The 57671-nt window shown below is 46.6% G+C and carries 51 protein-coding genes and 1 pseudogene (1 of these 52 running past the window's edge); 22 read left to right on the top strand and 30 right to left on the bottom strand.

Annotated elements, in window-relative coordinates:
* The 6 genes from tnpC (ACOCLE_RS07230) to ACOCLE_RS07205 all read left to right on the top strand — a co-directional run.
* On the top strand, window positions 1-136 hold the 3' end of the coding sequence (gene tnpC / locus ACOCLE_RS07230; protein ID WP_419532963.1) for an IS66 family transposase. Its footprint begins 1370 nt before the window's first position; 136 of the gene's 1506 nt are visible here — the last part of the coding sequence; its start codon lies off the left edge, out of view; the stop codon is at window positions 134-136.
* Window positions 126-485: a hypothetical protein gene (locus ACOCLE_RS07225; protein ID WP_419536136.1), complete on the top strand. Its 360-nt coding sequence runs from the start codon at window positions 126-128 to the stop codon at window positions 483-485. Before tnpC (ACOCLE_RS07230) ends, ACOCLE_RS07225 begins: the two co-directional genes overlap by 11 nt.
* Window positions 486-618: 133 nt before the next feature.
* Entirely contained in the window at window positions 619-2625 is a 2007-nt protein-coding gene (locus ACOCLE_RS07220) for an extracellular solute-binding protein (RefSeq protein ID WP_419536135.1), read from the top strand.
* 161 nt (window positions 2626-2786) lie between these two features.
* Window positions 2787-3875 carry a microcin C ABC transporter permease YejB gene (locus ACOCLE_RS07215; RefSeq protein WP_419536134.1) on the top strand — a complete coding sequence of 363 codons (1089 nt, stop codon included), beginning with the start codon at window positions 2787-2789 and terminating at the stop codon, window positions 3873-3875.
* A 6-nt stretch (window positions 3876-3881) separates the two neighbouring features.
* Window positions 3882-4913 carry an ABC transporter permease gene (locus tag ACOCLE_RS07210; RefSeq protein WP_419536133.1) on the top strand — a complete coding sequence of 344 codons (1032 nt, stop codon included), beginning with the start codon at window positions 3882-3884 and terminating at the stop codon, window positions 4911-4913.
* 28 nt (window positions 4914-4941) lie between these two features.
* Window positions 4942-6543 (top strand): ABC transporter ATP-binding protein, encoded by a 1602-nt coding sequence (locus ACOCLE_RS07205; RefSeq protein ID WP_419537170.1) that lies wholly within the window; start codon window positions 4942-4944, stop codon window positions 6541-6543.
* Between the two features lie 186 nt (window positions 6544-6729).
* Here the strand turns inward: ACOCLE_RS07205 and ACOCLE_RS07200 are convergent, their stop codons facing one another.
* The 3 genes from ACOCLE_RS07200 to tnpC (ACOCLE_RS07190) all read right to left on the bottom strand — a co-directional run bounded on the left by ACOCLE_RS07200 (window position 6730) and on the right by tnpC (ACOCLE_RS07190) (window position 9712).
* Window positions 6730-7041, bottom strand: coding sequence for an RNA recognition motif domain-containing protein (locus tag ACOCLE_RS07200; RefSeq protein ID WP_066016610.1), 312 nt, complete (start codon window positions 7039-7041; stop codon window positions 6730-6732).
* 213 nt (window positions 7042-7254) lie between these two features.
* Entirely contained in the window at window positions 7255-8214 is a 960-nt protein-coding gene (cysK, locus tag ACOCLE_RS07195; protein ID WP_419537169.1) for a cysteine synthase A, read from the bottom strand.
* Window positions 8207-9712 carry an IS66 family transposase gene (gene tnpC / locus ACOCLE_RS07190; RefSeq protein WP_419532963.1) on the bottom strand — a complete coding sequence of 502 codons (1506 nt, stop codon included), beginning with the start codon at window positions 9710-9712 and terminating at the stop codon, window positions 8207-8209. The genes cysK and tnpC (ACOCLE_RS07190) overlap by 8 nt, the downstream gene beginning before the upstream one ends.
* Window positions 9713-9786: 74 nt before the next feature.
* On the opposite strand from tnpC (ACOCLE_RS07190), the gene ACOCLE_RS07185 reads away from it, so the two are divergent.
* From ACOCLE_RS07185 to ACOCLE_RS07170, 4 genes are all read left to right on the top strand, one after another.
* Entirely contained in the window at window positions 9787-9978 is a 192-nt protein-coding gene (locus ACOCLE_RS07185) for a YopT-type cysteine protease domain-containing protein (RefSeq protein WP_419536132.1), read from the top strand.
* A 64-nt stretch (window positions 9979-10042) separates the two neighbouring features.
* Complete coding sequence (locus tag ACOCLE_RS07180; protein WP_419532972.1) at window positions 10043-11323, top strand: ISKra4 family transposase; 1281 nt, start codon at window positions 10043-10045, stop codon at window positions 11321-11323.
* Window positions 11324-12198: 875 nt separating this feature from the next.
* A protein-coding gene (locus ACOCLE_RS07175; protein WP_419534258.1) for an IS1 family transposase occupies window positions 12199-12902 on the top strand; the annotation gives its coding sequence in 2 pieces (ribosomal slippage) (window positions 12199-12442 and window positions 12442-12902; 705 coding nt in all).
* Window positions 12903-12905: 3 nt separating this feature from the next.
* A complete protein-coding gene (locus ACOCLE_RS07170; protein ID WP_419537168.1) occupies window positions 12906-13589 on the top strand; it encodes an ankyrin repeat domain-containing protein in 684 nt (227 codons plus the stop codon).
* Between the two features lie 122 nt (window positions 13590-13711).
* Here ACOCLE_RS07170 and ade read toward each other — a convergent pair whose 3' ends face one another.
* The 3 genes from ade to ACOCLE_RS07155 form a co-directional block, all read right to left on the bottom strand.
* Complete coding sequence (ade, locus tag ACOCLE_RS07165) at window positions 13712-15430, bottom strand: adenine deaminase (protein ID WP_419536131.1); 1719 nt, start codon at window positions 15428-15430, stop codon at window positions 13712-13714.
* An 89-nt stretch (window positions 15431-15519) separates the two neighbouring features.
* Window positions 15520-17298 carry an adenine deaminase C-terminal domain-containing protein gene (locus ACOCLE_RS07160; RefSeq protein WP_419536130.1) on the bottom strand — a complete coding sequence of 593 codons (1779 nt, stop codon included), beginning with the start codon at window positions 17296-17298 and terminating at the stop codon, window positions 15520-15522.
* A gap of 133 nt (window positions 17299-17431) precedes the next feature.
* A complete protein-coding gene (locus ACOCLE_RS07155) occupies window positions 17432-18787 on the bottom strand; it encodes an NCS2 family permease (RefSeq protein WP_419536129.1) in 1356 nt (451 codons plus the stop codon).
* Window positions 18788-19207: 420 nt separating this feature from the next.
* Here ACOCLE_RS07155 and tnpC (ACOCLE_RS07150) point away from each other — a divergent pair, with 420 nt between their 5' ends.
* The gene (gene tnpC / locus ACOCLE_RS07150) at window positions 19208-20713 is read left to right on the top strand and encodes an IS66 family transposase (RefSeq protein WP_419535193.1); all 1506 of its coding nucleotides are present in this window, start codon (window positions 19208-19210) and stop codon (window positions 20711-20713) included.
* A 45-nt stretch (window positions 20714-20758) separates the two neighbouring features.
* Window positions 20759-21061 (top strand): hypothetical protein, encoded by a 303-nt coding sequence (locus tag ACOCLE_RS07145; protein WP_419536128.1) that lies wholly within the window; start codon window positions 20759-20761, stop codon window positions 21059-21061.
* Between the two features lie 67 nt (window positions 21062-21128).
* On the opposite strand, the gene ACOCLE_RS07140 is transcribed toward ACOCLE_RS07145, so the two are convergent.
* Window positions 21129-22598, bottom strand: a complete 1470-nt coding sequence (locus ACOCLE_RS07140) for a hypothetical protein (RefSeq protein WP_419536127.1) — start codon at window positions 22596-22598, stop codon at window positions 21129-21131.
* A 75-nt stretch (window positions 22599-22673) separates the two neighbouring features.
* Window positions 22674-23909 (bottom strand): helix-turn-helix domain-containing protein, encoded by a 1236-nt coding sequence (locus ACOCLE_RS07135; RefSeq protein WP_419536126.1) that lies wholly within the window; start codon window positions 23907-23909, stop codon window positions 22674-22676.
* Between the two features lie 301 nt (window positions 23910-24210).
* Here ACOCLE_RS07135 and ACOCLE_RS07130 point away from each other — a divergent pair, with 301 nt between their 5' ends.
* Both ACOCLE_RS07130 and cobB read left to right on the top strand, forming a co-directional pair.
* Entirely contained in the window at window positions 24211-25584 is a 1374-nt protein-coding gene (locus tag ACOCLE_RS07130; protein WP_419536125.1) for a hypothetical protein, read from the top strand.
* A gap of 17 nt (window positions 25585-25601) precedes the next feature.
* Window positions 25602-26309: a Sir2 family NAD+-dependent deacetylase gene (gene cobB / locus ACOCLE_RS07125; protein WP_419536124.1), complete on the top strand. Its 708-nt coding sequence runs from the start codon at window positions 25602-25604 to the stop codon at window positions 26307-26309.
* Window positions 26310-26361: 52 nt separating this feature from the next.
* Here the strand turns inward: cobB and ACOCLE_RS07120 are convergent, their stop codons facing one another.
* A complete protein-coding gene (locus ACOCLE_RS07120) occupies window positions 26362-27537 on the bottom strand; it encodes a vWA domain-containing protein (protein WP_419536123.1) in 1176 nt (391 codons plus the stop codon).
* An 18-nt stretch (window positions 27538-27555) separates the two neighbouring features.
* On the bottom strand, window positions 27556-28395 hold the full coding sequence (locus ACOCLE_RS07115; RefSeq protein WP_419536122.1) for an AAA family ATPase: 840 nt from the start codon (window positions 28393-28395) through the stop codon (window positions 27556-27558).
* Window positions 28396-28810: 415 nt separating this feature from the next.
* Here ACOCLE_RS07115 and tnpC (ACOCLE_RS07110) point away from each other — a divergent pair, with 415 nt between their 5' ends.
* The gene (tnpC, locus tag ACOCLE_RS07110; RefSeq protein WP_419532963.1) at window positions 28811-30316 is read left to right on the top strand and encodes an IS66 family transposase; all 1506 of its coding nucleotides are present in this window, start codon (window positions 28811-28813) and stop codon (window positions 30314-30316) included.
* Here the strand turns inward: tnpC (ACOCLE_RS07110) and ACOCLE_RS07105 are convergent, their stop codons facing one another.
* The 3 genes from ACOCLE_RS07105 to ACOCLE_RS07095 form a co-directional block, all read right to left on the bottom strand.
* The gene (locus ACOCLE_RS07105) at window positions 30317-31006 is read right to left on the bottom strand and encodes a hypothetical protein (RefSeq protein WP_419536121.1); all 690 of its coding nucleotides are present in this window, start codon (window positions 31004-31006) and stop codon (window positions 30317-30319) included. It abuts the gene before it with no gap.
* Window positions 31007-31197: 191 nt separating this feature from the next.
* The gene (locus ACOCLE_RS07100) at window positions 31198-31890 is read right to left on the bottom strand and encodes a hypothetical protein (RefSeq protein WP_419536120.1); all 693 of its coding nucleotides are present in this window, start codon (window positions 31888-31890) and stop codon (window positions 31198-31200) included.
* A gap of 119 nt (window positions 31891-32009) precedes the next feature.
* Window positions 32010-33848 carry a beta-ketoacyl synthase gene (locus ACOCLE_RS07095; RefSeq protein WP_419536119.1) on the bottom strand — a complete coding sequence of 613 codons (1839 nt, stop codon included), beginning with the start codon at window positions 33846-33848 and terminating at the stop codon, window positions 32010-32012.
* A 235-nt stretch (window positions 33849-34083) separates the two neighbouring features.
* Here ACOCLE_RS07095 and ACOCLE_RS07090 point away from each other — a divergent pair, with 235 nt between their 5' ends.
* Genes ACOCLE_RS07090 through ACOCLE_RS07080 form a run of 3 tightly spaced genes read left to right on the top strand, consistent with a single transcriptional unit; the run spans window position 34084 to window position 36072 of the window.
* The gene (locus ACOCLE_RS07090) at window positions 34084-35049 is read left to right on the top strand and encodes a GlxA family transcriptional regulator (protein WP_419536118.1); all 966 of its coding nucleotides are present in this window, start codon (window positions 34084-34086) and stop codon (window positions 35047-35049) included.
* Between the two features lie 46 nt (window positions 35050-35095).
* Window positions 35096-35539, top strand: coding sequence for a DUF2147 domain-containing protein (locus ACOCLE_RS07085; protein ID WP_419536117.1), 444 nt, complete (start codon window positions 35096-35098; stop codon window positions 35537-35539).
* 11 nt (window positions 35540-35550) lie between these two features.
* Window positions 35551-36072: a hypothetical protein gene (locus ACOCLE_RS07080; protein ID WP_419536116.1), complete on the top strand. Its 522-nt coding sequence runs from the start codon at window positions 35551-35553 to the stop codon at window positions 36070-36072.
* A 6-nt stretch (window positions 36073-36078) separates the two neighbouring features.
* Here ACOCLE_RS07080 and ACOCLE_RS07075 read toward each other — a convergent pair whose 3' ends face one another.
* The 4 genes from ACOCLE_RS07075 to ACOCLE_RS07060 all read right to left on the bottom strand — a co-directional run bounded on the left by ACOCLE_RS07075 (window position 36079) and on the right by ACOCLE_RS07060 (window position 40756).
* Complete coding sequence (locus ACOCLE_RS07075; protein ID WP_066015870.1) at window positions 36079-36336, bottom strand: FeoC-like transcriptional regulator; 258 nt, start codon at window positions 36334-36336, stop codon at window positions 36079-36081.
* Window positions 36337-36417: 81 nt separating this feature from the next.
* The gene (gene feoB, locus ACOCLE_RS07070) at window positions 36418-38751 is read right to left on the bottom strand and encodes a Fe(2+) transporter permease subunit FeoB (protein ID WP_419536115.1); all 2334 of its coding nucleotides are present in this window, start codon (window positions 38749-38751) and stop codon (window positions 36418-36420) included.
* Window positions 38748-38981 carry a FeoA family protein gene (locus ACOCLE_RS07065; protein WP_419536114.1) on the bottom strand — a complete coding sequence of 78 codons (234 nt, stop codon included), beginning with the start codon at window positions 38979-38981 and terminating at the stop codon, window positions 38748-38750. Before ACOCLE_RS07065 ends, feoB begins: the two co-directional genes overlap by 4 nt.
* Before the next feature lie 395 nt (window positions 38982-39376).
* Complete coding sequence (locus ACOCLE_RS07060) at window positions 39377-40756, bottom strand: glyceraldehyde-3-phosphate dehydrogenase (RefSeq protein WP_419537167.1); 1380 nt, start codon at window positions 40754-40756, stop codon at window positions 39377-39379.
* A 514-nt stretch (window positions 40757-41270) separates the two neighbouring features.
* On the opposite strand from ACOCLE_RS07060, the gene mfd reads away from it, so the two are divergent.
* Window positions 41271-44729 (top strand): transcription-repair coupling factor, encoded by a 3459-nt coding sequence (gene mfd, locus ACOCLE_RS07055; protein ID WP_419536113.1) that lies wholly within the window; start codon window positions 41271-41273, stop codon window positions 44727-44729.
* A gap of 102 nt (window positions 44730-44831) precedes the next feature.
* Entirely contained in the window at window positions 44832-45680 is an 849-nt protein-coding gene (locus ACOCLE_RS07050; RefSeq protein ID WP_419536112.1) for a CsiV family protein, read from the top strand.
* 21 nt (window positions 45681-45701) lie between these two features.
* Here the strand turns inward: ACOCLE_RS07050 and ACOCLE_RS07045 are convergent, their stop codons facing one another.
* From ACOCLE_RS07045 to ACOCLE_RS07000, 10 genes and pseudogenes are all read right to left on the bottom strand, one after another.
* The gene (locus ACOCLE_RS07045; RefSeq protein ID WP_419536111.1) at window positions 45702-46142 is read right to left on the bottom strand and encodes an ATP-binding protein; all 441 of its coding nucleotides are present in this window, start codon (window positions 46140-46142) and stop codon (window positions 45702-45704) included.
* 2 nt (window positions 46143-46144) lie between these two features.
* The gene (locus ACOCLE_RS07040; RefSeq protein ID WP_419536110.1) at window positions 46145-46477 is read right to left on the bottom strand and encodes an STAS domain-containing protein; all 333 of its coding nucleotides are present in this window, start codon (window positions 46475-46477) and stop codon (window positions 46145-46147) included.
* Between the two features lie 52 nt (window positions 46478-46529).
* Complete coding sequence (locus tag ACOCLE_RS07035) at window positions 46530-47699, bottom strand: PP2C family protein-serine/threonine phosphatase (protein WP_419536109.1); 1170 nt, start codon at window positions 47697-47699, stop codon at window positions 46530-46532.
* Window positions 47700-47738: 39 nt separating this feature from the next.
* Window positions 47739-48773 (bottom strand): mechanosensitive ion channel family protein, encoded by a 1035-nt coding sequence (locus ACOCLE_RS07030; RefSeq protein ID WP_419536108.1) that lies wholly within the window; start codon window positions 48771-48773, stop codon window positions 47739-47741.
* 129 nt (window positions 48774-48902) lie between these two features.
* Window positions 48903-49319 (bottom strand): hypothetical protein, encoded by a 417-nt coding sequence (locus ACOCLE_RS07025; protein ID WP_419536107.1) that lies wholly within the window; start codon window positions 49317-49319, stop codon window positions 48903-48905.
* Between the two features lie 30 nt (window positions 49320-49349).
* Window positions 49350-49409, bottom strand: a pseudogene (locus tag ACOCLE_RS07020) (hypothetical protein); the annotation flags it as partial.
* A 51-nt stretch (window positions 49410-49460) separates the two neighbouring features.
* Entirely contained in the window at window positions 49461-50030 is a 570-nt protein-coding gene (locus ACOCLE_RS07015) for a mechanosensitive ion channel family protein (RefSeq protein WP_419536106.1), read from the bottom strand.
* A gap of 164 nt (window positions 50031-50194) precedes the next feature.
* A complete protein-coding gene (gene nagZ / locus ACOCLE_RS07010; protein ID WP_419536105.1) occupies window positions 50195-51214 on the bottom strand; it encodes a beta-N-acetylhexosaminidase in 1020 nt (339 codons plus the stop codon).
* A gap of 31 nt (window positions 51215-51245) precedes the next feature.
* Window positions 51246-51728, bottom strand: coding sequence for a L,D-transpeptidase family protein (locus ACOCLE_RS07005; RefSeq protein WP_419536104.1), 483 nt, complete (start codon window positions 51726-51728; stop codon window positions 51246-51248).
* A gap of 33 nt (window positions 51729-51761) precedes the next feature.
* Window positions 51762-52391 carry a TetR/AcrR family transcriptional regulator gene (locus tag ACOCLE_RS07000; protein ID WP_419536103.1) on the bottom strand — a complete coding sequence of 210 codons (630 nt, stop codon included), beginning with the start codon at window positions 52389-52391 and terminating at the stop codon, window positions 51762-51764.
* A gap of 145 nt (window positions 52392-52536) precedes the next feature.
* On the opposite strand from ACOCLE_RS07000, the gene lexA reads away from it, so the two are divergent.
* The gene (lexA, locus tag ACOCLE_RS06995; RefSeq protein WP_419536102.1) at window positions 52537-53133 is read left to right on the top strand and encodes a transcriptional repressor LexA; all 597 of its coding nucleotides are present in this window, start codon (window positions 52537-52539) and stop codon (window positions 53131-53133) included.
* A 41-nt stretch (window positions 53134-53174) separates the two neighbouring features.
* Window positions 53175-53606, top strand: a complete 432-nt coding sequence (locus tag ACOCLE_RS06990) for a hypothetical protein (RefSeq protein WP_419536101.1) — start codon at window positions 53175-53177, stop codon at window positions 53604-53606.
* Window positions 53607-53622: 16 nt separating this feature from the next.
* Here the strand turns inward: ACOCLE_RS06990 and ACOCLE_RS06985 are convergent, their stop codons facing one another.
* The 3 genes from ACOCLE_RS06985 to topA form a co-directional block, all read right to left on the bottom strand.
* Window positions 53623-53865, bottom strand: a complete 243-nt coding sequence (locus ACOCLE_RS06985) for a hypothetical protein (RefSeq protein ID WP_419536100.1) — start codon at window positions 53863-53865, stop codon at window positions 53623-53625.
* Window positions 53866-53994: 129 nt separating this feature from the next.
* The gene (locus ACOCLE_RS06980) at window positions 53995-54471 is read right to left on the bottom strand and encodes a DUF6586 family protein (protein ID WP_419536099.1); all 477 of its coding nucleotides are present in this window, start codon (window positions 54469-54471) and stop codon (window positions 53995-53997) included.
* A gap of 118 nt (window positions 54472-54589) precedes the next feature.
* Window positions 54590-57232, bottom strand: coding sequence for a type I DNA topoisomerase (topA, locus tag ACOCLE_RS06975; protein ID WP_419536098.1), 2643 nt, complete (start codon window positions 57230-57232; stop codon window positions 54590-54592).
* Between the last annotated feature and the right edge of the window lie 439 nt (window positions 57233-57671).

Below are 57671 nucleotides of genomic sequence, written 5' to 3'. Positions count from 1 at the left end.
CGAAGACGGAGGTACCATGTTTACCCGAATCCGAAGCTATTTATCATCTGCTAAAAAGCAGGGGTTGAACATATTTCAGGCGCTTCTTAAAGCGGTTCGAAATTACAACAATACGCCTTTGCTGGGTGCTGAATAGTTACGATTTTGATATGATCGTTCACGGTTTTTACCCTGGCATTACACCGGGTACTGAATTGAGAAATTTCTGGAGCAGCGCCAGCGCTGACAGTGACGCCGGACAAAACCTTTCGGGCATTAAACTCAAGTCCCTGGACAGCATGATTAATAAGGCTATCGAGGCTCAAACTCGTGAAGAGTTGATTCTTTACACCCGGGCAATCGACAGGATCGTACTCTGGCACTTTGCAGTTATTCCTCAATGGTACCTGCCCTACTGGCCGATGGTTTACCGGCCCGGGTTGAAACACCCTGAGCTTGCACCGCCTTTTGAAAATGGCTTAAGTACCTGGTGGCGTGAGTTTTAATAGGTACTCTTGGGGAAGTATGCTTACAAAGCATTACTGGTACTTAACAACCATCCATGGTTAAGTCTATATTAGAACGATTATTTATAAACAAGACTGCGCAGAGATTTTAAAACACTAACGGTTTCTTATGATGGTAATGAATTCTGGTTCTCTTAAATTTGCAGCACTGACCCTTGGGGTTACTCTCTCTTATTCCAGCCTGTCATCAGCCATCTCCTCTGAACATTCACCCGAGTCAGAGCAAAATATTATCGCTAAAACGTCGCTGGTGCTTCACGGTGAGTCGAAATACGATAGCCCGGATAAAGCCTTTACACACTTTGACTATGTCAATCCGGACGCCCCCAAAGGCGGCAGTGTTCGTATGGCAGCCAGTGGTACCTTTGACAGCCTCAATCCATACACCAACAAAGGAACTCCGGTTACCGGTATTGGGCTCATTTATGACACATTGATGACCCAGAGCCGTGATGAGCCTTTCTCGCTCTATCCACTCGTGGCTGAATCCGCAGAACGAGCCCCTGATAACAGCAGTATTACCTTTAACCTGAACCCTAATGCCCGTTTCCATGATGGTAAACGCATTACGGCTAACGATGTAAAATACACCTTTGAACTCCTGACCAGTCAGGGACACCCTTTCTATCGCAGTTACTATTCAGATGTAGATACCGTCACTGCTCTTTCTGACAGTCGCGTCAAGTTCACCTTCAAACACGCCAACAACCCTGAGCTTCCTTTCATTCTTTCTGAGCTGCCCGTTCTTCCAAAGCACCACTGGGAGCAGGCTGAAAACGATTTCTCGTCTGCCTCACTGAAAATACCGCTTGGCAGCGGACCCTATCAGGTAAAAAGTGTTGATGGCGGTCGCAGCATTTCCTATGTGCGGGTGAAAGATTACTGGGCAGAAGATTTACCCGTGAATGTGGGCCGCTATAACTTTGATGAGATCAGCTATGACTACTATCGGGACGAGCATGTTGCCCTTCAGGCGCTGAAAGCTGGGGAGTATGACCTGCGCTATGAAAATATTGCTAAAAACTGGGCCACGGCCTACGACGTACCCGCGGTTCACAAAGGCGAACTGATTCTGGCCACCATCCCTACCCGAAACCCTGCACCTATCCAGGGTTTTGCATTCAACCTGCGACGCGATTTCTTCCAGGACCCTCTGGTTCGAAAAGCCATGGGTTATGCGATGGATTTCGAGTGGTTGAATCGCAACCTGTTCCATGACAGCTACATTCGCTCCAAGAGCTATTTTGGTAACTCCGGTATGGAAGCCACCGGCATTCCTGAAGGAGATGAACTGAAGCTCTTAGAACCATGGCGCAAACAGTTACCTGAAGAGCTTTTTACCCAGCCCTACAGTGTTCCTGTAACCAACGGTTCCGGCAATATCCGACCTCAACTGCAAAAAGCACTGACACTGCTGAAAGAAGCTGGCTGGAGCCTTGAAAGAAACAAGCTGGTTGATAAGCGTGGTCAACCGTTAAAGGTTGAGTTACTCATCGCCCAACCCTCTCTCGAACGTGTGGCTCTTCCCTTCAAGAAAAACCTGGAACAAATGGGTATTGAACTGACTATTCGATCCGTTGATATCTCCCAATACATCAACCGAATTCGTGACTTTGACTATGACATGATCGTTGCCGGCTATGGTCAATCGGCCTCTCCGGGTAATGAGCAGACGGGTTTCTGGGGCAGCAAGGCCGCAGACACCAAGGGTAGCCGTAACTATATGGGTATCAAGGATCCGGTCGTGGATGCCATGATTGACCATGTGATTAACGCCGGCAGCCGGGAAGAGCTGACTACTGCAGTGAAAGCGCTGGATCGAGTGCTTCTCTGGGGCGAGTACATGATTCCCCAATGGTACTACCCTTATGATCGAATCGCTCATTCCAACCGTTTGGTCAGACCAGAATCTGAGCCTTTATACAGTACTGACATCTACACTTGGTGGATCGACAGTCAACCTGATACAACAAAGGCAACCAATAATTTATCTCAGGAAAATAACGGCTCAGCAAAACCGGTAAGTGAGGCAAAAGGTAACAGTACATGGTTTTACTCAGGACTTATCCTGCTGGGCCTTATCCCTATCTGGATATATCGTCGTAGAAAAAACAGCTAATCTCTCAGACTTGATACAGAACCCGTCACCATAGACAGAAAGTTTTCTCTGTCTATGGTTACTCTGGTTTAAGATCGAGGTTTAAGATCAGAATTTCAGGTCTGGATTTCACAGCCAGGAGAATCAACCATGCTCACAAGAGCGCATAACAGGAAGTCTCCATGAGCAGCTACATTTTGCGACGGCTTGTCCTGATGATCCCGACACTGTTCGGGATTATGCTGGTTAATTTTGTCATCATTCAGGCTGCCCCCGGGGGCCCAGTCGAGCAGATGATAGCCAAGCTTGAGGGCTTTGAGGTCAATGCCATCAGCCGAATCGGGGGTTCCAGTAATGCCGAAGTTCAGCAGATGAGTCTGGATGAGAGTGGGGAATACCGTGGGCGCAGAGGCCTTGACCCGGAACTGATCAAAGACATCGAGAAGCTGTACGGCTTTGATAAGCCTGCCCATGAACGCTTTCTGCAGATGATTAAAAACTACCTTACCTTTGATTTTGGGGACTCCTTTTTCCGCGATGCCAAAGTGGTCGATCTGATCAAGGAGAAACTGCCGGTTTCTATCTCACTGGGGCTCTGGAGCACCCTGATCATCTACCTGATCTCCATTCCACTGGGTATTCGCAAAGCATTGAAACACGGCAGCCGGTTCGATATCTGGTCAAGCGCAGTTATCACAACAGGATACGCGATTCCGAGTTTTCTCCTGGCCATTCTGTTAATCGTCCTCTTTGCTGGTGGCAGTTACTGGAACATTTTCCCGCTGAGAGGACTGGTATCCGACAACTTCGACGAATTAAGTCTGATGGGCCAGGTCTGGGATTACATCTGGCACATGATTCTTCCCATCATCTGTATGGTCATCAGCGGTTTTGCCACACTGACCATGCTGACCAAGAATTCATTTCTGGATGAAATCCATAAACAGTATGTGCAAACTGCCAGAGCCAAAGGCCTGGATGACCACAAGGTTCTGTATGGCCATATCTTCCGTAACGCCATGCTACTGGTGATTTCCGGCTTCCCTGCGGCGTTAATTGGCATCCTGTTTACCAGCTCATTGCTGATTGAAATCATTTTCTCTCTGGATGGGCTCGGTCTGCTTGGCTATGAAGCCGCCATCAACCGGGATTACCCCGTGGTTTTTGGTTCTCTTTATATCTTCACCCTGCTGGGTATGCTGATAAAACTCGTCGGCGATCTTACCTATGTAGCCGTTGACCCTCGTATTGATTTCGAAGCCAGGGACTGACGTGGAATGACCAGGTTCAAACTTAATCCGCTCAACCAGCGCCGTTGGCAGAATTTCAAGCAGAATCGCCGGGGTTATATTTCACTCTGGGTATTCAGCATTCTCTTCGTGATAACACTGCTGGCGGAGGTGGTTGCCAATGATAAGCCTCTATTGCTCTGGTACGATGGCACCCCCTATTTCCCAACCTTCGTCACCTATCCGGAAACCACCTTTGGTGGTGAATTCGAACTGGAGATGGACTACCGACAGGACTTCGCCAGAGAACTGATCGAACCCAACGGGTGGATGCTCTGGCCACCTATCCGCTACAGTTATGACACCATTAACTACGCCCGTATTGCACCAGCTCACCCCTCTCTTGAAAACTGGCTGGGAACCGATGACCAGGGGCGAGATGTTCTGGCACGGGTTATTTACGGCTTCCGCATTTCAGTCCTTTTCGGTTTGGCACTGACCTTTTTCAGTACCATCATTGGTGTTGCGGTTGGCGCTCTGCAGGGCTTTTACGGCGGCAAGATCGATTTGTTCGGACAGCGGTTTATAGAGATCTGGTCAGGCATGCCCAACCTCTATCTGCTGATCATCCTTTCCAGTTTTGTCGAGCCCGGCTTCTGGTGGCTGCTGGGGATCATGCTGTTGTTCCAGTGGATGGCTCTGGTTGATGTGGTGCGCGCCGAGTTCCTTCGGGGCAGAAATCTGGAGTATGTTCGAGCGGCGAGAGCCCTGGGGATGACCAATGGGCGCCTGATGTTCCGACATATTCTGCCCAATGCCATGATCGCAACAGTCACGTTTATGCCCTTTATTCTGACGGGGGCCATTACTACCCTCACCTCTCTCGATTTTCTGGGTTTCGGCCTGCCTGCCGGATCCCCTTCCCTGGGTGAGTTGATTGCCCAGGGGAAAAATAACCTTCAGGCACCCTGGCTGGGTATCACGGCATTTCTGGTCATGTCCATTATGCTGACGTTACTGGTGTTTATTGGCGAAGCGTGCCGGGATGCGCTGGATCCGAGAAAATACTATTCAAACTAAAGAGCTTCGACTAGAGAACCGAACCGTTATGGATAATCCATTATTGGCAATTAACGATCTCAGGATTCGCTTTCAACAGGGAGAGAACAGTGTTGATGCCGTTAAAGGTGTGTCGTTCTCGGTGGATGCCGGTGAAACCGTTGGCCTGGTCGGTGAATCCGGATCCGGTAAATCCATTACAGCTCTGAGTATCCTGCAACTGCTTCCAGAGAATGCCCAATGCTCTGGCGAAATATCGTTTGCCAATGAGGCTCTGCTCAACTTCTCTAAATCACAAATGCGCAAAATTCGTGGGCACAAGATCAGCATGATCTTTCAGGAACCCATGACAGCCCTCAACCCACTTCACACTATTGAAAAGCAGATATGCGAAGTACTCGGTATTCACCTTGGCCTGAAAAACAGTGAAGCGACGGAAAAAGCACTTGAACTGTTGGAACTGGTAGGTATCCGTGATGCAAAGAACCGATTAAAGGCCTACCCCCATGAGTTGTCAGGTGGCCAGCGACAACGGGCAATGATCGCCATGGCCCTCGCTTGTGAACCCACTCTTCTGATAGCCGATGAACCTACAACCGCTTTAGACGTCACCGTTCAGCGACAAATTCTCAGCTTACTGGCAGATCTCCAACAGAAACTGGGCATGGCCATTCTGTTTATCAGTCATGACCTTAACCTGATTCGTCATGTTTCTGATCGAATCTGCGTAATGAAAGACGGGGAGATTGTCGAACAGGGCGTTACAGAGTCCGTATTCAACGCACCTCAGCACCCCTATACCATTGATCTTCTCAACGCCGAACCTGAAGGGGAGCCTGAGCCTCTGAAAGAGAACACCACGAACCTGGTGACTGGTGAAAGGATCAAAGTCTGGTTCCCAATCAAAAAAGGGTTTTTCAAAAAAACCGTGGGTCATGTAAAGGCCGTCACTGATTTATCGCTCACCATTCATCAAGGCGAAACGCTGGGCATTGTTGGTGAGTCCGGTTCCGGCAAAACGACACTGGGCATGGCTCTATTGAAGCTGCAGACATCCGAAGGCCTGATAAAGTTTGAAGAGACACGCATCGACAACATGAACCAGAACCAGTTCAGGCCACTTCGACGGGAAATGCAGATCGTGTTTCAGGATCCCTTTGGCAGTCTGAGCCCACGCATGACCGTTGCTGATATTGTCGGGGAAGGTCTGGATATTCATAACCTGGCCACAGAAGCCAATCGTGAGGAACAGATCATTGCTGCATTGACAGATGTTGGTCTTGATCCAGAATGCCGACACCGCTACCCCCATGAATTTTCCGGCGGCCAGCGACAGCGTATTTCCATTGCCAGGGCCCTGGCTCTTAAGCCCAAATTGATTGTCCTGGATGAGCCAACATCGGCTCTGGACAGAACCGTCCAGTCCCAGATTATTAATTTATTGCGTAATCTTCAGAAAAAATACAACCTCAGTTACATTTTCATCAGCCATGACCTTGCCGTAGTTAAGGCAATGAGCCACCAAATTATCGTGATGCAGGCAGGAGAAATTGTTGAACAGGGAAATACTCAACAGATTTTTAATCAACCGATAGAAACCTACACGCAGGAATTGATCAGTGCGGCTTTTGAATCACAGAAAAGCGCTTAAACATTTCCATAACTGATTCAATATTATTGGATGAAGACTTAACTATTCTTATATCTCTTTTAAGAATAAACGAGTCTTCCTCCGGCGTAATAGAACCGAACAATTAGTAGATCCTGAACCCGCTGAATTCCGGTTTATCATAAACAAATCTGCACACTAATCACAGAATATTATCAGATTAAGTCATTAGCGGTTAAAATTGTTGTTAAAAGACCTGGGTTGTCTTTTGGCTGGATCTCGCTGGCCAGATTCCTTCTGTCGAGCATCATTCACTCGTAATGGACGACCGGCCACTTCCTTACCGTCCATTGCCCGGGCAGCTTCCGCTTCCGTTTCTTTTTCAAAGGTGATGAATGCAAAGCCCCTGGAGCGTCCAGTCTCCCGATCCCGCATCAGTTTGATATCTTCAATAACACCAAATGATTCGAAAGCCTGTTCAAGATCCTCTTCAACGGCGGTATACGCCAGGTTACCGATGTATAAAGTCCTTTTTTGCATGGAATAACTCTGGTTTTTTCTCTAGATTATACGCAAGTCCTTGCGTAGAAAGGCGGTATAAACAACAAAATGTAACAATGATCAGATTCTCACATCACACTGTTGTTGTCCACTGGCTTATCGGCAGCCTCTTGGTATTCATTAACGGAATATAAAATAAACAAAGGACGCTAAGAAAAAACAGATGCTTAGCGTCTCTGTGGCTTACATCAATTACTGAACACTTTCATTTTCAGAAAAAACACCCTCAAACAGTGCAGTCGACAGATAGCGCTCACCCGAATCAGGCAGGATAACCACAATAGATTTACCTTTATTCTCTGGCTGCTCTGCCACTTTAAGAGCCGCGTTCACAGCAGCACCGCCGGAAATACCTGCAAGAATGCCTTCCTCCTTCATTAACCGGTGAGCCGTCTCCATGGCGTCTTCATTGGAAACCTGCTCCACCTGATCCACCAGCCTGAGATCCAGGTTGGCTGGAATAAAGCCAGCACCAATTCCTTGAATCTTATGAGGGGCAGGCTTCACCTCTTCGCCCGCCAGAGTTTGGCTGATCACCGGAGAAGCACTGGGCTCAACCGCAACCGATTGGATTTTTTTGCCCTGAATTTCCTTAATGTAACGGGATACACCAGAAATGGTGCCTCCCGTGCCAACACCAGCAACAAAAATATCGATATTACCATCCAGTGCATTCCAGATTTCCGGACCGGTTGTCTCTTCATGAATACGAGGGTTGGCTGGATTCTCAAACTGCTGAAGCAACAAATACTTCTCAGAATTTTCCTCGGCCAGCTCTTTGGCCTTTGCAATCGCACCAGGCATCCCTTTTGCCGGCTCAGTAAGAATGATGGTAGCGCCAAGGGATTTCATCACCTTACGACGCTCAAGGCTCATGGAAGCAGGCATGGTCAGCGTCAACGGAATGCCCCGGGAAGCGGCAACAAATGCCAGAGCAATACCGGTATTACCACTGGTGGGTTCAATCAGCTCCATGCCTGGCTTGAGCTTACCGGAACGTTCCGCATCCCAGATCATGCTGGCGCCAATACGGCATTTCACACTATTTGCAGGGTTTCTGGACTCTATTTTCACATAAATCTCATGACCCTTTGCCAGACGGTTTAATTTAACCAGTGGCGTGTTACCAATAGACTGAGAGTAACTATTCAGCACCCAGCAAAGGCGTATTGTTGTAATTTCGAACCGCTTTAAGAAGCGCCTGAAATATGTTCAACCCCTGCTTTTTAGCAGATGATAAATAGCTTCGGATTCGGGTAAACATGGTACCTCCGTCTTCGCTTCTGAAGCAGCCTGAGATCTTCTGCTTAAGTTTGGCCATCCTGGCATCACGTTCACTGCCATTGTTATCGAAGGGAATTGAAAAGTCCGACATGAAGCGCAACGTTTCAACCTTAAACTCAATAAGCCTTTTGAACAGGTTGTAGGCCTTGGTATTCCTGACCTTCTTACGTCCAAGCACCTGTCGTTGTTTTTCCATATAAGCGGTTTCCTTCGTGAGAGCCCTTTGAAGGATTTGGTCGTATATCGTCTCAATGCGAAGCTGTATTGCACCAGGCATTTGAGTCAGACCGGCTGCTTTGTATTTCTTGCAGAAGTGCCAGGAGAGCGTAAGCAATTTCATCAGCCGCAGAGCCAGCTTATTCGCATCCCTATCGACAACTCCCTGAAGCTCTCTCAGATGATGGGCATTACAAAGCACATGCACTGCCGCATAGGCAAAGTAGGACTTCCAATGATCGTGAACCAGAATGCCTGCAAAAGTCAGCAGGATGCCCATTGCATCCATTGCTTCACAACCTCGCCTTTCTGAGAGGTAGTAAAGCGTCCATTGGTCATCTCGCATAATGTGTAACCACCACAGTGAACCGTCAACCCGCATGCCAGTTTCATCCGCTCCTGCAACCGGACTTTCTTGTAAAGCATCGCGGATACTCTGCTCAGTAGAGGCCAGGTTCTCATGGGTATAGGCAACAAAATTGGCAACAGAGCCTGCGCTGACACTCATGCAATAAATAGTATTGAAATACTCAGACACCCGGTGATATGGGATGAAGTGATACTGGTTTAAATGAACAGCCATTGCCTGAGTCACTTCTCCGTATTGAGCAGCGGCTTTCACTCCTTGGGGAAACTCAGCGGTGTTCCGTTTACCACAAGGACATACTTTAACGTCTGCCCAGTACGCGGTAACTTCAAATTCTCCGGGTCTACCTGGATCAAAAACCTGTCGCTCAATGTATTTGGTGGGTTTAATATCGATAAGCGAAGACTGGCAACAGCAACATTTTTCAACCTTCAGATGCCTGACATAATCGGGTAAGGCGACACGTCTCAAACAAGAGCCTTGATGACCTTTCTGGCCACCTGGTTTATTGCCTGAAGATGGTCTAAGGCTTTTGGGGTTCGGTGTTTCCTGTGAGGAGCAGGGGGCTTCTTTGGAAGATGTATCACCTTTATCACTCCCTTTTTTACTGGGCTTTTGATAACCATCTGACGATGGTGGCTTACTACTGTTTTGACTGTTTTTATTAACCCTTTCTTCCAGTTCGCTGCAACGTTCCCGTAAAAGCGCATTCTCGGTCCGAAGCTCTTCATTCTCTTTAAGGAGAGCTTCGGTAAACGGAGTAGCTGGGAAGTCTGGTTCCATACTGGAGATTTGTTAGAAAAATTGAGTATAAGATGATGGTCGAAAAATCAGAAAATTCCAGATTTATATGAAGGGTGCTGAATAGTTACTCAATTTGTATTGCAGATAATCAAGTGGGGGATTTAAAATATACAGTGTTTGACCCTAATCATGGGGAATTTTCCTTTTTAAAGTTTGATGATATGTTGAAATTTCTACATGATTTTCATAGTATTTTTTACCCAAAGAGTACAGATCTGAATGTGATGGGTGCTCTCTCTGAATGATTGAAACAATAGTGCTCTATTTTCACAGCTACTATGGGAACACCACTCATAATAGTTAACTGTCATGCCCGCTTCTGTTATTTCCAGCTCTACCAAAAGCATCGTTTTGCAAATTGAAGTTTCTATAGATTCAGGCAACATGCTGAATCTTGAAGATAGTTTACAGCGTGCACTCAATGAAGCCGGGCAGCTTGGAACAAAAGAGTTATTGGGGCTATTTGAATCACCCAATAAAGAACCTATCGTCGTTAATCAGCAGAAGTGGAACTACAAAGGAAAGGTTCTTAAGCACTATGAAACCTTATACGGTCGTATACCTTTGGAGCGCTCCGTATATCAGGGTGTCAGAGGTGGCAGTACTCTGGCAGCACTTGATCTTCGTGCCGGTATTATTGGTTCAGCTACCCCCAAATTTGCCAAGTCTATCGCCTGGAAATACAGCCAGATGCCAGCGCCTGCGGTAAAAGAAGATTTTGAGACCAACCATCAAAGGACGCTTTCAAATTCTTATATCAAGCATTTATCGGACAGAGTAGGTGCATTAATTGAAGACCAGCAAGACACTCACTACCACCTTCCTCCACTAAAAGAGCCTGTTGAAACAATAGCCATTGGTCTGGATGGAACCTGCATGCTGCTTTGTGAAGAAGGCTGGAGGGAAGCCATGTGTGGGACATTGAGCCTATATTCTGCAGATGGAGACAGGCTCCACACGATATATACAGCCAGTTCGCCAGAGTATGGTAAACAAAGCTTTATGAGCAAGCTCGACGAGGAGATTGCAGATCTAAAACGACTCTACCCAAATGCCACATACATCGGGGTAGCTGACGGGGCTAGAGAAAACTGGAGTTATTTGAAACAACATACCTCTGGGCAGATACTCGATTTTTATCATGCATCTGAATATTTAGCTGGAGCAGCGGAAGCACTGTTTCCAACCAGTAAGGCGAAGCGACACCAGTGGCTTGAAGACAGGCTACATAGTTTGAAAAACAAGCGTGGAGCAGCCAAAAAAATCCTTCAGGAAATTGAATCAGCCGAGCTCCCGAAAAAGACAATCGCACTGACAGAGAAGCGCTACAAAGCTGTGAGCTATTTTACAAACAATCACCAGTTAATGAATTATCATCAGGCGCTTAAACGCCATTGGCCAATAGGTTCAGGAGTTACTGAAGCGGCTTGTAAGACTCTGGTAAAGCAACGATTATGTGGTTCTGGAATGAGGTGGAAAGCAACAGGAGCGGAAGTGCTTTTGACAACAAGAGCACTGATCCAGAGTAAGGGGCGCTGGGAACAACTTTGGTCTGAGTTCATGACTGGAAAGGTTGAAGCTAACCTATGAGTCAGTTATCAAATTGAGAGAGCACCCAATGTGATTAGATATATATCAGAACTAAATGATTAGGGCTGTGGATTAAGGTTAATTTGCGTCGGCATTAGATATAAATAACGCTGGTATGAATTAATTGAGTTTTGCTGGGTTTTCTGATGAGTTATGTGTATTGTTATGAGTTTTTAGTCTGTTTAATTCTAATGAGATCTACAAGGTTGGTTTTATAAGTGCTTGAATTTGCTCATTTTGTACGCGGCCGAAAGACATCTCAGTAAATGAAAAGGCGATGATGCTAAAGCAGGAGTTTATTGAAAAACTGGTGAAAGTCCCAGTTTAAGGAAAGGTTTTAAACTTGGATATATAAAACGCTTTCTGGGAGTTTTAATCGAAATTAGCTCTGTTTTTTTGACCAGCAATGCCTGAAGTTTTATCAAATTAGATTAATTTTAATTTCATTAAGGGAACTATTCATAACTATTGAAGATCCTTATATGACCTTTTGTTTTAGTTGCTATTACAATATATGGATCCCACGAAAAATACCCCGGCTAAACTTCCAGTTTTCGTTTCTGTTACTGCGAATTCACAGGAAGCTGGTTGCTCCCCGACCAACTCAGTTGCTGCTTCATTTGCTAATAGGCAGATTAATACTGCCCATGCTTTATTAGCTGAGGGGCTCAGATGCCAGCCTTCTGAAGTTATTAGACATCATAGGCAGTGTAGTAAAAACTCAGTTTCATTATTACTTCTTCAGGCCTCTGCGTCAGGTAAAAGTGAGCTGGTCAAGACGCTTATTGATCAGGGTGGAGACCCTAATGTTGCAGGGGATAGGGTGATGTGCCAAAGCTGTTGATCTGATACATTCCTGTCTTTTTGAGTCATCTATGGCTGAAGTTCAAGTTGCCTGTATCCATTGTCAACAAACGTTCAATGTTGTTAAGAACGGGAAAGCTGAGACGGGTCACCAGCGGTATAGATGCAAGGACTGTAATAAGAGCTTCCAACTCGAGTATCGCTATAATGGCAATCTGCCTGGTACTCATGAGCAGATCATAAAGATGACCATGAATGGCTCCGGGGTCAGAGATATCGGACGTGTCCTTGAGATCAGTCCAACGACTGTATTGGCTCGCTTAAAAAACTCGACCCGCCAACAGTAACACAACTCCCCTTCGAAAATGCCCAGGTCAAGATTATCTTCGAAATGGATGAGCAGTGGTCATTTGTTGGTAGCAAGAAGCAGCAACGCTGGCTGTTTTATGCATGGGAGCCACGTTTCAAGAAGATCATTGCCCATGCGTTCGGCCCCAGAAGCACAGAGACGCTCAAAAAGCTGTTGGAGCTTCTGGCCCGCTTCAAAGTTAGTTTTTACTGCACAGATGACTGGCAACCATATACATCCTGTTTATCAGAAGATAAACATATCATTGGAAAGTACTTTACTCAGCGGATTGAGCGGCAGAATCTGACCTTGAGAACTTGCTTGAAACGGTTAGCCAGAAGGACTATTTGCTTCTCAAGATCAATAGACATTCATGATAAGGTTATTGGGGAATTTATCTCCCGAAACCACTATCAACAGTTTTGATACATCACCGGGGATAGGGGGCGAACCCCCTTAATACTAGCTGCAAAGACCGGTGATGTTCGTACAGTTGAAGTTTTAATCAATAATAAAAGTAATGTTAATGCTGTTGATGACATCGGAATGAGTGCCTTGCATGAAGCTGTATGTAATAAGTTTCCTGCTGTATTAGCTCAATTGATCAACTCAAATGCTCGTGTAAACCTGCCTGATATTAGTGGATCTACCGGACTTATTTATGCTGCAGAACAAGGTGAATTGCACTGTGTAAAGATGTTGCTTGAGTCTCAGGCGAATGTTAATTATGTTAATGAGTATGGGCGAACTGCACTCATGCTTGCAGCTGCTAATGGGCATAAGGATGTAGTTGAAATTCTCCTGGAACTTACAGAAAATATTAACCAAAATGATAGAACTGGTAAGAGTGCACTCCATCTTTCTGCTTTTTATGGTCGTTATGAAGTTTTAAAAAGCTTGATTTTAAAGGGTGCTGATATTCATATGTGTGATCGCCAAGGTAATGCTTCAATTTATTATGCATTCATTAATCGTCACTTTAAATGCTGCCGATATTTAATCCAGCATGGTGGAAATCTGGATAAAATAGCAGAAAGAATGGAGTTACCAAAGCAGTTGATTGCTAATGAAATATATAGCACTGATGATTCTTCTAGAGGCTCCCTTTCTTAAAGCTTATGAATCGGACATATATGTTTTCATGATTTCCATTTAAAATATGATCGATTGCTTCAATAAATTTGTATTCAATTTATCATCTGGCAATGATTTGTCATTGCCAGATGACTATGGTATTAATTAATACTTACTGCTGTAAATGAGAAGCTCCGAACATCAAACAACCCATTGGATGTCAGCTTCAATTCAGGAATTACCGGCAGGCTCATAAAGACCAGCGTCATTAATGGCTGAATATTGGCGTTAACGCCCAGTGTGTTTCGTGCCTTGCCTAAAAGGTCTCCCATCGTCTTAGCGACGGTTTCAGCATTCTGGTCAGACATGAGGCCAGCAATCGGTAAAGGCAGTTCGCCAATCACTTCACCATTTTGCACCAGAACAAAGCCTCCACCGATGGATTCCACCTGCTTAACGGCCGTCAACATATCCTGGTCGCTGTCACCCACCACGACAATATTGTGTGAGTCATGGGAAACCGTCGTAGCGATAGCGCCTCCAGTCAGTCCATAATCAGCAAGAATAGCCAGTGACATATTGCCAGACGCTTTATGCCGCTCAATCACCGCCAGCTTATTCAGCCCTTGATTCAGGCAGGCATCAAACAGGCCATGGTCATTGGCTTTGACATCGACTGTCAGGGCTTTGGTCAACACACCACCGGGAAGTACGCCAATTGCTCTTGCTTTGTCAGAAGTCAGTGGTAACTCAAAATTCTCAATACTCAGCGGTGCCAGTTTTACCGTATTCATGACTGACGGGCAGTGATAGTCTTCTATAGCTACCAGCAATTCACCATGACGGGCGACTTCCTGACCAGCACAGAATACGCGATTGACGTTAAAACTCTCGAGATCGTCAATGATCACCACATCGCCGTCGTAACCGGGCGCCAGGGCGCCTTTCTTTTTCAGGCCATAGCACTCTGCAGCATTCAGCGTACCCATGCTAATGGCCATGATCGGGTCGATACCGGATTCAACGGCCAGGCGCAGGTTCTTATTGATATGACCACCATTGATAATGTCTTTGGGCTCACGGTCATCAGTACAGAACAGACAGCGGCGGGCGTTTGCGGCATTGACACCTTTCACCAGCTCCAGCAGATCTTTACAGGCGGAGCCTTCACGGATCTGGATATACATACCCATCTGGATTCGTGCCAGCATCGCTTCAATACTGGAACACTCATGATCGGTTTTAATGCCGGCCATGACGTAGGCCTGAAGATCCAACCCTTTCAGCCCGGGGCTGTGGCCATCAGCAATATAGCCATGCTCGTGTGCCAGTTTGACTTTGGCCAGCATGGCTTCATCACCATTGATGACGGCAGGGAAGTCCATGACTTCCCCAACGCCCAGGACATCCGGGTGGCAGATCAGCTCAGCCAGATCCTCTGCCATTAACTTTGCTCCCGCTTCCTCAAAAGGGGTAGCCGGTACGCAGGAGGGCAGCATGATTTTCACATTCAACGGCAGGTTTCTGGAGGCATCCAGCATATAGCGAATGCCATCAAGACCGCAGACATTGGCGATTTCGTGGGGGTCGGCAATGACAGTGGTGGTACCGTGAGGCAGGACAATACGGGCAAACTGAGGTGGGGTGATGGAAGACGACTCAATATGAACATGGCTGTCAATCAGGCCCGGCATCACAATACCGCCATTAGCGTCTATGATCTCACGCGCTTCATAATCACCAATCCCAATGACTTTGCCCATACCTAGGGCCAATGGACCATCAATAAGACGCTGGTTAAATACATCAACGACTTTGCAGTTGATGATCAGTGTGTCTACGGGGATGCGGCCAGCGGCCATATCAATCAGTTGTTTCATACGTTAAGGCTGCTCGTAAACTATCTGGCAAAAGACCGGGCAGCGTGCCCGGTCGATGACTCATGCAATCACTTGTCTTTCAGCGTGCGTTATTCAGCAGCACTTAAAACCGGATCAAAGACACTCTGAGTAGCAAAGCAGACGGCACCCAGGTCGGTCATGGCGTAATCAGGGATGGCTGTGATTTCCAGGCAGCACATATAGAAAACAGGGTCAGGCAGGTCACAGCCCAGTTCCCTTGTAATTGCCTTCATATTCCGTTCTGCTGCAGCCATTTCCTCTGGGCTGATATCGGAAGTAACGCCACAGATTGGCAGGTGAATGAAATCAATGATCTCGCCGTCTTTCACAATCACCTGACCGCCGCCTTTTTCTGCCAGGTAGTTGATAGCAGTGGACATATCCTCAGAGTTTGTACCGATACAGACAATATTGTTGTCATCCGGTGCCTTGGAGCTGGCCATGGCACCGGCTTTCAGCTTCCAGCCGGAAACAAAGGCCACTGGCTTGTTGCCGTTCTTGCCAAAACGTTCAACCACTGTGGCGTAGAGAACATCGTTTTCAACATCCGGCAGCACCACACCATTTTCAACGTTGAGCTGCACATCTCGGCGGCGGCGGACGAAAGGCACATCAAAGTCCACTTCCATGGACAGCACGTTCACCTTGTCTGCTGTGAAGTCGGTGTATACCTTCATGTCAGCCGGGGTAATGGATGGGATTCTCAGTTTGGAAGAGAGAATTTCACTGCGTGCCGGTGGTTGCAAGTCAATCGCCATCTTGCCGCCATCAACCACCAGTTTGCCCTTGGCGATGACCTTATCGATATTGAACTTGCGCAAGTCTTCCACCAGCAAAATGTCGGCGATTTTTCCTGGAGAGATAGAGCCCACCAGGTGATCAATGCGATAGGCTTCGGCACTGTTCAGGGAACCCATCTGGATGGCGGTGATCGGGTCAACACCTGCCGCGATGGTCATACGGATCAATTTATCCATATGGCCGTTTTCAAGAATTTCTGATGGAATCACGTCGTCAGTACAGAAGCTGACACGACGGGCCACACGCGGATTGATATGCGTCACGACCTTCATGTTTTCATTAAGGAAGTGAGAGATGGATGATTCACGAATCAGCAGGAACATGCCCTTGCGGATTTTTTCCATGGCTTCGGTGTGGTCGTAGCTTTCATGATCCAGTCGAACACCTGCACAGAGTACGGAATTGAGACGAGTACCAGTGGTCATTGGCGCACAGCCAAATACTGGCAGGTTGTTCTCGCCAGCCAGCTCAATGGCTTTCATTACGCCGTCGTGTTTATTTTCGACAAACTCGGAAACGGTTTCCCAGACGCCGTACACTTCAGGCCATTTCTGCACTTCCTGATGCACTTCCGGGGTCACGTTAAAGCCGACGGTGGATTCTGGCAGGGTGTAAGGCGCAGTAAACGGCAGACCCCAGAATACTTTCAATGGTCCCTGATTGATTTCGTCCAGAACTTCACGAACACCTTCCAGCCCGGCCGTTACCAGGTACTGATCGAGACCGGAAACGATGCTGGTGGTACCGCAGGGCACCACGGCTTTGGCAAAGCTGGTCATGGACATCTTGCTGCACTCAATGTGCAGATGGCCGTCGATCAGACCGGGAACCAGGTATTTGTTTTCAGCATCGATAATCTGGGTATTTTCACCGATGTAAGCTTCAACATCGCCAGTGGCAACGATTCTGGAGCGGTAAACGGCGATATCAGCGGGGTAGATCTCTGCCGAGGTGACATTGACCAGTTGACTGTTTTTGATCACCAGGTCAGCAGGAATACGGGCAGCGCCAGCGTCAATCAGATCGCGCAGGTTTTCTTTAATCATTGTGTTTCACTCAACTCAAATAATGGTCTTCAATGCGGCGTTCCTTGAGCAGGTTTCCGGCTTTTATGTCGGATAACGCTGACTGCCGCTTGTTACAAATGTCTAAAACAGTCGTTCTTAAAAATGGAGGCCTTTACAGGAAGGCGTATCGAGCCAGAAATACCACGGTTAACAACGCACATACGGGCGAGACTTCATGTTTTCTGCCAGACGCCAGTTTGATCACGGTGTAGGTAATAAAGCCGGTGGCAATCCCTTCGGTCAGTGTGAAGCTGAAGGGAATCATCACAGTGGCCACAAAGGCAGGAACGGCTTCGGTCAGGTCGTGCCACTGAATCCGGGTTAGCTCGGAGGTCATCAGCAGGCCAACATAAATCAGGGCACCTGCAGTGGCATAAGCTGGAATCATCCCGGCCAGGGGGGAGAAGAAAATGGCCATCAAAAATAGCAGACCAACCACTGCAGCCATCAGACCGGTTCTGCCGCCTTCAACGACACCGGTTGCACTTTCAACGTACGGGCAGACAGAAGAAGTTCCCATAAATGCACCGGCAGCAGAGCTGAGGCTGTCCACAAACAGGGATTTTGTGGCGTTCGGGTAATTGCCGGTTTCGTCCGCAAGCCCGGCTTTATCCGTTACCGCAACAAAGGTCCCAGCAGACTCAAAGAGGCTGACCAGCATAACGGAGATAATGACCCCAATCAGGCTGAGATCAAGTGCGCCCATCAGGTCAAGCTGGCCAAGGACTGGCGCAATACTGGGCGGTAATGAAGCGATGCCCTGGTATTCCACATCACCCAGTAACCAGCCAACAAAGGTAATGGCGATTATTGAGATCAGAACCGCCGCCTTAAAGCCACGTTGAACCAGTACCATCATCAGGAGAAAGCTGGCACAACCCAGAACAAACGGGATGGAGCGAACGTCACCGATGGTCACCATGGTACTGGGTGTAGCCACAATAATGCCGGCATTGTGCAGACCCACCAGGGCAATCATCAGACCACAGCCAGTGGCAATGCCAATGCGCAGGCTTAAGGGAATACTGGTGATGATGTAGGTGCGAAATCCCGCAACCGCCGCAAACAGTAACGAACCCCAGAAGATCACGGCCATACCGGTCTGCCAGGCCAGTCCCATGCCGCCCACCAGAACAAAAGCAAAGTAGCTGTTCAGACCCATAGCCGGTGCCATGGCAATGGGCAGGTTAGCCAGCAGACCCATGGCAATACTGCCAATGGCGGCGATCAGGCAAGTGGTGACAAACACGGCCTGGGCGTCCATACCCGCAGCGGAAAGAATCTGCGGGTTTACAAAGATGATGTAGGCCATGGTCAGGAAGGTGGTTATGCCGGCCATGACTTCCTGACGGATATGGGTGCCTTTGGCTTGAAGCTGAAACTGACGGTCTATCCATCCGGTTTTTTCCGGTGGAGGGCATTGGGATTCAGTAATATGACGGGATGCTTCAATAGCCGCAGTAGTCATTACAAACTCGGATGGGAAATCGATGGATGATAATGAACGATCGTTTCGTTCAAAATTATTATACGATCGTGCAAATTAATTGCATCAATAAAAACAATGAGTTACGTAAATTACTTAAAGCTGTAGGTGGATTTTGCATGCTTGGCTTTCCATAGTTCAAATTTTTATGGGTGCTATAGTTCTATAAAAATACGGTCAAGCAGTAGCTAGAGGGTGTGACAGATAGAGTTATAGGGGATTTGATGATTAAGGAGAATCAAGCATGATTGAGCGACATGGATCGACACATGTAAAAATTACTGGGCAGGATGCTGTAAATTATAAAAATGAGGTAACTATTCAGCACCCTTCATATAAATCTGGAATTTTCTGATTTTTCGACCATCATCTTATACTCAATTTTTCTAACAAATCTCCAGTATGGAACCAGACTTCCCAGCTACTCCGTTTACCGAAGCTCTCCTTAAAGAGAATGAAGAGCTTCGGACCGAGAATGCGCTTTTACGGGAACGTTGCAGCGAACTGGAAGAAAGGGTTAATAAAAACAGTCAAAACAGTAGTAAGCCACCATCGTCAGATGGTTATCAAAAGCCCAGTAAAAAAGGGAGTGATAAAGGTGATACATCTTCCAAAGAAGCCCCCTGCTCCTCACAGGAAACACCGAACCCCAAAAGCCTTAGACCATCTTCAGGCAATAAACCAGGTGGCCAGAAAGGTCATCAAGGCTCTTGTTTGAGACGTGTCGCCTTACCCGATTATGTCAGGCATCTGAAGGTTGAAAAATGTTGCTGTTGCCAGTCTTCGCTTATCGATATTAAACCCACCAAATACATTGAGCGACAGGTTTTTGATCCAGGTAGACCCGGAGAATTTGAAGTTACCGCGTACTGGGCAGACGTTAAAGTATGTCCTTGTGGTAAACGGAACACCGCTGAGTTTCCCCAAGGAGTGAAAGCCGCTGCTCAATACGGAGAAGTGACTCAGGCAATGGCTGTTCATTTAAACCAGTATCACTTCATCCCATATCACCGGGTGTCTGAGTATTTCAATACTATTTATTGCATGAGTGTCAGCGCAGGCTCTGTTGCCAATTTTGTTGCCTATACCCATGAGAACCTGGCCTCTACTGAGCAGAGTATCCGCGATGCTTTACAAGAAAGTCCGGTTGCAGGAGCGGATGAAACTGGCATGCGGGTTGACGGTTCACTGTGGTGGTTACACATTATGCGAGATGACCAATGGACGCTTTACTACCTCTCAGAAAGGCGAGGTTGTGAAGCAATGGATGCAATGGGCATCCTGCTGACTTTTGCAGGCATTCTGGTTCACGATCATTGGAAGTCCTACTTTGCCTATGCGGCAGTGAATGTGCTTTGTAATGCCCATCATCTGAGAGAGCTTCAGGGAGTTGTCGATAGGGATGCGAATAAGCTGGCTCTGCGGCTGATGAAATTGCTTACGCTCTCCTGGCACTTCTGCAAGAAATACAAAGCAGCCGGTCTGACTCAAATGCCTGGTGCAATACAGCTTCGCATTGAGACGATATACGACCAAATCCTTCAAAGGGCTCTCACGAAGGAAACCGCTTATATGGAAAAACAACGACAGGTGCTTGGACGTAAGAAGGTCAGGAATACCAAGGCCTACAACCTGTTCAAAAGGCTTATTGAGTTTAAGGTTGAAACGTTGCGCTTCATGTCGGACTTTTCAATTCCCTTCGATAACAATGGCAGTGAACGTGATGCCAGGATGGCCAAACTTAAGCAGAAGATCTCAGGCTGCTTCAGAAGCGAAGACGGAGGTACCATGTTTACCCGAATCCGAAGCTATTTATCATCTGCTAAAAAGCAGGGGTTGAACATATTTCAGGCGCTTCTTAAAGCGGTTCGAAATTACAACAATACGCCTTTGCTGGGTGCTGAATAGTTACAAAATGAGAATCAATCGATTGGTTTTTTTAATCAGCTCCGAATGTTCTTCGGAAAATCAGTCGTTATTTCCGCCGATAACGCCTTTTCATACTTTGAGAGCAAACATAATCGCTACGGAATGGAGTTTTGTGAAGGGCTGTGTAAGAGAGACATAAAACTCAGCAATGATTCAAAGCCCCTTGTTGTTCCTCTATCTGGGGATGTGATTTTCGGAAAGGTTAATGAAGTGGATGAAAATCAAGACAGTGCAATGCCGCAATCTGGTGATGTAGCCTACGGAGAGGAGCCTTCCGAAGTGAAAGATGAAAAACCATACAGGCTGGGGCCTGATGATATGTACTAGCCATTCATTTTATAACAATACGAACAGACCTCAGCCAGTTCGTATTGTTTTCCTATTGGACTAAATATCAGTTCTTATAAACCCAGAACTCTGGGTTCTCAACTTCAGTGAAGTCAGGACCAGTGCCAGTCTGAGGGTTTACGTAAGTTCGCATCATGATTTTGAACAGACCATCGGTCTGAGTAGTATCTACTTCATAGCAGTTCGCAACCCCGGTGCAATCTGCACGAACAGCCAGTCTGAACAGTTTGCCATCGGCATTCCCTTTCTTACTGTTGTATTCCTGCGCCTGAACCTCATTGAAATCAATGGTATCAATGGACTTTCCTGTATCTGGATGGTAGAACCCGAAATTCCAGAATTTGGCATAATTGGTGGCCACATGGTCAATCCCGGTAATCACCAGCTGACTGTTAGGATCGTTAAGATCAATGATCAACATTTTTTCAGTAGCAGGGTCATTGATGTCTACATACAGGGCATCAAGGTTATTACCCCAGCAATAGCTGCCAGTCTCAATACAGTGTTCAGCGCTATAGTCTCTGGCTATGACCTCGCCTTTATAATCCGGCTTACCGTAGGTCTTTTTGGTTTCGGTCAGCCACTGGTTGTACACACCCTGACCTACGAGTGATAACTCTTGAGTGCCTGTTAACCGGTTAAGTTCTTCTTCTGCACGGAATGGAATGTAACCGGTTTCTTCAATGGCAGTCACTCGCATCAGCTTGAGTGGTTTGCTTTCAGTCCATGCCATAAAGGCATCTGGATCAGCAAATGGGCGGGCAAAGCGTCCTATGGTCCGGAAGGTATCTGCCGTCGCTGGATCATTACCAAAGGTAAAGTATTTCTCAGCCAGAGGCTTGATGTTAATGCCTTCTTCCGGGTAACCGGAATCAATAAATGCTTCCTTAATCTCATCTGCCAATATCTGGTTAGGCGTTGCTATATGAACGAAAACTTCACCCTCTCCCAGGGCTTCTGGGTTAGGTATGTATTTCATGGTGAATTCATTGCGGGTTTCACCAACAGAAGCATCAATGATCACACCGTTAACCGCACGCTTTGGATCAGGTGGGTTTTCACCTTCCAGCAGGGGCGATTTATCACTAGGGTTAGGTATTTCAGAACTTGAACGCTCATATACCAGGGTTTCAAAACCAAAGTGAGTAACACCCGGAGGAATGACACCATACATCACCATGGCTTCATTGGTACCGATAGTCCAAGTTGCAGATGCAGGGAATTCAATAGTGCCACCTTCCAGAGGTATTTCCATGCCCGGACTGGCTTCTGTACAACCGGTGATGGGACAGGGGAATAGATTACCATTGTAATAAAGGGAGGTGTTGGCAAAGTTCTGGCAGACTTCTGCTTCGCTGACCAGACAGTCAACGTATGCAGAAATACTGTTGTTGTGCTGAACGATCATCCCTTCATCACGCAACTCTTCGATAACAGAGTCAACGATGGTGCTGGCATTAGCGGCTACTGATCCCATGGTGAGAGCGATAGCTCCCGCAAGTATTTTTCTTTTCATGGTGGCTTCCTCATTTTTATTCTCGAGCTTTGGTAAAGCCCGGTTCGGAAGCCATATTCAGTCAAAAAAGATTTTCTAATCTACCGGTTCTAGAGATTGCAAAGAATTTTCAGGATTTTGCAATTTTTTATTTTCCAGATTTAGACAGGAAACCAGGTACTGTTTGGGAGTTGATCCGGTGATTTGCCGAAATGCCTTGTACAAGGTTGATCCTGAGCCAAACCCTGCTTCATAACCAAGATCCTTGGGAAGCAGTCTTGTCCCCGTATTGGCCAACGCCTCTATCTTGGTTCTGACAACTTCAACCCGGAATTGATTGATATAGTCATTAAAAGAGTGGCCGGTATTCTGATTGATCACCTGGCTGATGTATGAACTGCCAAGCCCTAGCTCATTGGAGAGGTCTGCGACTTTCAGGTTTTGTTCAAGATACAGTTTTTTGTTGCGCAGCAGCTCATCAACCATTTGAAAATAGTGAATAGACTCCGTATCACTCAGCCCACTGTGTCGATATTTAATACAGTCAGAAGTTATTTCGGGGTCGTCATCAACCCGGTTTACAGCGATTTCTTTCGAAGACCCTTCTATCTCTATTGCTGCTGTCGATTTCAGGTAAAACAGACATAAAGCCAAAGTAAACAGGCTGGAGAGCAGCGTGTAAACCTCGCCTCCCGAGTCGGGCGCACTATCGGGGTGGTTGATACGAGTCCCCACGTAAAAAAGTGATGCAAGCACTGTAAATAAGATATTGAATATTGAGAAAAAGCAGACCCAGCGTAAACCGATTTGCTCCGTGGTGTCCTGCCAAACGGTAGTGATTGAGGGCCATGCGAGTTTCAGTGTGGCCCATTGGTAACCTGCGAAGATCATACTCAGCATTAACAGTAACGCCAGGTTCACCATGGGAGGCAGTGCCAGTACGGGTATAAAGGCATGCCACTTCTGGGTTGGGATCAGTTGCTGGATCCAACTGCCTTCCAGGGCGACGATCAGTAGAAGAAGCAAAGGACAGAAGTGAACGATATCCCGGAATTCAGTTTTTTTCTGATGATTCACTAATATCAGTGTCGTCAGGAATAAAACCGGGTGAAGCAAAGATCGTAAAACCAGATAGCTGGTGCTGGCGATAATCTGCCCCTGGTGGTTACCTGTCGTGGCGATATACATAACCAGATGCAGCATGCTTACCAATACAGGCAGGCAAAGAAAGCGGTCGATTAACCTGAGGCTGTCTTGTCGACTACTTCTGATAAAGAGAGAAAATAAGAGAATAAACTCGGTGATGAACGTGCCCCAAAGTAGATACTTCACTCGCGTATCCTGATCCTGATCTTTTTTGTCTGCTTGTGTTGGATGCTGACGGTTTTTATGCTTTTGTCGGCTGATAGATAGTTAAGTTTCAATAGGATACCTGCTTATTGAAACAAATTACACACCAGATAGAGCTTGCAGATTTCTTGTGATATTCCACAAAAAATTTCGAAATTCCCTCACGCTCCGCTCATTTTCAGAATGATGCTTTGATTTTTGATGTTTTGGAAGACAAGCCTCTTTGTTCGTTTTACAGTTGTCCCAAAACAAGCGATTCAGTGGTGGTTTACAGAAGCCCAATATGTTTAAGCACTCATTGCTGGTTCTGCTGGTGTCTGGGTTTGTGGTGACCAAGGCTTCGGGCGAGGCATTACAAGGTAAACTGAACGTTGAGCAGCCACAATCGACAGTAGTGACGCTCTACAGCGATAAGGCCCTGATCAGTCAGACGTTCAATTCCCGACCCGATGCAAAGGGCAATCTTGAGATTTCCGGTCTGCCAATCAACCGGCTGGATGGCAGTCTGAACCTTGAATACATTGATGGTGAAACCGTTTACCGGCCTGAGGAAATCTTCTGGTACCAGGGAGGTCTGGACCGGGATAATTACTACCGGAATCTGGAGGGTAAAAATGTTGAAGTGTTTGGTGGCGGCCTGAATGTAGCCATTCAGGGTAAACTGGTCAGTTATCAGCAGGGAATCGGGCTGGTGGAAGGCAGTAATGGCCGCCAGTATTTTATCGATTATCACGACCCCCAGGGCCTGAGAATACTGTCAAGGGTTTCTTCGGAGACTCAGGGTAAAAGTCTCAAATACCTGACAGCGGATTTTGGCCGGCAACCGGTCAGTGGGCCTCTGAAGCTTACGTATATCACCCCTCAGTTAAGCTATGACAGCCATTATCGTTTAACGCTTTTATCACAGAACCAGGGACGTCTGGAATTAAAAACACTGCTGACCAACAGTTCCAATATCAACTTCAATCAGGCAAAAATTCGTCTGGTTGCCGGTGGCGAGGGTGGTGTTCCTGGCTTCTACCGTAAGAACCGGATGCTTGAAGCATCGGTGGTGGCTGACGCGGGTGACTACGGTGAGCGTGTCGGTGAAGTATTGCTTTCTACGTTGCCAAAGGACACCGTCCTGCCTGCCAATAGCAAGCAGCTGATGGATCTTTTTTCAGAAGCATTGCACCTTGAAAAGCTGTACACCCTTGACGTGTATGGCCGCTCGACCGGTGGGAGAACCTCCATGGCTGAGCGTCCAAGACTGACTTGGAAGTTTGAGGCACCGCTGGACCTTCCGCCAGCACAAGTTCGTATGTATGATCAGGACCCGGATGGCGGCTACATCATCAGTGGTAACTCATGGTTGCCCAAAACAACCGCGGGTGATCACGCCTGGTTGACCATGGGAGAAGCGCTGGCTGTGCGTGTTGAGCGTACACGACTGGACGTTGAACAAAAGAGTGACAAAGAGCTGGTGGTTAAATGGCAGGCGACGGTCTCAAATGATCAGGAAGACAGCATTACACTGCTCTTAAGGGAGCGTGATCCTAATCTGATTAAGCTTGAGAGTGTTAAAGGTGCAACACTGGAAAAAATGGATCAGCTTCGTGTTGTGGTTACTGCCGGTACCCAGAAAACCATTCACTTTACCGCTAAATATCGTCGCTGATTGATCAGGAGGTTTGCTTGCACTGTTCATCCCCCTATTCATCCATAGTAGTACTGACCGGTGCGGGAATCTCGGCTGAGTCCGGAATCAGAACATTCCGGGCCGGCGACGGACTCTGGGAAAATCACCCTGTTGAGGATGTGGCAACACCTGAAGGGTACGCTCGAAATCCCTCACTGGTACAACGATTTTACAACGACAGAAGGCGGCAGCTGAACTCAGTCGAACCAAACCGTGCTCATCAGGCACTTGCTGAGTTTGAACGTCAGTTCTCTGGAAGCTTTCTTCTGGTGACTCAGAATGTTGATGACCTCCATGAGAGAGCGGGGAGCAACCGGCTGATTCATATGCATGGTGAACTGCTGAAAGTTCACTGTCAGGACACAGAGCAGGTTTTTCATTGGGATCAGGATGTTACCGTTGATACTCAATGTGAATGCTGCGGTGTTGCGGGAAATCTCCGCCCGCATATCGTCTGGTTCGGTGAGATGCCTTTACAGATGGACGAGATCTATCAGGCACTGTCAAACTGTGATCTTTTTGTTTCCATTGGCACCTCTGGAAATGTGTATCCAGCGGCAGGTTTCGTTCAGGAGGCGGCTGCGGCTGGAGCAAAGACGGTCGAACTAAACCTTGAACCCGGGAATCACGGCTCACTGTTTGATGAACAACGTTACGGGCCAGCCACCGAAGTGGTCGACCGGTTCTTCAGTTCACTCAAGTAGTGATCTTATACTATTAGCAGGCAACACCAAGTGTTGCCTATCGAGTATTCCGTTATCCAGCAAGATAGCTCATCGCTTCTTCCAGCCCATTGATGGTCAGGGGAAACATGTTGCCTTCCATCTGCTCATCAATCAGCCGTGTTGACGAAGTATATTGCCAGGCATGTTCCGGTATGGGGTTCAACCATGCGATACGGTCAAAATGGGCTTTCACCCGTGACATCCAGACATGCCCAGCTTCTTCGTTGAAATGTTCAACGCTGCCACCGGGTGAGGTAATTTCATAGGGAGACATGGCGGCGTCACCAACAAAAATAACCCGGTAGTCCTTGCCGTAGCGATGAATCACATCCCAGAGGTTAATACGCTCCTGCTGGCGGCGACGGTTATCCTGCCAGACACTTTCATAGAGATAGTTATGGAAGTAGTAGAACTCAAGGTGTTTGAACTCGGTCCGGCAGCAGGCAAAGAGCTCTTCGCACAGGCGGACGTGATCGTCCATAGAACCGCCGATATCCATGAACAGCAGGACTTTCACGGCGTTATGGCGTTCCGGCACCATTTTGATGTCCAGCATACCTTTGCTGGCGGTTGAGCGAACTGTATCATCAAGGTCCAGTTGATCAGCAGCTCCCTGGCGGGCAAATCGGCGTAATCGGCGCAGGGCCATTTTCATATTCCGGCTGCCGAGTTGCTCGTCATCATCCAGGTTTTTAAATTCCCGTTTATCCCAGACTTTGGTGGCTTTACGATGTCTAGATTCATTCTGGCCAATCCGAATCCCGGAGGGGTTATAGCCATAAGCCCCAAAAGGTGAGGTGCCACCGGTGCCAATCCACTTATTACCGCCCTGGTGACGACCTTTCTGCTCCTCCATTCTCTGACGGAACGTCTCGAGCAACTCCTGGAGGTTTTTCATGCCCTGGATATTTGCCTTGTCCTCATCGGAAAGCTGTCGGATAAACTCCTGTCTCAGCCATTCTTCCGGTATCAGGGCTTCCAGCATGTCGTCCATGGACTCAAGGCCGTTGAAAAATGCCTGACAGGCTTTATCAAACTTGTCGTAATGCCTCTCATCCTTGACCAGAATGGTTCGAGATAACTGGTAAAAGCCTTCCTGATCGGCATAAATTAGTTTTGCATCCAGCGCCGCCAGCAGGTCAAGGTACTCGCGGGTGGTGGCAGGTACACCAAATGCCCGAACGGTTTCAAAAAAATGGGTCAGCATGGTGGTTCCTCGGGTCGGTTAACCACGGCGACTCATAAAGGCCAGGCGCTCCAGCAGGTAAACATCCTGCTCATTTTTTACCAGTGCACCATGCAGGGGGGGAATGGCGCTTCGGGTATCCCGGTTTTGCAGAATATCTGCAGGAATGTCGTCTGAGTTGAGCAGTTTCAGCCAGTCGATCAACTCTGAAGTAGAGGGCTTCTTTTTAAGGCCCGGAATCTCTCTGAGTTCAAAAAATACCTGCAGAGCCTCATCCACCAGTTTTTGCTGCAGGTTTGGAAAGTGAACCTGAACGATTTTTCTCATGGTTTCTGCATCAGGAAAGCTGATGTAATGAAAGAAGCACCGTCTCAGAAAGGCATCGGGCAACTCTTTCTCGTTATTACTGGTGATAATGACGATAGGGCGTTGTCTGGCTTTGATCTGTTGCTGGGTCTCGTAAACATTGAACTCCATCTTATCCAGCTCTTGCAGCAGATCATTGGGGAATTCGATATCGGCCTTATCTATTTCATCGATCAGCAAAACGGACTGCTCTTGTGACTCAAAGGCTTCCCAGAGCTTGCCTTTCACAATGTAGTTGCTGATATCGTGAACACGCTCATCACCCAGCTGAGAATCCCGCAGGCGGGAGACTGCATCGTATTCGTAGATTCCCTGCTGGGCTTTGGTGGTGGACTTGATATGCCACTGCAGAAGCTCTTTCCCCAGAGAACGGGCCACCTGTTCTGCCAGCATGGTCTTGCCGGTACCGGGTTCACCTTTAATAAGAAGAGGGCGCTGCAAGGTTACTGCGGCATTGACGGCCATTTTCAGGTCATCGGTGGCGATATACTGGTCGGTACTTTCAAAGCTCATAGGGCAGTTATCTTCTTTTTATTCTGAAATACGTTGTTCTGTGGACGTATTTCTCTTATTAGTGGTGTTTGACGTTGCGGGTAAGGGTAACGCAAAAGAGAGTGGAATGGGTAGTCAGCAGACTCTGTAAAGCCCTCAATAAAAGGTTATAGATATTTTATATAAATCTATAATTTTAAATTACTTTACGACATCTCACTGACCAAGATAATCTCATGCCATAAGAAATCAAGGCATAATGCTGTGCCTATGCAGGAACAGAGATATTTTTCGCATTATAAGGAAAAGAGTTTTATGACACAGGTTTATCAGGATAATTCTCAGTCGTAACTATTCAGCACCCTTCATATAAATCTGGAATTTTCTGATTTTTCGACCATCATCTTATACTCAATTTTTCTAACAAATCTCCAGTATGGAACCAGACTTCCCAGCTACTCCGTTTACCGAAGCTCTCCTTAAAGAGAATGAAGAGCTTCGGACCGAGAATGCGCTTTTACGGGAACGTTGCAGCGAACTGGAAGAAAGGGTTAATAAAAACAGTCAAAACAGTAGTAAGCCACCATCGTCAGATGGTTATCAAAAGCCCAGTAAAAAAGGGAGTGATAAAGGTGATACATCTTCCAAAGAAGCCCCCTGCTCCTCACAGGAAACACCGAACCCCAAAAGCCTTAGACCATCTTCAGGCAATAAACCAGGTGGCCAGAAAGGTCATCAAGGCTCTTGTTTGAGACGTGTCGCCTTACCCGATTATGTCAGGCATCTGAAGGTTGAAAAATGTTGCTGTTGCCAGTCTTCGCTTATCGATATTAAACCCACCAAATACATTGAGCGACAGGTTTTTGATCCAGGTAGACCCGGAGAATTTGAAGTTACCGCGTACTGGGCAGACGTTAAAGTATGTCCTTGTGGTAAACGGAACACCGCTGAGTTTCCCCAAGGAGTGAAAGCCGCTGCTCAATACGGAGAAGTGACTCAGGCAATGGCTGTTCATTTAAACCAGTATCACTTCATCCCATATCACCGGGTGTCTGAGTATTTCAATACTATTTATTGCATGAGTGTCAGCGCAGGCTCTGTTGCCAATTTTGTTGCCTATACCCATGAGAACCTGGCCTCTACTGAGCAGAGTATCCGCGATGCTTTACAAGAAAGTCCGGTTGCAGGAGCGGATGAAACTGGCATGCGGGTTGACGGTTCACTGTGGTGGTTACACATTATGCGAGATGACCAATGGACGCTTTACTACCTCTCAGAAAGGCGAGGTTGTGAAGCAATGGATGCAATGGGCATCCTGCTGACTTTTGCAGGCATTCTGGTTCACGATCATTGGAAGTCCTACTTTGCCTATGCGGCAGTGCATGTGCTTTGTAATGCCCATCATCTGAGAGAGCTTCAGGGAGTTGTCGATAGGGATGCGAATAAGCTGGCTCTGCGGCTGATGAAATTGCTTACGCTCTCCTGGCACTTCTGCAAGAAATACAAAGCAGCCGGTCTGACTCAAATGCCTGGTGCAATACAGCTTCGCATTGAGACGATATACGACCAAATCCTTCAAAGGGCTCTCACGAAGGAAACCGCTTATATGGAAAAACAACGACAGGTGCTTGGACGTAAGAAGGTCAGGAATACCAAGGCCTACAACCTGTTCAAAAGGCTTATTGAGTTTAAGGTTGAAACGTTGCGCTTCATGTCGGACTTTTCAATTCCCTTCGATAACAATGGCAGTGAACGTGATGCCAGGATGGCCAAACTTAAGCAGAAGATCTCAGGCTGCTTCAGAAGCGAAGACGGAGGTACCATGTTTACCCGAATCCGAAGCTATTTATCATCTGCTAAAAAGCAGGGGTTGAACATATTTCAGGCGCTTCTTAAAGCGGTTCGAAATTACAACAATACGCCTTTGCTGGGTGCTGAATAGTTACCAAATTGAAATAGAGTGGCCTTCACAGATAGAAGGATCGAACATATCTATACGATAGAAACCTTTGTGAAAACAGCTTTCAAATCTATTTAGATCATACTCAACCGAAAAAGCTTTAAGACCAGATCTTGATACATAGTCATCTAAAAAATCATAGAAATCTTTTCTAGTCTCACTATTTTTTTGAGCCTTATAGAAATCGGATTGACCATCTAACCATGATGCATCCGTCATTTCAGATCGAGGTAGAATACGACGATAATTTATAAAAGCCTGATATATATCATCAGCCTCATCTTTATTAAAATCTGTATAAATTCGCCCCCAATCATACCCAAAATCATTCAAAAAATCTGTATTCTCAGCCTTACTCATAAGCCATCGGGAGGTAAGAATGGCACACATTCCATTTTGCCCTACCATACCCCACATGGAATAAAATTCTTGGGTAAAAGGAACAACACTTGATACATTATGCTGCCTAGCAATATCAATTACATCTATCAACGCCACTCGATGATTCAATAAAATAGAAACCAGCTCTAATGTGCTATCTCTTATGGGAATATCACGTCCACTTAATTGAGGATCCCATTCCCGAATAAATGCTGCTATTTTTGGCGAAAAAATACTAGAAATTTTGTCAAATAGCTCCCCATTGGTTTTAGGATGAGAATGTGAATCCATTATACCAAATCGCATCAACCTGAGTATGTAATCAGGATAATAGCCTCCCCTTGGAGGTTTCGGTGGTGCTCCCACCCTTGGAGGTTTCGGTGGTGCTCCCACCCTAACTGGTTTTGGTCTTTCAGAAAAAGCACCTTCAGACCCTCTAATCGTATCATCATGATACCTACCGACTAAGATAGCTTCTTTTTCTAGTATTTCCTGTCGTTTTTTTTGTAACTCTTTTTTTTCTTTTGACTATTACAAGATAGATTCCAAACTTTATGTCTCCGAGAAAAAAACTCATTATTTTCAAGAACAAGACTTATTGACTTAAAAAGAGAAGGTGTGGCGGGATGGCCAAGATCAAAAACACGTTTATCTTTAGAAGTTCTGAAAGCCGGTATACTACCTACAATTATTTCTGCCTGACCACCATCTAGGTTTTTAAAAATATGGAAGTAAAGCTGCCCAATATCTTTAGGAACCCCCTCTTCCTCTATACCTAAATATCGAGCAACCTTCCCCCAATAAAAACCATTTAAAATATTATTATTTTCACCGCTAATACACTCTTTAATATACCCTTGATTTAGAATATCAAGCTTATCAAGTACAGATTGCTCGCTTGTTTTTAACTCAGGCTCCGATAATCTTAAGCTAAGATTCCTGTTAATTTCAGAAACTGCTTGGGAAAGGGTGCTGTATTTCGCTGTAAAGGCAACTTTTTTTTGATGCTGATTGATATCTTCACCATGATACAGCTCTACCGCTGGTGATACGCTAGTTAAAGATCGACCATTCAACATTGGTGAGCTCTTATCCGGACAATATGGACTTTCACTATATAAAGTCCGATTTTCTCCAGCATGCCCCATAAACTCGGTTTTTACACTTTTCGGCATCCTTTGCCTCAGAATATTTTTGTTTTTCCTATATTTTAGACAGTGGTGTGTCTTAAGCTACTAGAGACTCTATCCATAACTGGCAATGATTCCATTCAAAGCCAGTTACCCAAATAATATCAGAATGCCCAGAAAGGGTTTTCCATATCCAAGCTTAACGCCTTCCCATAGCCCGGAACTTTAACCTGTTTTTCCGTGAACTCCAGATCAGAACCATCCAGTACCCCCTCACCGAACTGATAAATAGGGTTAGATTCACCGCTCTGGCAGCGCTGTTCATAGTCATCCTGCTGTCGGGTAACTAACTCATTTTTCTGTTGCCATTGAGTCATGGCCTTATCACCATGGCGGGCTTTCAGCATCTTTTGAGTTATTTCGGGGCTGAGCAGCAGTGCTGTTGCATTATTACCACCAAAGCCTTTGGCATTGATTAAAGCCAGTTCCATCTGGTCGGCACCGGCTTCGAGATGATTCATTAAAATATTCAGTTTTTCGGAGTGAACGTCCTCAGCCAGACCATGAATGGTTCTGATACCGGGAATAAAACCGTGCTTCCAGACACCAAGGGTCGCCATGATCTGGTCTCCACCCGCAGCGCCAATGGAGTGACCCACATAACTCTTCACGGCAGCAACCGGCCAGTTTTCCATACCGAATACTTTTGCGGTTTCACTAAGAATCTGTGATTCAGTCACCCGGTTCTGTGGAGTTCCTGTACCATGGGCCTGGACAAAACTCCGGTAACGCAGGGCGTCATCCCCGGCAATTGCCCTACCCAGAGCAGCAGCCCGTGCAACGGTCAAATGATTACCGGCTCCTGGAGCAGAAATGGATTTTTTATAACCGTCCGCATTGATAAAGACATCCGCTACGGCCCCCAGGATTTCCGCGCCACACTCAAGAGCCAGTTCGTCATCCATCAAGACCAGAAACTGGCTGGATTCTGCAATCGTGAAGCCCGCATTATTACCAAAGGGCCGACAGGCCCTTCTCCAGTCCGGATTTTCAGAGTCCGAAAGCCCGTCAAGGCTCCGAAGGGCGGCATCAGTCGTCAAGGCACCCATGGTGGAATAACCTTCCATGACTTCCGGGGTAATTGGCGCCTCACTGTTACCAACAATGACCAGACGCCGACGGCCACTGCGAATCTCTGAAGCTGCCTGCTCCAGGTTGTAAAGCATGGTTGCACAGGCTCCCATCCCGGTACCTGTACCACCAAGGGAACCAAGGATATAGGCATTGATAAAATCCGCGGACATCTCAGCAAAGCCCAGTGGACATTGCTTGGAAGTCACCCGCTTACCCATCAGACGAGATTGAAGCATGCCACCATTGCCGTTGAAATCCAGTTGACTCATGGCACTGCCGGAATAGACAGCAATTTCTTCAGGGCTTAATTTCTGCTTGATCGCATTCCAGTCCATACCGGATGAGTAAATAGCATCGGAAGCACCAAACACCGTCATTGTCAGTGATCTGGGGTGGTTTCGGGACTGGTATAGCTTCTCAGGAGCAAACCCGCTGGGGAGTTGGCCAGCGGCACTGACCAGTGATTCACGGTTGGCAGGAACCATTAACTGCTGGTTATCTTCAATTTTGACCTTAATTCGACCATCGTCCAGCTTCTCCAACTGCCATCCGGCCGGGAGAGGGTTAGGCAAACGACGTCCTTTGATAATAAATTCAGATCCAGCCTCAGCCTGAATGGCTTGATGAATGGGAATGGCCTTGTGATCAAACAGGTTGCTTTCCAACTGTCGAATCAACGTTCCAGACAGAATATCTTCCCGACCACTGCCTTCCGGCAGATTTCTCAGCGCTCGAAGCGCAGCAAGGGTTTCACGCTGCAACGGGTCATTCAGACATTCCAGCACCAAACGACGGTAACCATGAAAACCAGAGGTTCTTCCAGCTGGGCTGACCCCACCTTGAGCAACAATAACGGGTAATCTGGACAAACCACACTCCTGTATAACAACTGAAATACCTGCCGCTCAGCGTCTGAGCAGAGGTCAGGTGTTATGAATGCAAATTAAGAATCAAATGAAGTTGGCACTAGTTTAATGATTTCGTGATAAACTTAACCGGATGAAAAAGACATAAATACCGACAAAAAAGACATGTAGCTGAACAATGTTTCAACAACCTCCTCCAATCGAGTTGAATCGTGTACTGATACCTATGGTAGAGCATATGATCAGTACCAGTGTGACATTACCGCTTGAGATGCTTGAAGCGGCAATGACATACACCCGACTGTCTGCAAATAAAAAAAGTATTGAGGTTCATTTCTGTGCCAGAACATCAGATCCTGTCACCACCACTGGCGGTCTGAGACTGACACCCGACAGAACCTTTAAACAAAGTGGCTATGGCGATCTGATCCTGATTCCTGCGCTCTGGAGAAATCCGATCCCGGTGGTCAGGAAGCACCCTGAAATCATTGACTGGTTAAAGCGCCAATACGATTCTGGTGCTGTTTTTGCAGCTGCAGGTACCGGGGTGGCTTTTATGGCAGAAACGGGGCTTCTGGATGAAAAACCAGCAACAACTCATTGGTTTTACATGGAAAAACTGCAACGCTTTTTTCCTGATATTGAGTTCAAGCCGAACCACCTGATCACACGGGCAGGTCGTCTTTATTGTGCAGGCAGTGTCAACTCGGTAGCTGACCTGATGGTGCACATGATTGGCGTTGCCCTCGGCGAGTCAATCGCTCAGAAAGTTGAGCAGCAGTTCTCTCATGAAATCAGAAAACCCTTCAAAGATACCCATTTTGCTGAAGATCATGCGACAGCGCACCAGGATGAAGTGATCGTCTCCCTGCAGGACTTTATCCATCATCATTTCGCCAGTGAAATTTCGCTTGATGAGCTTGGTAGACGGTCAGGTTTGAATTCCCGCACACTGAATCGCCGCTTTCAGCAGGCAACTGGTTCACCTCCAATAGAGTATGTCCGAAAAATCAGGCTTGATCAGGCCAGAGATCTATTAAAGAATACTAACCTGGGTATTGCAGAAATCGCCCTGCAAGTGGGGTATGCCGACGCCGACTACTTTTCCAGATTATTCAAGCGTCGCTACCAGCTCACACCTTCTGAATTTCGCAGAAGCGTCCGGGGCAAACTGTTCTACCTGAATGACACCACAATGGAATGATTACATTTAACTCCGGAAACTTCCGGAGTATCGGAGATTCCCTCACATGTTCCTGAAAAAACACGCTCTGGCTGCAGGATTGTTTTCCCTCTGCCTCTCTTCCGTTAGCCTTGCTGCCTCCCCTCTTGGCATTTGGAAAACCATTGATGACAGCTCGGGTGAAGCAAAAAGTTATGTCACGATCGTTGAAGAGAATGGCAAACTCTCTGGTAAAGTGACCCAGATTCTCGACCCTGCCAAACAGGACAGCATTTGCGACCAGTGCAAAGGCGATCTTAAAGATCAGAAAATTCAGGGTATGACCATACTCTGGGATATGGAACAGCAGGGCAGCAAATATGACGATGGAAAAATCGTCGATCCCGAGTCCGGGAAAATCTACAGCGCCAACATGAAAGTGCTGGAAGATGGTAAGAAACTGGAAGTTCGGGGCTATATTGGGTTCTCACTGATTGGCCGTTCACAAACCTGGGAACGCGTTGAAGATTAATACATAAATCATTGAACTCATTAATAATTACAATTATCTTTCTTATTGCAGCCGGTCTGATCACCGGCTCTATTCTCCTCTGGACCATTCGACTTGGCATTGGCCCTACTCCTACCTCTCGAAAGGTCAGGATGGCCATCATAGACATCCTTCCCAGTAACCTCTCCGGTGACATTATGGAGCTTGGCTGTGGCTGGGGACACCTGGTTCCAATATTAAGAGAAAAATACCCTGACAAAAAGATAGAGTACTGGGAGCGTTCCCCAGTGCCTGCTATCTTCACTCGGGCCGTTTATGGAATTGATGTAAAGAGAAAAGACTTTTTTGATGCCGATTTTTGTAATGCACAACTTATTATGTGTTATTTATTTCCTGATGCCATGAAGCGCATTGAAACGGAAATTATTCCTCAACTACCCAAAGGCTGTTGGGTTCTTACCCACACATTCCGCCTGTCAGGCAGAAAACCGATTAAAGTTATTAAGGCTGACGATCTTTATAAGACCCCGGTTTACCTGTATCAGATTCTCTGAAACTTCTCAGGCAAGATTAAAAACCGGTATTTGTTGTACCTTACCCTGCCAGCGATAGATCTCCAACTCAGCAGGGTCACAGGAAACACAGCCTTTCTTACAGGCCACAAAGCAGCCTGGCTGCTCGCAGCTCAACTGACCTTTCCTTAACCAGTGAGAGAGCATTCCTCTCATGGCCTCAGGTGTCGTATTGAATTTCACACTGAGATCAGCCAGAGAGCAGACTTTCTGCTGTTTCAAGTAATCACGAATTTTGATCAGCATGGTCAGCTCCTGTCACTTCAAGTTTCAATGGATGGCCAAAAGAACGAACAGTGCTTTTGGCCACTCGCTATGACTACGATGTCATTGTGTACTGACATCCATCCGCCCTTGCAGCACGGTTGCCCCCATGCGTTTCATCAACGTAACAATGATGAACATGATCAGGGACAGGGATACCACCCAAAGCAAAGCTTCCGCAGGTTGAGCGGCAGCCAGTGAAAGCTGGTAATAGATCGTCGCAACGGCATAACCCAGGAAGAAGGTCCAGCCAGCAATGAACATTGTCCAACCCAGGCTGGTTTCACGATAAATAGCACCCAGAGCTGCTACACAGGGGGTATAGAGTAGAATCATCAGTAGATAGGCAATGACAGCCGCATTACTTGGGAATAAATCAGCCATGACAGAGAATGTTCCAACGGTGACTTCCTGTTCTTCTGCTACCGCATCAAGGTCTGTCAGATCCCCCACCTGAACACCCAGAGGATCTGTCAACGTACTGCTCAAACCACTCAGGTTTGCAGGGATAGTCGCTACCGCTTCTTTGATACCCGCCATCAGATCAAAAGAGGCCTCACCTTCCGGTGCGGGGTTTTCAGAAGCAGCAATAGCTCCATACATTGAATCCAGAGTACCCACCACAGCCTCTTTGGCCAGGATACCAGTAAACAGGCCTACCGCTGCAGGCCAGTTTTCTTCCGTCATGCCCATTGGAGCAAAAACAGGTGTAATGCTTTGACCAATTTTACTAAGCATCGAGTTCTGGGTGTTCTGGTGACCAAATGAACCATCCGTACCGATCGCGTTCAGGGTATTCAAGACGACCACAACCATCACAATGGCCTTACCGGCACGAATAATAAAGGACTTCAAACGATCCCAGGTGCGCAGAAGAACCTGGGTGACTGATGGCAAATGGTAGTTAGGTAACTCCATAATAAAGGGTGAGCTATCACCACCGAGAACGCTCTGCTTTAGAATCAGTCCGGTAAATATCGCAGCAAGAATACCCACCAGATACAGGATGAAGACCACATTCTGGCCTGACTCAGGGAAAAAGGCAGCAGCAAACAGCGCGTACACGGGTAATCGGGCACCACAGGACATGAAGGGAGCCATGGAGATTGTCAACAGCCGGTCCTTTTCATTATCCAGTGTTCTAGCAGCCATGATTGCTGGAACGTTGCAGCCAAAGCCGACCAGCATGGGAACAAATGCTTTGCCAGGAAGACCGAGAAAACGCATTAGCCGGTCAATAACAAAAGCAGCTCTGGCCATGTACCCCGAATCTTCCAGTATGGAAAGGAACAGGAACAGGAAAGCAATGACCGGGATAAATGTCGACACGGTCTGGATACCACCACCCACACCATCAGCCAGTAACGTCACTGCCCAGGCGGGGGTTCCAACAGAATTCAGCCAGTGACCCAGTCCGTCCACCAGCAGAGTCCCGGTAAAGATATCGAAAAAGTCGATAAAGGCACTGCCGAAGTTAATGGTGAACATGAACATCAGATACATGACACCGAGGAATATGGGGAACCCCAGCACCCGATTCAGTACGACACGGTCAATGGATTCGGTCAGCCGATGACTGGCAACCCCTCTCTCACGAATCACTGACTCCATAATGTGACCAACCACATCGTAACGTCGGCTGGCCAGAATAATATCCAGGTCTTCCTCAAGGGCTGCTTCAATGATATGGCGCTGCTGGGTAGCCACATTGACCACTTGCCAGGTCAGGTCTGGAAGAGGAATACTGTCACCTTCCAGTAACTTCAGTGCATACCAGCGCTGGGAAAGTGAGCTATCCAGAGCAGCTGATTCTTCAAGGGTCGACTCAATAACACTAATGGCCTTTTCCAGTTGTTCACCAAGGTTCAATGGTGGGGCCACTGAAATACCATTATTCAGAAAATCATTAATGTCCTTTAAAAAGACTTTGATGTTGCTTGTCTTACTGGCAACCAGCGGCAGCACTGGGCAGCCGAGTTCCTCAGAAAGCTTATCAATATCAATGTCCATGCCCTTTTCTCTGGCAACGTCCATCATATTGAGAACAACAATCACTGGTGCCCCCATATCCAACAATTGGGTTGTCAGATATAAGTTTCTCTCTATGTTTGATGCATCAAGAATATTGATGATCAAGTCCGCTTCACGTTTCAGGATATAATCACGGGCAACTTTTTCATCGAGAGAGACGTCGCTGTCAACAACATCAAGACAGTAGGTTCCAGGCAGATCAACGACTTCTATGGAGTTTTCTTCGAAAGTATAAAAACCACTGCGTTTTTCGACCGTTACACCAGGCCAGTTACCAACCCGCTGCCGGGCACCTGTTAACGCGTTAAACAGCGTTGTCTTACCACAGTTAGGGTTCCCTACGATTGCAACAACATGCTTATTCATACTCTGGCAACCTCAACAACTGCAGCTTCATCCTTTCGAATAGACAGTTGGAAGCCTCTAACTTCTAACTGGATTGGATCCCCCAGGGGAGCAACACGACAAACCGTGAACTGGGTTCCGGGGGTCAGCCCCATTGCCAGCAATTTTCGCCGATAGGCACTGCCAGCATCCAGAAAAGCCGTTACCCGGCCGCACTCGCCGGTTTTCAGCTCACCCAATGTCACCTTCATGTACTTCTCTCCACAGGCATCATAAGTCGATTTTGAAAGTCCTTTCTCTACACAGCAGGTAATGACCCTCAAACTACGACGAAAAAATTTGAACTCAAATCACATGCCAGGGGTAAAGCCTATTTTTTTGTAGGGTTTTTAGTATGAAATGGTTGGTGCCTGGCAAATTTTCAACTGATATGAATATATACGCAAATGAGAATGGTTACAATTTAGGACGCTGATAACTACTCCCATTATTGACCAATGTCAATTCATGTCAGTCATACGTATACCAATGTAAACCAGTATCAGATTGATAAGAGCTGAAAAGATATGCAGTGTAGACCGACTGACTGGCAGAACAACCAATCAGTCGCTTTGTGAAGAGATCAACGTCTGTCGACGAGTGTACTTTACGGAACGGATGGGTACATAGCACCGGACATAAACTGAAGTATCCGGTTTACCTGACAACTGTAACCAAACTCATTGTCATACCAGACATAAAGCACACAACGCTTTCCATCAACGATAGTGGCTTGACCATCCACAACTCCAGCACGACGGCTACCCACAAAATCACTGGAAACCGCTTCAACGGATGTTACGTAGTCCACCTGCTTCTGAAGTTTTGAATACAGTGACGTTTCCCTGATAAAGCTATTAAGCTCTTCAACTGTTGTCGCTTTACCAAGGGAAAGATTAAGGATGGCCAGTGACACATTAGGGGTTGGAACCCGAATAGCATTACCCGTCAACTTACCCTCAAGTTCAGGCAAAGCCTTGGCGACTGCTTTAGCTGCTCCAGTTTCGGTAATCACCATATTCAGGGCAGCACTGCGTCCACGACGCTCACCTTTGTGGTAATTGTCTATCAAATTCTGATCATTGGTGTAAGAGTGAACAGTCTCAACATGACCATGCTCTACACCATACTCATCATTGATTGCCTTCAAAACTGGGGTGATGGCATTAGTAGTACAGGAGGCAGCAGAAAGGATCTGATCCGCTGGTTCAATGTCTTTATGATTTACACCATAAACAATGTTCTTGATATCCCCTTTACCGGGTGCTGTCAGCAGGACTCTGGATACACCCTTTGACTGCAAATGAAGGCCCAGCCCCTCTTTATCACGCCATTTCCCGGTATTATCGACAACCACCGCATTGTTAATGCCATACTGCGTGTAATCGATAGAGTCCGGGGAGCTCGAATAAATAACCTGAATGGCTACACCATTGGCATAGATGACTTTATTCTCTTCATCGACAGAAATTGTGCCCTGGAAAGAACCATGGACAGAGTCACGGCGCAATAGGCTAGCGCGTTTCTGAAGATCATTGTCTGCACCACCAGGCCTGACAACAATGGCTCTCAAATTAAGGCCAGACCCACTGCCCGCACGTTCAATGAGAATTCTGGCCATCAACCGGCCAATCCGTCCAAAGCCATACAATACGACATCCTGACCTGGACCCAGAGTCTGTTTATGACCATTGGTCACTGACGCTACTTTCTCGGTTACATACTCTTCCAGTGACCGGCCCTCACCTTCGGTACGGTAGCCAACCGCCAGCTTTCCAATATCAATACGGGATGGGCCCAGATCCAGGTCTGCTAGAACTTCCAGTACAGGGAAAGTCTCACGAACAGAAAGACCATTATCCTCAATCTGGCGAACAAACTTGTGAGCTTTTAGGAGATTAATAACGGAGCGGTTAATGACGGGACGCCCAAACACAGACGTGACAACATTGTGATTTCTATACAGCCGGCCAATCAGTGGGATCATTGACTCAGCCAGCGCTTCGCGCTCTTTCCAGTCCTGAAAACGGTCTGCTACCACGATAAATTCCCGTTTATTATTATTATTTCAAATACAGCCCCTTCATTGGGACTTATGTTTCGTGGCTATTATCCCGATTGAAGGCAGCCAAAGCAACAAAGATTATCAAACATTAACACTGACAATATTTTCACCATTAACTTTCGCCCTCTAAGGTCATTTAAGCATGTGAATACTGGGAGAACCGTCTGACAAACGCTACAATCCACCTCTTTAATCCGTGAGTGTACAAATATCCATAGCTGTTTTCTTTAAAGCTTTCTGCATGCTGAGAATTACCAGCACAGAGGTGTCTGAGAAATCATATTGGACATTGTGACCAACGAATAACCGTTAATTCTGCTCGTCAAATTTACAAGTGGGACGATCTGGGTGGCTTTCTGGGAGTATTCCTGCAATATCATTACCCTCAGACAACTTCCCTGCATTTGGGGTAATCAGGAGGACCTTTAGGATTTTCATGTTTCAACACGCTATCCCTCTGCCAACTCACCCCGGCGATAAACTTCAGTGGGGAAACCTGTCTAAAGCAGGACCAGCCTTTGCCATTTCCTGTGCTGCGGTAATGGATGACCAGCCGCTGATGGTCATTACCCCAGACAGTGCATCGGCAAACCGCCTTGAGGAAGAATTGACCTTTTTTCTTGTCGAAAAAGAAAATATTGATGTCCAGCAAATGCCGGACTGGGAAATCTTACCTTACGATACATTCTCACCCCATCAGGATATCATTTCCCAGAGACTTTCTACCCTCTACCACCTCCCATCTGCAAACAGTCGAGGCAGAAAAAAAATCCTCATCGTCCCAGCTACTACGCTGCTGCATCGCCTCTGCCCAAAAAATTACCTTCTTGGTAGTTGTTTATCTGTGCAACCGGGAACCCGATTCATTATTGACGAAAGAAGAAGTCAGTTCGAACAGGCTGGGTATCGCTGTGTTGATTCAGTAATGGAACATGGTGAGTTTGCCATCCGCGGCTCTATTGTTGATATATTCCCAATGGGCTCTGATACGCCTTATCGAGTCGATCTCTTTGATGACGAAATAGAGTCACTAAGAACGTTCGACCCGGAAACCCAGCGCTCAATCGAAACGGTTGAGGAAATACAGCTACTGCCGGGACATGAGTTTCCGTTGGATAAACACGGAATAGAACTATTTCGAAGTAACTTTCGGGAAACCTTCGACGTTAATTATCGCGAATGCCCAATTTATCAGGACATCAGCGAAGGTATTGCCAGCCCGGGGATAGAGTACTACCTGCCTCTGTTTTTCAAAGAAACTTCAACGCTTTTCGACTACCTGCCAGAAAATACCCGCATACTGGTTAATGATGCCATGGGGTCTTCACTCGATCACTTTTATTCTGACGTTCATTCGCGCTATGAAAACCGCCGCATTGATCCTCAACGGCCTATTCTGCCTCCATCCAGTGTGCTAATGCCCTCTGAAGAACTGCACAGCAGACTCAATGATTTCCCAAGGGTAACGTTGTTTGAGCAAGCCGTTCCGGCAAAACAAGGGCGGTTCAACTTAGCGCGTGAAGAACTTCCAGAACTCACCATCAATGCACGTCTTGAGCACCCTCTGGCACACCTTAAAACCTTCATCAATGGTATCAATCATGTACTCCTGGTAGCCGAAAGCGCAGGCAGACGTGAGGTATTACTGGAATTACTGGGCCAAAATGACATTGTTCCAGAGCTATGCGATAGCTGGCTCTCGTTCCTTAAAGACAAGCCTGCTCTGGCTGTCAGTACCGGATTGCTGGACAACGGACTTTATTTACCTGAAGAACAAATTGCCGTTATCCCGGAAGCGCTTTTGCTTGGTCAGAGAGTACAACAGACCCGGCGACGTAAGACTGAAGACGAACAGAGTGCTGATCAGGTTATCCGCAATCTGACCGAGTTAAGAATCGGAGCCCCTGTCGTTCATATTGACCACGGGGTTGGAAGGTACCGAGGACTGGAAACTCTGGCGGTGGATGGCCAGACCACTGAATTTTTGACACTCGAATACGCTAACGAAGCCAAACTCTATGTTCCAGTGGCCTCTCTCCATCTGATTTCCCGGTACACTGGTGCTGATGATGAACTGGCCCCACTTCACCGGCTGGGGAGTGAACAGTGGAGCAAGGTACGTCGCAAAGCGGCGGAGAAAGCACGGGATGTGGCCGTTGAGCTGTTGGATATCTATGCCAGAAGAGAAGCACGAAAGGGATTTCCGTTCACAGAGCCTGAGCAAAACTACCTGGCCTTTGCCGCCGCCTTTCCGTTTGAAGAAACACCCGACCAGCAACAGACGATTGCCGCAGTCATTCGTGATATGTGCAAGCCAAAGCCAATGGACCGCCTGGTCTGCGGCGACGTTGGTTTCGGTAAAACGGAGGTTGCCATGCGTGCCGCTTTCCTTGCTGTTCAGAGTGGAAAACAGGTTGCGATTCTTGTGCCAACCACCCTTCTGGCACAACAACACTATGAAAGTTTTCGGGATCGCTTCGCCGACTGGCCAGTTGAAATTGATGTCATCTCACGGTTCAAGTCGCAGAAATCGGTGGATCAATTAAAAGAGCGGCTTACTGAAGGCAAAGTCGATATCATCATTGGCACCCACAAAATTCTTCAGGGGGATCTTACATTTAAAGATCTTGGCCTTCTGATTATTGATGAAGAGCATCGCTTTGGAGTACGCCACAAAGAAAAACTGAAATCATTGAGGTCCGAGGTCGATATTCTGACTCTGACCGCAACGCCGATCCCAAGAACACTCAATATGGCCATGTCTGGCATTCGAGACCTATCCATTATCGCAACACCACCGGCAAGGCGACTTTCAGTCAAAACCTTTGTGCGCCAGTACGATCAACCTCTGGTAAAAGAAGCCATTCTCCGCGAGTTGCTTCGTGGTGGACAGGTCTACTATCTCCATAATCAGGTAGAAAATATTGAAAAAGTGGCCAGTGACTTGCAAGAGCTTATTCCAGAAGCACGAGTCATTACCGGTCATGGACAGATGCGTGAGCGCCAGCTAGAGCAAGTTATGTCGGACTTTTACCATAAGCGATATAATGTTCTTGTTTGCACCACTATTATCGAAACTGGTATCGATATCCCCAACGCCAACACCATTATCATCAACAGAGCTGATAAGTTTGGCCTGGCTCAACTTCATCAGTTAAGAGGCAGGGTTGGCCGTTCACACCACCAGGCTTATGCTTATCTGTTAACACCGTCCCCCAAAGCCATGACTGCTGATGCAGTAAAACGGCTTGAAGCAATTACCGAGGCTCAAACACTGGGCGCCGGTTTCATGCTGGCCTCAAATGATCTGGAAATCAGGGGAGCAGGTGAACTGCTCGGTGAAGGTCAGAGTGGCCAGATACAGAGTGTAGGCTTTACACTCTATACCGAGATGCTTGAACGGGCCGTTACTGCCATCCGCAACGGCGAAACACCGAATCCGGACCAGCCATTGAACCATGGTACTGAAGTAAACCTACGTCTTCCTGCCCTTCTGCCTGATGACTATATTCATGATGTACATAGCCGTCTAATTCTCTATAAAAGAATTGCCGCTGCGGATAGCGAAGAAAAATTGAAAAACCTACAAGTGGAGCTGATCGACAGGTTCGGGCTACTGCCTGATCCGGCAAAAAACCTGTTCCGTCAGATGAATTTAAAGCTTCATGCTCAAAAATTAGGCATTAAAAAACTGGATACCAGTAACAAAGAAGCCCGGATAGAGTTTGAAGAGCAACCCAGTGTTGACCCAATGGTGATCATTAACCTTATCCAATCAAGCCCCCAGCAGTTCAGGCTGGAAGGAAGCAGCATCTTAAAGTACATTGACACAATGGAAACTCCAGAGCAGAAGTTTAAGGCAGCCGAAACGCTTCTTGGCAGGCTTGCCAGCTAAAAGCTTCTGAGCATCTACTTAGGCTGCCATACTTTCAGGCAGCCTAGTACACATAGATCACCAACGTCTGTTTCTGGGTTGTTACATCCAAGGATACTTTGTATGAATAAAGCTCAGCATATCGCACTGTCGGTAGCGCTATTTTTTAATTTTTCTCTTTCTGCAATAGCGAAAGAGGCTCCTGTTGACTCTCATGCCCAATGGTATCAGGTTGATCTTGTAGTCTTTCGTTATCTAAATAATGACAGCGGTGAAGTCTGGCCGACCGTTACAGACAACAGAGTTCTTGATGAGTCAATCAGACTGCAACCGTTTTCCCCGGAAACTGGCGATGACACCACTCTCTTTGAAATTCCTGAGGCTGACAAACGGCTTTCCAGACATCATGATATTGTACGAGATGCTTATATCGCTTTACCCAACAGTGAAATGATACTGAGCAAGCAGGTAGCAGCTCTTGGAAAAAATCGAAACTATCAGGTTATTACTCAAAAAGCGTGGCGAATGCCTGTAAGTTCAGAATCTGACAATCACCCAGTAGAAGTACGAGCAGCAATCAGTGGACAGGACAATCTGCTACTTGATGGAACCATCAGTATCAGTGAAGAGCGTTTTCTCCATGTAGATATTGATTTATGGCTTAATAAGTTAACTGCGGAGTCGCTCTACTCAACACTTTCCGGAAAAGCATACAGTAATGAGCTGAATACATCCGAGATTCTTACTTCCGACAGAGGTACAGATAATTTGATCAGGCCTGATAATGGTTCTGCCCCACTACGTATAACCGATAATTTTCAAATTAAGCAGAGAAGAAGAGTCAAAAATACCAATGAGATCCAATACATCGACAGCCCGGAAATTGGAGTGCTTTTCAAGTTAACACCTTATGAACGCCCTGAAACTCTGGTGGAAACTGGCATCAAAATATCAAAAGTGAGCAGCCAGTAACGGAGACTCGGAGTAAGCAGACTAACTTCTGATCTGCTTACTCATGATAAAACTGTTCTTATTACCTACACTCTGATACTCAACTTTATCCATCAGGCTTTGCACGATCGGAAGCCCTCTACCACTACAAAGCCAAGCAGAAGGGTCATCAGGATCTACTGGAAAATCTTTTGCTCCCAGCTTACTCTCGTCCATTGGCTCCCCCCAGTCACTGATTGTTAGTAACAGAGAAGATTGCAAAAGATTAACACCTACTTCAACCTTATGCCCCTTTTCATGCCCATAAGCATGCTCGATAGCGTTATTAACAATCTCAACAACACACAGCTCTAAACGGTTTACTTCTACCGGAGACAACGTAGTCATGGCACAGAGCCCCCGAACAGCCATAGCAACCAGCGTTGTATTAGCCAGCTCACTATCAATCTCAAGCCTGACCATCTGGCCTTTTTCTTCCGTCATGATTACTTCTCCTCAATGGCCTCGGTCACTGTTGGGAGAATGGTAAACAGCTTATCCATAGAAGTTAGGTTAAACAGGTCAAGTACAGCTGGCTGGGCTGCTGCCAGTTTCAGAGTCCCCTCACCTCCCATTTTTTTAAGAGTAGCCACCAATGCACCCAAGCCACTACTGTCCATAAAGCGAACAAGAGACAAGTCAATGACCATCTTAGAGTTTCCATTATCTATCTGATCAAAAAGGTAAACTCGGAAAGACTCAGAAATAGATGCATCAAGACGGGTTTCATCGATAGATACGATTGTATGCCCTGCTTCACTTTTTGATTCAAATGGCATGTCGCGCTCCTTGCGTCATTGGTCTATCAAAAATAATCCGGTAGCAACCCGCTTATGGTTGCCACTCCAGTATTAGATAAGTTACATCATCCTCAAAAACATCGGCTCCTGTCCATCTGATAATGTTTTCTTCAACCCGATTAATCATTGCTTTAATTGATTCGTCAAATGAATCTTGCAGCAAAGACTCCAATCGGGCTTCACCAAACATCTCACCTGAATTATTTTCACATTCTGTAACACCATCAGAGTACAGAAATAGCCTGTCACCGGGCTGAAGCTGAATAGTCACATTGTCATAAGTCATTCCAGGCATCATACCTATAGGAACCCCACCACTGGAGACTATCTCTACAGTCCTGCTATTACTTTTAAGCCAAAGTGGCGATGGGTGACCTGCCTGAGAAATTGTCACGGAACCGGTACGACTATTAATGATCCCATACGCAATAGTAAAGTACAGCATTGCTTCTGGTTTAGCCTGAAACTGCTCATTGAGGTTAACCAACACTTCATTCGGGGTTTTAACACGGTAAAAAGGCGGTTCATTAAATGACTCTTTAACTAAAGCACCTCCACCATCCTCACGCAGTATGTTATTCAATGAAAAAGAAAATAATGCGGACGGAATCCCATGCCCTGCGACATCCAGCTGGTAAAAACTGAGAGTTTCACCATCCAGCGCCTGATAACCGAACATATCACCGCCAAGAAAACGGCTTGGCTTAAAGTACCAGTTGAAATCTACATGCTGAATTTTCGCCGGCTCAGCCAGAAGGCGGGCTTGCGTCTGAGCGGCTGACTCCAAATCTTTTTCAATCGTCTCAATCTTATTTTCAAGGGCAGCCTTTAATTCAATGATACGGATCCCAGCATTCAAACGAGCACTGAGTTCATCAAAATCAACGGGTTTATTAATGAAATCATCGGCACCACGGTTAATTCCTTCTACCATGGCCTGACGATCTGACTTTCCGGTTAGAAGCATAAAGTAGACATAGTACCCTATATGACTTTTGCGGATAGCCTCACAAAGCTCTATACCATCCATGTTTGGCATCATCCAGTCACTGATAACAATCCGGATATTAGGATGGCTTTCCAGAACATTCAGTGCTTCATACCCATCTGATGCTTCGAAAACCCGATGCCCCTGCTTTTTTAAAACAACAGACAGAATCATTCTCTGGTCACGCGCATCCTCAACTATCAATATATCCATCAGTTTTCTTATCAGTAAGCTTTATATTGAATATAGCTATTATGTTATCGGCCCATCTGACAAAATCCTTCGAGTTGGATAGGCAAACGATGCCCCTTCTTCATCAACGATCCGTGCAATCAAGAGCAAAATAGCTTCCTGGGCCTTTAAAAAACCAACACGGTCAGTTCTTGTAATATGTGCACGGACCTGACACAGGAGTGCCGAATCATCGTAGCGGATAAATACCGCATAATGAGGCTCACGATCATCAACCTCAGATAACTCTTTAAGAGCCTCATCTATTTGACTGAGAACTCTAGGTATTTTTCCAAGGTCTTCATATCGCAGGGTGAAGTTTTCAACCATGCGACGGTTTTTCATTCGGGTAGCATTTTCAACAACAATACCCGTAAAAATCGAGTTAGGGACATAGATAGGTCGACGATCAAAGGTTCTTATTTTAGTGAGACGCCACCCTACCTTTTCAACATGCCCTTCAATGGATCGATCTGGAGAGCGAACCCAGTCTCCTTCAGCAAAAGGACGATCCAGCATCAACATCAATCCACCAAAAAAGTTAGCTAGCCAGTCTTTAGCTGCAAGACCAAGGATAATACCGCCAATACCACCAAAGGCCAGAAGCGTTGAAAGGCTATACCCAAAAACCTGAGCAAGGCTAAGCAAAGTAGAAATGACTATGACTAGCTGAAGTGAGCGGGCAATAACCGAATGAGACAGACGCTTACGCCATTGCTCTCCCATTCCACCAAGCAATGCCTGCATATTCAAACTAACTTCCCAAATAAACCAGGCGGGATAGATGGTGAAAATAATTTTCTGAATCAAATTCAACGTATCATTGAAAGCGACTCCCTCAAGCCCAGGCCAGAAGTGTGCAGAATAGAGAAAAAATAACACCCAAGGAATCGTCAGCAATGGTCTACGGACTATATTGATTACCAGAGGCCAGAAAGCACTCAAATTATCCTTCCACTTTATACTGGCTAACCATTTGATTCCGTAAAAGAAGGCTACTGCTAGAACAAAGGCAATAACCAGATGGTAATAGAAAGAAATAAATTCGGGTTTCATGCTCACAATCTTTCAGTGGCTTCAATTAGTTGTTTTTATAAATTGTAGTCAGTTTATTCTCTTAAGCCTTCCCACACCTTCTAAATCTGCAACCAAAAAGGGAGAATGCATACTAACCTATTAAAATATCTAGAATTTCACAGCTTCCAGAGGTGGAGATGCGTTCTGCTTTGGAAGTTCTACATCACTCTCATAATGAAGAGTATTCGGTATATCCAAAGTACGGGTTGGGAAGGCAATATCGGCATCATGACCGTGAATAATCTTGACTATCTCTAGTAACACCTTCTCTTGTATTAGAAGGTATGCCGCCCAATCTGTGGTTTTTGTAAAACAGTAGATCTGACAGTCAAGACTTGAGCCACCAAAACTGATGAAATTAACCATGATAATCTTATCCTGATCAATACCCTCATGACGTCGCAGATAGCTTCGAATATCCTCCAGAATAAGATTAACCTTCTCACTATCACAATACCTTAACCCAAAGACCTGTTTGATACGCCTATTCTGCATACGAGATGGGTTTTCAACAGAAATGTTCATAAAGGTCGAGTTCGGTACGTAAAGGGGGCGTCTGGAGAAGGTAAGAATTCGGGTCTGCCGCCAGCCTATATACTCTACAGTACCTTCAATTTTTTTATCTGGTGAGCTTATCCAGTCTCCTACCCGAAATGGCTTATCAACTTAGATCATCCACCCGCCAAAGAAGTTAGCCAGCATGTCTTTAGCTGCAAAACCCACAGCAAGCCCACCAACGCCACCAAAAGCAAGAATGCCTGACAGGCTATAACCTAAGGCCTGCATGGCAACCAGAACCCCGGTAATGATGACGGCAACTCTCATTAGGCGCCCCAAGGCAATAACCGACGTCTGATCCAGCTTCTTCTTTCGGTCAACCTGCAGATAACGATGTTCCAGCGCCTTTATGAATGAAATAAAAACCCAGCAGAAAAGAACAATAACCAACAGGTCCCGAAAACTCAGAAGCCTTTCAAAGATACTGTTTCCGGTCCCTTCCCAAATTTCTTCTGCTGACCAGCTCAGCCCGGCAACCCAGATAAACAGATAAACCGGTTTCTGACCTGCCGCAAGCAGAGCATCATCCCAGAAATTCTGAGTAGCTTCCGCTTTAGTCATGAGCTTGCCGAATATCTTGCCAGCAAGATACCGGATAAACGCTGTCAGAAAAACAGCAATCACAGCCTGCATAAGCCAGTCAGGAATGTTAACGGTTGTAAGGTATGAAAAGTCCATGGTTACACCACAACGCTTAACCAAAATGTGAAAATAAGGACTGGAAGAAAGGACTGAAGGCGCACGGGATAAATAACTATAAACCAGTACGTCAATTTTGAGAGAAAGTTACTGAAATTACTTGGTAATGATATCTACTGGGTATTGATTAAGGCATGGAAAAATCAGTCTGTTCCAAAAGCCTTGTTCAACATTGTACGTACTTGCTGGTAGCGCTCAGAGTTTTCAAGAGAGTCCCAATCAGTGTATGACTCCGGCATTAGTTTATCTGGGCCAGCAGCTTGCAAACAAGAGTCGTCTACTTCATCAAGAACATCCCGAACACCCTGACGATTACAGATAATCAGAAGATCACAGCCAGCATCCAAAGCGGCTCTGGCTCTAGCAGGGTAACTGCCAGTTTTCGCTGCTCCTTCCATCGACAAGCAATCACTGATAATAACCCCTTCAAATGCGAGCTGGTTTCTTAACACGCCTTTCAGCCATTCTGGTGAATAACCAACCGGACGCTCGTCAATAGCGGGAAACAGGATATGGGCTGGCATTAATGCCTCAACTCCCTTTTGAATCATGACCTGAAATGGTTCCATGTCAGACTGCGAGATTTCATCAAGAGTGCGACTATCCAAGGGAAGAGTCACATGAGAATCAGCCTCTACATTTCCATGGCCTGGAAAGTGTTTAATAACCACTGACATCCCCGCTTCATGAACTCCATCAACCCATAATGAGGCCAGATGAATCACCTGCTCAGCCGAACGCCCAAAAGCGCGATCCCCAACAATAGACGTTTTGCCATGATCAATATCCAATACAGGCCCAAGGCAAAGATCTACCCCACAGGCCAGTAACTCACACGCCATCAGCCAGCCTGACTCATAAGCCATATGATACTGCTGATCCGGTGCAAATGAGCCGTATGCCTGTGCAGGAGGTAGACGGGTAAACCCTTCCTTGAAGCGTTGAACGCGCCCACCTTCCTGATCAACACAAATTAAAAGATCTTGCCGAACGTCTCGAATCGCGCTGACCAGTGCAATTAACTGTTCCCGACACTGATAGTTTCTGGAAAAAAGGACAATACCCGCAACACTGGGCAAGGAAAGCAGCTGGCTTTCTTCGGCAGTAAGCTGAAGCCCCTTTAGGTCTACCAAAAGCACACCACGGTTCAAGCCAGATTGCACAAATATATCCTCTGAAAACAAAAAATATGCATCAGCTAAGCTGTATATTGATCCTGGTACCAACATCTATACGGTCAAACAGATCAATAATATCTGCCCCATGCATTCTGATACACCCCCGAGAGCCAGGCTCTCCCATCACTGCAGTATCTGGTGAACCGTGGATATATATGTAGCGACGCATGGTATCAACATTTCCAAGCCGGTTATATCCGGGCTCAAGGCCACTGAGCCATAAAATCCTGGTTAATATCCAGTCCTTTCTTCCAGGATACTGCTTTCGAAGTTGCGGTGAATAAATCTCACCCGTAAAGCGGCGCCCAATAAATACTGAATTAACCGGCAGACCAGCACCAATTTTAGCTCGGATTACATGCAGTCCAAGAGGTGTTTGCCAACTTCCCTCCTGTTGGCCAGTGCCTTTGCTGGCCGTTGAAACAGAGTATGTGTGACTCTTGCCACTCTTCTCGTGAAGCACCATCTCCTGACTGGAAATATGAACGGTAAGAAGCATCGGTTTAAAACTCTTTCTTGTAGAAACGGCCTTTCAGGTATGAGCTCTAAGACCTGCAGCCATGAAAGGAACCATTTTCCTCATGATTTCTTCCAGCTCATAGTTAACCCCGTAATCACTTTCAGCAATTGCCCGCAGAGCATTTGCTCCTGACAGGGTAAAAACTGCAGATCCGAGAATAAAATAAACTCTCCAGAACAAATCCCCCATTGGCAAGTTAGGGCATGCTTTTACCAGCAATTGGAGGTAGGCTTGGAACACATCCCCGTATACCTCCCGTAAATATTTCTTCAAATGCCCCTGCCCCTGGGTGTAGGCCAACCCAATCAGCCTCATACAGACAGAAAGATCCTCTGGGCTTCTAGGCTCAACAACCATAATCTGATCTACCAGCAAATGAAGTATCTCTTCCAGGTCAATGGCATCGTTATTATCCTGATATTTAACAAGCGCTTTGGAAAGCTTGCTGACAAAAGGATCTAAAAAACGGGAAAAAACAGCCTGAATCAGAGCTTTTTTAGAACCAAAGTGATAATTAACAGCAGCAAGGTTAACACCTGCCTTGCTAGTAATTGAACGCAGGGAGGTCTCTGCAAACCCATGCTCAGCAAATAACTTCTCTGCAGCGTCCAGAATCCTGTCTACTGTCGCTGACTGTGACATGCCTGTGTAACCTCCATTGTAAACATTTGTTTAAAACTAACGTTAGCAAACTAAAACATCAAGTCTGATTAATAAGTTCTGGTAGTTGCAGCCAACAAAATACTGTATATAATTACATGTACTGTATAAAAACACAGATTCAGATATGTATAAATTGACTAAGCGCCAGACTGAGATCCTAGAACTGATCAGGTCTCATATCGAAGAAACCGGCTTCCCTCCAACCCGAGCGGAAATTGCGCAGACATTCGGTTTCAGGTCTCCCAATGCCGCCGAAGAGCACCTTAGAGCACTTGCTCGTAAAGGTGCGATAGAAATCACCCCTGGAGCATCAAGAGGCATACGAATACCTGGCACAGAATACGCTGGCCTTCCTATTGTAGGACAGGTTGCTGCAGGAAGCCCCATTCTTGCCCAGGAGCACATCGAAGATCACTTATCCATAAACCCTGAATTCTTTTCTCCAAAAGCTGACTTCATGCTACGTGTAAAAGGGATGAGCATGAAGGACATCGGCATTCTTGACGGCGACCTACTCGCAGTCCACAAAACATCAACAGCTTCCAATGGACAGATTGTGGTTGCCAGAATTGATGATGAGGTCACCGTTAAGCGTTTTGAACAAATTAAAAACAGAGTTTACCTCCACCCGGAAAATGAAGAATTCAAAACAATCGAAGTCGATCTCAGTCTTGATACTTTTGCTATCGAAGGGCTGAGCGTAGGGGTCATCAGGAACTGAAAAAGCCTGTCCCTGACGATTCCTGTTGTAGAGGACCTGACATGCAAGCACTCACCGCATCATTAAATCAGAGCAGCAACGACGCTATTCATGACAATGAACCTGCCAGCTTTATTGATGAACTCATCATCTCAGGACCACCTTGGCAGTCTGGACGTTTTTTGAAGTCAGTTCTCAGTGAACTCGCCAATGACCAGGATCAGCGCTGGCTCACTTTGATACTGTCAAGCGAACAAGCTAAAAACACTATAAACTGGCTAAAGGCTTCTGGTATCAGTAGACATCGCCTACAGGTCCTCAATCCCTCAGCACAATCTGATCCGCTTAAGCTCACCCGAAAAGCCCTTGCCGCAGGAACCAGTCATACAGTAGTAAGCTGGATTAACCAAATGGATAGCAGAGCACTGTCTGAATTAGAGTCTGCTGCACGTTCAGGTAGGTGCCAAGGCCTAGCCATCAGAAACAGGGGATAGGATTGATTCCAACAAATCAATGCAGAACACGATTTTCCGGAATATATTCTTCAGCCTCAGATTCAGTTTTTCTCCCTACTTCAGCTATGCAGGCATCCAGCATAGCTCTTGCAACCTCAACCTGTTCACCCTGGAGAAAGTCAAGCAATTCCTGAGAAAATGACATAGTCACCAATGGCTCAGCGTTTTCTTCATCGCTACGACGCAATACAATTTCGCCGGAAGGTAATTCAACAATTTCAAGAAATGACGCTGACATAATTAGTGACACCAGAATTTAATGGTTAGCGATAAAGCATTGTGCATGAGGCTTTGGCCGCTTTCAAGACAACAGGAGAGATCTAAATCTGGACAGTAATATACAGTAAAGAACTCATCTGCAGACTGCTTACCACTCGAGGCTGAAGTTTCGACTATAGGTTACCAGCTCTTTTAGAGAATCAAGCACGGAAAGAAAACCCTCCATCTGATCAAGCCGAACACTATTGATACTGAATAGAGGAATTTCATTGCAATCAAGACTCTTCCGCTGAATAGGCATCGAGCATTCCAGATGGTTCTTTAACAACGCTGACAACCATGAGTCTTGCTGCTCAAGACGCTCAATATACTGTAGCTCAGAAGAAACCTCACCCTTATAGTGGACACTATTCATAGCCTCATCCAATGAGGGAAGCTGGTTTACCGGCAAACGGTAATTCGTCATAATTTCAGCAATTAACGACCGATAAGCCTGAACCATGGCATTCAGGCAGGCCTCACGGAATGCGGGCTTGGCAAGATCATCTGCTTCCTCCCAGGCATCCAGCAACAATCGGGAGTGAAAGAGCATTTTATTGGTATATCCCTGCCAATTGTTTGTCATAACCAACTCCATCAATCATCCAGGCACAACTTAGCGCTGCCGGGCCAAAAATTAATAACAGCCATAATACAACAGGGCTTAATAGCCCTGTTTCATGAACCAAGAGTGTGAGATAGACCTAACTGGACTGGCGCTTTTTAGTCTGCTTTTCATTCCAGCTACCCTCATCATAGGTAGCACTCCAACCAGTTGCCTTACCATCCAGCTCTGACATAACATACTGCTGCTTAGTCTTACGACTGTATCGAATAATTGCTGGGTTCCCGTCAGGATCCTGCCGGGGAGCATCCATCAGATAACCATACTTAGGGTCAATCATTGCCTGATGCGGCAATAATTCAGCAACCAGAGGAGCACGGGTTTCTCTGTTCTTGGGAAATTGACTGGCCGCAAGGAATAACCCGGAAGCCCCATCCCTGAGCACATAATGATCATCAACTTTGACACACTTTAACTCAGGCATGGGTACTGGCTCCATTTTGGGTGGAGCTGGCTCACCACTTTTGAGTAACTTTCTGGTATTCTTACATTCACTGTTAGTACAGCCAAAATACTTACCAAAACGCCCCGTTTTCAACTGCATTTCACTACCGCACTTATCACATTCAAGTACGGGACCATCATATCCTTTTAGCTTGTAACTCCCCTTCTCCACTTCAAACCCAGAACAATCAGGGTTATTACCGCAGACATGCAACTTCCTATGCTCATCAATCAGGTAGCTTTCCATAGCGGTAGAACACTTGGGGCAACGACGCATGGCTCTCAGGGCGTTAACCTCCGCATATTCATCATCTGCGTCTTCCACCTCTTCGCCAGGAACCAGGTTAATCGTCGTTTTGCAGCGTTCCTTCGGTGGCAACGAATAACCAGAACACCCAAGAAACACCCCGGTAGATGCCGTGCGGATCATCATTGGGCGGCTGCAGGTCGGACACTCAATGTCCGTCAGGGAGGGTTCATTTGAACGCATCCCCCCTTCACTCTGTTCAGCCTGTGTCAACTGAAGAGTAAAGTCCGTATAAAAATCATCAAGAACCTGCTTCCAGTTTTTTTCACCTTCAGCAATATCATCCAGTTTCTCTTCCATTCTTGCTGTGAAGTGAAAATCCATGAGTTCATTAAAGGACTCATTCAGACGATCAGTCACAATATCGCCCATTTTTTCGGCATAAAAACGGCGATTCTTCACTGAAACGTATCCACGATCCTGGATCGTAGAGATAATCGATGCATAGGTTGATGGTCGGCCAATCCCCTGTTTCTCCAGCTCCTTTACCAGAGCAGCTTCACTGAAACGAGCGGGTGGACGGGTAAATAGCTGCTTGGGGTCCAGTTTTTCAAGCTTCAGAACTACGCCTTTCTGAAGATCTGGCAGAATCACATCTTCACCTTTTCTGGCCAGAGGCTTTTGCACTCGGGTATAACCATCAAACTTCAATGTCCGTCCCCTGGCCTTGAGTTGATAGCCTTTAACATCGACAACCAGAGAAGTACTGAGATACTCGGCAGGTGTCATCTGACAGGCAACGAACTGACGCCAGATCAAATCGTACAGGCGCTCTGCATCCCGCTCCATTCCAGAAAGGCCATCGGGTTTTAACGTGACACTGGACGGTCTAATTGCCTCGTGAGCTTCCTGAGCACCAGCCTTACTGCTGTAGATATTCGGCTGCTCCGGGCAGTATTGATCACCATACTGTTTGGTAATAAATGAACGAGCACTTTCTAAAGCATCCTGACTCAGATTGGTGGAGTCGGTTCTCATGTAGGTGATATAACCTGCTTCATACAGACGCTGAGCCAACATCATGGTTTTCTTTACACTGAACCCAAGGCGTGTGCTTGCCGCCTGCTGCAGTGTGGATGTGATAAAGGGCGCAGAAGGCTTGCTCTGAGTTGGCTTATCTTCACGACTGGTCAGGGAGTATTGGCCCTGCTGTAGTTGGGTCAGAGCTTTATCGGTTTCGGCCTTGCTCGTCGGCCTGAAATTGACACCATTTTCCTTAACTACCTGAAAGCGAACAGCATCACTCCCTTTTGCCAGGAGATCTGCATAGACTTCCCAGTACTCTTCTGGAATAAAGCTTCGAATTTCCCGTTCACGTTCGACCACCAGCTTAACAGCAACGGATTGGACACGCCCTGCAGAGAGCCCGCGGGCAATCTTTGCCCAGAGAAGCGGGGATACCATATAACCAACGACACGGTCCAGGAATCGGCGTGCCTGCTGAGCATCGACTCGATCCTGATTCAACTGCCCAGGAGATTCAAACGCAGACTGGATAGCTTTTTTGGTAATTTCATTGAAGACAACCCGACGGTATCGATCTGGGCTTCCGCCGATGGCCTGCTGCAAATGCCAGGCAATAGCCTCTCCCTCACGATCCAAATCCGTTGCGAGATAGATGGTGTCAGCGCTTTCAGCCAGACGGATCAGTTCGTCAACGACTTTTTCCTTTCCCGGAAGAATCTGGTAATGCGCTTCCCAGCCATTATCAGGGTTGATCCCCATACGCTCGATCAACTGCTCACGGGCTTTGATTTTCTTACGGCGCTCACGCTCTTCAGGTGAGAGCTTTTTGGACTCAGCAGCGGCCTTGGCCCTGGCCTTTGTATCCACGGCTTTCTTCGGCCCACCTGCTGTTGGCAAATCCCGGATATGACCCACACTGGATTTGACAACAAAGTCTTTGCCCAAATATTTGTTGATGGTTTTCGCCTTGGCTGGCGACTCCACAATAACTAGCGATTTACCCATGCTGCCTTACACGTCCTGTCATCTGTTCCAATGTTCTGGCTGGTCAGATCTGTGAGCAGATAAATCGCCCATCATACTGAATAATCAGACCTGCTGAAATAGAGCTTTATCGCCAGAACAAGAAAAGCCGGGATAGAAATTGCTTCAATATATAAGGCGAAGTCAATAATCGGTCAAGGAAAACCATCAACCTCTTTCCTGTAAAGGAGTGGGTTATTTTCCTGTATGATCCAGCGCAAAGCCTTATTTCTTGCACTTTAAAGCCACTATTCGACTCGAATATTCTGGTCACATTTTCATTCAGGCAAATCAATACTCAAACACCCGTAACAAAATACACTGCCTGATTTTCGCAATACTCTATCGATGCGAACCATGATATTTTCATGGTAATCAGTAACGGCTGAAACCCTTAAACGCTTAACACGGTTTTACCTGA

The organism is Endozoicomonas sp. (genome assembly GCF_965196975.1).
In the GTDB taxonomy this organism is placed as follows: domain Bacteria; phylum Pseudomonadota; class Gammaproteobacteria; order Pseudomonadales; family Endozoicomonadaceae; genus Endozoicomonas.
Note: the sequence above shows the minus strand (reverse complement) of the source record. Positions and strands in the feature narration are given on the sequence as shown.

Coding starts and splice junctions, on each gene's coding strand:
- tnpC (WP_419532963.1), bottom strand. CDS start 9,712: ATGGAACCAGACTTCCCAGCTACTCCGTTTACCGAAGCTCTCCTTAAA.
- ACOCLE_RS07140 (WP_419536127.1), bottom strand. CDS start 22,598: ATGAAAAGAAAAATACTTGCGGGAGCTATCGCTCTCACCATGGGATCA.
- mfd (WP_419536113.1), top strand. CDS start 41,271: ATGTTTCAACACGCTATCCCTCTGCCAACTCACCCCGGCGATAAACTT.
- ACOCLE_RS06985 (WP_419536100.1), bottom strand. CDS start 53,865: ATGTCAGCGTCATTTCTTGAAATTGTTGAATTACCTTCCGGCGAAATT.
- ACOCLE_RS07130 (WP_419536125.1), top strand. CDS start 24,211: ATGTTTAAGCACTCATTGCTGGTTCTGCTGGTGTCTGGGTTTGTGGTG.
- ACOCLE_RS06990 (WP_419536101.1), top strand. CDS start 53,175: ATGCAAGCACTCACCGCATCATTAAATCAGAGCAGCAACGACGCTATT.
- tnpC (WP_419535193.1), top strand. CDS start 19,208: ATGGAACCAGACTTCCCAGCTACTCCGTTTACCGAAGCTCTCCTTAAA.
- ACOCLE_RS07090 (WP_419536118.1), top strand. CDS start 34,084: ATGATCAGTACCAGTGTGACATTACCGCTTGAGATGCTTGAAGCGGCA.
- ACOCLE_RS07000 (WP_419536103.1), bottom strand. CDS start 52,391: ATGTCACAGTCAGCGACAGTAGACAGGATTCTGGACGCTGCAGAGAAG.
- ACOCLE_RS07115 (WP_419536122.1), bottom strand. CDS start 28,395: ATGAGCTTTGAAAGTACCGACCAGTATATCGCCACCGATGACCTGAAA.
- feoB (WP_419536115.1), bottom strand. CDS start 38,751: ATGAATAAGCATGTTGTTGCAATCGTAGGGAACCCTAACTGTGGTAAG.
- ACOCLE_RS07015 (WP_419536106.1), bottom strand. CDS start 50,030: ATGGACTTTTCATACCTTACAACCGTTAACATTCCTGACTGGCTTATG.
- lexA (WP_419536102.1), top strand. CDS start 52,537: ATGTATAAATTGACTAAGCGCCAGACTGAGATCCTAGAACTGATCAGG.
- ACOCLE_RS07105 (WP_419536121.1), bottom strand. CDS start 31,006: ATGGATTCACATTCTCATCCTAAAACCAATGGGGAGCTATTTGACAAA.
- tnpC (WP_419532963.1), top strand. CDS start 28,811: ATGGAACCAGACTTCCCAGCTACTCCGTTTACCGAAGCTCTCCTTAAA.
- ACOCLE_RS07205 (WP_419537170.1), top strand. CDS start 4,942: ATGGATAATCCATTATTGGCAATTAACGATCTCAGGATTCGCTTTCAA.
- ACOCLE_RS07145 (WP_419536128.1), top strand. CDS start 20,759: ATGTTCTTCGGAAAATCAGTCGTTATTTCCGCCGATAACGCCTTTTCA.
- ACOCLE_RS07030 (WP_419536108.1), bottom strand. CDS start 48,773: ATGAAACCCGAATTTATTTCTTTCTATTACCATCTGGTTATTGCCTTT.
- ACOCLE_RS07160 (WP_419536130.1), bottom strand. CDS start 17,298: ATGATTAAAGAAAACCTGCGCGATCTGATTGACGCTGGCGCTGCCCGT.
- ACOCLE_RS07040 (WP_419536110.1), bottom strand. CDS start 46,477: ATGCCATTTGAATCAAAAAGTGAAGCAGGGCATACAATCGTATCTATC.
- ACOCLE_RS07045 (WP_419536111.1), bottom strand. CDS start 46,142: ATGACGGAAGAAAAAGGCCAGATGGTCAGGCTTGAGATTGATAGTGAG.
- ACOCLE_RS06980 (WP_419536099.1), bottom strand. CDS start 54,471: ATGACAAACAATTGGCAGGGATATACCAATAAAATGCTCTTTCACTCC.
- ACOCLE_RS07100 (WP_419536120.1), bottom strand. CDS start 31,890: ATGCCGAAAAGTGTAAAAACCGAGTTTATGGGGCATGCTGGAGAAAAT.
- ACOCLE_RS07210 (WP_419536133.1), top strand. CDS start 3,882: ATGACCAGGTTCAAACTTAATCCGCTCAACCAGCGCCGTTGGCAGAAT.
- ACOCLE_RS07200 (WP_066016610.1), bottom strand. CDS start 7,041: ATGCAAAAAAGGACTTTATACATCGGTAACCTGGCGTATACCGCCGTT.
- topA (WP_419536098.1), bottom strand. CDS start 57,232: ATGGGTAAATCGCTAGTTATTGTGGAGTCGCCAGCCAAGGCGAAAACC.
- ACOCLE_RS07060 (WP_419537167.1), bottom strand. CDS start 40,756: ATGATCCCACTGATTGGCCGGCTGTATAGAAATCACAATGTTGTCACG.
- ACOCLE_RS07075 (WP_066015870.1), bottom strand. CDS start 36,336: ATGCTGATCAAAATTCGTGATTACTTGAAACAGCAGAAAGTCTGCTCT.
- ACOCLE_RS07120 (WP_419536123.1), bottom strand. CDS start 27,537: ATGCTGACCCATTTTTTTGAAACCGTTCGGGCATTTGGTGTACCTGCC.
- ACOCLE_RS07215 (WP_419536134.1), top strand. CDS start 2,787: ATGAGCAGCTACATTTTGCGACGGCTTGTCCTGATGATCCCGACACTG.
- ACOCLE_RS07220 (WP_419536135.1), top strand. CDS start 619: ATGGTAATGAATTCTGGTTCTCTTAAATTTGCAGCACTGACCCTTGGG.
- ACOCLE_RS07155 (WP_419536129.1), bottom strand. CDS start 18,787: ATGACTACTGCGGCTATTGAAGCATCCCGTCATATTACTGAATCCCAA.
- ACOCLE_RS07025 (WP_419536107.1), bottom strand. CDS start 49,319: ATGAACATTTCTGTTGAAAACCCATCTCGTATGCAGAATAGGCGTATC.
- ACOCLE_RS07180 (WP_419532972.1), top strand. CDS start 10,043: ATGCCCGCTTCTGTTATTTCCAGCTCTACCAAAAGCATCGTTTTGCAA.
- ade (WP_419536131.1), bottom strand. CDS start 15,430: ATGAAACAACTGATTGATATGGCCGCTGGCCGCATCCCCGTAGACACA.
- ACOCLE_RS07035 (WP_419536109.1), bottom strand. CDS start 47,699: ATGGATATATTGATAGTTGAGGATGCGCGTGACCAGAGAATGATTCTG.
- ACOCLE_RS07050 (WP_419536112.1), top strand. CDS start 44,832: ATGAATAAAGCTCAGCATATCGCACTGTCGGTAGCGCTATTTTTTAAT.
- ACOCLE_RS07085 (WP_419536117.1), top strand. CDS start 35,096: ATGTTCCTGAAAAAACACGCTCTGGCTGCAGGATTGTTTTCCCTCTGC.
- ACOCLE_RS07005 (WP_419536104.1), bottom strand. CDS start 51,728: ATGCTTCTTACCGTTCATATTTCCAGTCAGGAGATGGTGCTTCACGAG.
- ACOCLE_RS07065 (WP_419536114.1), bottom strand. CDS start 38,981: ATGAAGGTGACATTGGGTGAGCTGAAAACCGGCGAGTGCGGCCGGGTA.